We start from the raw sequence: 56,189 nt of genomic DNA, 5'->3' as shown, positions 1-56,189 counted from the left end.
ACAAATTCGTCAACCTCGGCCCCGGACGGCTGGTGTCGACCGACATCCACCTTTCCCCTGAGTGGATCCAGACCGACCTGGAGTGACCCTATCCGCCCCGCGCCGCGCGAAAGAAGGAACATCGACCCGCCTCCTTGCGTTTTTCCGAAACGGACCAACGCAAATTCCGAAAGGAGGCTTTGATGCTCCGCACTCTCATGCTCACCACCACCACCGCCGCGGCCAGCCTGGCCCTCGCGCCCGCCGCCGAGGCCCAAAGCCGCTGTGGCGATTCCTATCGGCTCCAATCCGGAGACACCCTTTACCGCGTCTCGCAAAGCTGCCGCGTGCCACTGAGCCTGATCATGGACCTCAACCCCGGCCTCGACCCGCGCGACCTGCCGGTGGGCGAAGCGATCACGCTTGCCGCGTCCGACACGAATACCGGCGGCAGCAACACCCCCGCGCCCGACCGGGACACCTACGAGGTGCGCGAAGGCGACACCGCCTTCTCCATCGCACAGGCCCTGGGAATTTCCGTCGTGGAACTGCTGAACGAGAACCCCGATCTCGATCCGCTGGCCATGGCCGTGGGCGACGCGCTCGACCTTCCCGATGCGTCCGAGCCGTCGGCCTCGGTGCGTGTGCAACCCCTGGCCGGCCCGCCCGGCAGCGACGTTCGCGTGAACGCCAGCAACCTGCGCCCCGCAGATTACGTGACCATCGGCGTCGGCCGCATGGCTTCGGAATGGCGCGCCGTCGACCAGGCGCAGGTCGCCGCGGACGGCGAGATTTCCACGTCCGTCGCGCTTCCCGATTGGGCCTCGCCCGGTGACAATCTGATCTTCGTCGTCGATACAGACCGCGGCGTGACGCTCAAATCGCGCGCCTTCGACGTGGTGTCGCAAGACTCCAGCGACGGCGATGGCGACCAGATCTCGCTCGAGGGCCGCGTGCGGCAGGGCGTCGAATGCGCCACGTTGACCACGCCCGACGGCGACGTATGGTCCCTGACCGGCGACATGGAGTTCACCCCCGGTGAATATGCCGAGGTGCGTGGCACCCGCGCCGAGATGTCGTTCTGCCAACAGGGCGTCGGCACCGTCGCGGTCGACAGCTACGAAGAGGTCCGCGCGCCGGGCAACCTGCCCGACGATACCGCCGACCTGAACGCCGAGGCGGTCGAGGGCCCGTGGGTCCGCATGGCCGGCAACTGCGCCCGGCCCGACTTTGACATCACGGGCCAGCAGGGCCGCCTGACCATCGAAACCAGCCTTGACGGCGCGCCGCGTACCGGACGCGTGAAGCTCAACGATAACGGCGCATCAGCGGTCTTCGACCAGCCCTATCGCGCCTTCCCGATCGAGAACCGGGGCGAAGGCAAGATCGCCGTCATCTCGGGCGACCGGGATGTAACCCTGGGCGGCGTCGACATTTCCGGCGATGGCGCGGTGTTCCTGCGCTGCGGCGTGTAAGCCGGCCCTCAGGGCGCGACCGCGATCCGCCCGACCACCTCCAGCCCTGCGCCGGTGCGCCTCGCGACGACAATCTCGCCCGAGGTGGTGCCGGTGCCGGTCAGTTCCGACACGTTCACCTGGTGCGTCACCAACAAAAGCCGCGCCTTGGCGGGCATATCGGCGATCCGCGCCATGACCGCTGCCGCCTGACCGTCCGGGTCGCCCTGCCCCGGGAAATGCGAATTGAGCGCGGAAAATTCATCGGGCGTGCCCATGTCGAGAAGCTCCGCCGTCTCGGTGCAGCGGCACCATTGGCTGGTCCATACGGCATCGAACTGAACACCCGCCTCGCGCATCGCCGCGCCGATCCGCCGGGCCTGTTCCCGGCCCCGGTCGTCCAGCACCCGTTGCGTGCTGCAATCCTCCAAATCGAAATTCGCCGGGTCCCCGACACCGGGCGCCAGCGCATGGCGCATCAGCGCCACCGTGCCCGGCTCTTTCAGCAGGCTCCAGTCCTGCGCCGCCACACCCCCCGGCAGGATCAGCATCAGGATCAGGGAAATCAGTCGCATCGGCGCCTCCGTTCGGATCGACGGAAACCCTAGGTCGCACCGACGTCGGTTCCAGCCCGTGCGACGCTTTCGCCCACGGCAATCCGCCCCGGCCTCAGCACCCTTGCGCACCACCCGCCATGACCGCGCATGGCGTTGTAGCCGCCAGCCCCAAGTGCTGTTTCCATCCGGGAACAGGGCGCACAGGGCACGGTGATCTCGACCAGGGCCTGACCGATCCGGACGGGATGATTGCGCAGCGCTGTCAGGTTGATGCCAGAGACCACCAGGTTGCGCCGCAAAACCTCCGGCGCCACCTCCCCGATCCCGGCCAGCGCGCCGATCACCGGCAGATGTTCGGCCTGGATCAGCGTCAGCGCGCGTTTGCCGGCCCGTGCGTGGTCGCCTTCAAGGCCCGTTCCGGCCAATTCCGCGGCCTCGACCGAGACCGGATCGGCCAACCTTTCCGGCCGCAGCCCGATCCATGCCACGCGGCCCTCGCCCGCGTGCCGCGCCATGATCTCGGCCAGCTGGCCTTTCACTATTCCGAGGTTTCCACGATCACCAGGTCACGTTCGGACGCGTTCCGCGCATGGTCCAGCGCCTCTTGATAGGCGTCCGAGCGATAGCATTCCTCCGCCGCCTCCAGCGTCGGGAACTTCGCCACCACGTTGCGCGCCCGGTCATTGCCTTCCAGTTGAACGTACCGCGCGCCGCGGGCGATGAAATGCCCGCCATGCGCCTCGATCGCCGGACCGGCCAGTTTGGCATAGCGGCCATAGGCCTCCTCGTCGGTCACGGTCACATGGGCAATCCAAAGTGCTGGCATCTCGTTCTCCTCAAACTCCGTCCACGATGACGATATCGCGCTCGCTCGACGAGGTCGCGATCGGCAGGATGCGCTGATACGCATCAGAATTGTACCAGTCCAGCGCCGCCTGGTGGTCGGGGAACTCGATGATCACATGCCGGTCGGGGCTGATCCCCTCGACCTGCGTCTGGGTGCCGCCCTTGGCCAGGAACCGCCCGCCGAAGGCCTCGGCCAGCGCCACGGTCTGGCTGGCATAGGCCTTGTAATCCTCCGGATCGGTCACGTTGATCCGCGCAATCAGGTAGGCCGCCATGTCGTTCCCCTTTTCCGCCGGGCCTCAGCCCTGCAACACCTGTTCCGCCGCCGCGATAGCGGCATCGGCATTGTCGGTGCTCGCCGCTCCGCCCTGCGCCATGTCGGGACGGCCTCCGCCGCCCTTGCCGCCCAGCTCCGCCACGGCGGCCCGGACAAGATCGACCGCCGACAGGTTGTCGGTCAAGTCCTTCGTCACGCCCGCGGCGACGGCAGCCTTGCCGTCGGCATCGGCAATCAGCAGCACCGCGCCCGAGCCGATCCGCGTCTTCATCTCGTCCATCAGCGGCGGCAGGTCGCGTCCCGACACGCCCGACAGCACCTGGGCAAGGAACTTCACGCCGTTCACATCCTTGGCCTCCGGCCCTGCGGCCCCGCCGCCGCCCATCGCCAACTCGCGCTTCAGCTGCGTCACCTCGTTGGCCAGCGCCTTGCGCTCATCCATCAGCGCGCGCACGCGGTCCAGCACGTCACCCGGCTGCGCTTTCAGCTCCGAGGCCAGCGCCGCCATGCGGTGATCCTGCTCGCTCAGGTACCGGAACGCTTCCGGCCCGGTCAGCGCCTCGATCCGGCGCACGCCGGAACTGGACGCGCCTTCGCCCACCAGGACGAACAGGCCGATGTCGCCCGTTTGCCGCACATGGGTGCCGCCGCACAGCTCGATCGAATAGGTATTCTTGTCCAGGCCCTTGCCGGAGCCATCCTCGGACCCCATCGAGACCACGCGCACCTCGTCGCCGTACTTCTCGCCGAAAAGCGCCTGCGCCCCGATCTTCCGCGCATCGTCGGGCGTCATGATCCGCGTCTCGACCTTGCCGTTCTGCCGGATATAGGCGTTGACCTCTTCCTCGACCTGCTTGATTTCCTCCAGCGTAAGGCCCTTGCCATGGCTGAAATCGAACCGCAGCCGGTCGGGCGCATTCAGGCTGCCCCTTTGCGCCACGTGGTCGCCAAGCGCCTTGCGCAGCGCCTCGTGCAGCAAGTGCGTGGCCGAATGGTTCGACCGGATCGCCGTGCGGCGGAGGTGATCGACCTCCAGCTTCACCGGGTCGCCCACTTCCAATGCGCCCTCCTCGACGGTCACGAAATGCGCCGACAGGCCCCCGGCGCGTTTCTGCACATCGCTCACATGCCCTGCGAACCGCGCCTCTCCGGCCTCGCGCGCGCCTTCCAGGCTGCGCAGATAGCCGTGGTCGGCCACCTGCCCGCCCGCTTCGGCGTAGAACGGCGTCTGGTTCACCACGACCCAGCCGGTGGCCTTGTTCGCGCCCAGCTTGTCCACCGCCTCGCCATCGACGACAATTGCCTGCACCACGCCCTCGGCGGTCTCAGTGTCGTACCCGAGGAAATCCGTCGCGCTGTGCGTCTCGGCCAGGTCGAACCATACGGTCGCGTCCGCCGCCTCGCCACTGCCGGACCACGCCGCGCGGGCCTTGGCCTTCTGTTCCTCCATCGCCGCATCGAACCCGGCCACATCCACCGCGCGGCCCTTCTCGCGCAGCGCGTCCTGCGTCAGGTCCAGCGGAAAACCGTAGGTGTCATAGAGCTTGAACGCCGCCTCGCCCGGCAGCGCGGCCCCATCGCCCAGCTTGCCCAGCTCGTCGTCCAGCAGGCGCAGACCCCGGTCCAGCGTCTGCTTGAACCGCTTCTCCTCCAGCTCCAGCGTCTCCTCGATCAGCGGCTGCGCCCGGCCGAGCTCGGGGAAGGCCTGTCCCATCAGCCCCACCAGGTTCGGCACCAGCCGGTACATCACCGGGTCCTGCGCGCCCAAGAGGTGGGCATGCCGCATCGCCCGCCGCATGATCCGGCGCAGCACGTAACCGCGCCCCTCGTTCGACGGCATCACGCCGTCGGCAATCAGGAACGAGGTCGAACGCAAATGGTCCGCGATCACCCGGTGATGCACGTTGCCCGGCCCGTCCGGTGCACCATCGGTCACATGCGCGCTCGCCTCGATCAGGCTGCGCATCAGGTCGGTATCATAGTTGTCATGCTTGCCCTGCAACAGCGCGCCGATCCGTTCCAGCCCCATGCCGGTGTCGATCGACTGCATGTCCAGATCCACTTGGCTGCCATCCTCGAACCGCTCGTTCTGCATGAAAACGAGGTTCCAGATCTCGATGAACCGGTCGCCATCCTCCTCCGGACTGCCCGGAGGACCACCCCAGATCTCGGGGCCGTGGTCATAAAAGATCTCGGTGCACGGTCCACAAGGCCCCGTCGCCCCCATCGACCAGAAATTGTCATCCGTGGCGATGCGGATGATCCGGTCGTCGCTCAGGCCGGCGTGCTTCTTCCAGATCTCCGCCGCCTCGTCATCGGTGTGATAGACCGTCACCAGCAGCTTGGACTTGTCGATCCCGAAATCCTTGGTCAGCAGGTCCCAGGCATAGGGGATCGCCTCGGACTTGAAGTAATCGCCGAAACTGAAATTCCCCAGCATCTCGAAGAACGTGTGGTGCCGCGCGGTATAGCCGACATTGTCGAGGTCGTTATGCTTGCCGCCGGCGCGCACGCATTTCTGGCTGGTGGTGGCGCGGGAATAGTCGCGCTTCTCGACCCCGGTGAACAGGTTCTTGAACTGCACCATGCCGGAATTGGTGAACATCAGCGTGGGGTCGTTACGCGGCACCAGCGGGCTGCTCGGCACCACCTCGTGGCCGTTGCGTTCAAAGAAACTGAGGAAGGTCGAGCGGATCTCGTTGAGCGTGGGCATGAGGGTCTGGTCCGAAGGCAAAAGTTGCGTCGAACCCGTGTAACGCCAAGCCATTTGACTGTCCACAGAAGGACGATGGTTCAACGGTCGCGTGTGCGCTCAAAAAGAGGAAAGGCCACCCCGTCGGATGGCCCTTCCCCGGAATATTCTCCACCACCCGTGGGCGGTGCGGGCCCTTTCCGGAGTGGGCCATCTCCGTTTCGTCAGTCGTCCAGCACGTCCTCGGCCGCATTGTCCACGTCGCCGGGAATGTTGAAATCAAGCCCGTGCGCGCCGCGGATCTTGTCTTCGATCTCGTAGGCGATCTTCTTGTTTTCCTTCAGGAAATTCTTGGCGTTCTCACGGCCCTGGCCGATGCGCTCGTCGCCGTAGCTGAACCAACTGCCGGACTTCTCGACCACGCCGGCGGCAACGCCAAGGTCCAGCAACTCACCGGTCTTGGACACGCCCTCACCGTACATGATGTCGAACTCGACCTGCTTGAAGGGTGGCGCGACCTTGTTCTTGACCACTTTCACGCGGGTCTGATTGCCCACAACCTCGTCGCGGTCCTTGATCGACCCGATCCGGCGAATGTCCAGCCGCACCGAGCTGTAGAACTTCAGCGCGTTGCCGCCCGTCGTCGTCTCGGGGCTGCCGAACATGACGCCGATCTTCATGCGGATCTGGTTGATGAAGATCACCGTGCACTTGCTGCGGCTGATCGAACCGGTCAGCTTGCGCATGGCCTGGCTCATCAGGCGGGCATGCACGCCCACGCTGCTGTCGCCCATGTCGCCCTCAAGCTCCGATTTCGGCGTCAGGGCCGCGACCGAGTCGACCACCACCATGCTCACCGCGCCCGAGCGCACCAGCGTGTCCACGATCTCTAGGCTCTGTTCGCCGGTGTCGGGCTGCGAAATCAACAGTTCGTCGAGGTCCACGCCCAGCTTTTTGGCATAGATCGGATCCAGCGCATGCTCGGCGTCGACAAAGGCGCAGACGCCGCCCTTTTTCTGTTCCTCGGCCACGCAATGCAGCGTCAGCGTCGTCTTGCCCGAGCTTTCGGGCCCGTAGATTTCAACGATCCGGCCCTTGGGCAGCCCGCCGATGCCAAGTGCGATATCCAGACCCAGCGAGCCGGTCGAGGTCGATTCGATGTCCTGCGCCGGGTTGTCGGCGCCCAGTTTCATGATCGAGCCCTTGCCGAATTGCCGTTCGATCTGCGCCAGCGCGCTGTCCAGCGCCTTCTGGCGGTCTGCGTTCTTCTTGCTGTCCATGTTCAAAAGATCTGCCGTTGCCATACCTGTGGTTTCCCTTATTTCACACGCCAGACAGGGCGTCTATCGCTGACTTCCCAATGCCTGTCCGCTGCTTTCGTTCACCTCTTGTTCCCCGCGTTATGGAGACAAAAGGAGAACATTTCAATCAATTTGTTCCTTTCCGATGGTTGCACCGATGGGTTAAAGAGGGGTTACCGGGGGGCAGGCAAACGGGCGAAATCTTGCATGTTGGTGTTTTCAAACGAAAAGCTCGTATTCCTGTCGGTGCCCAAAACCGGCACCACGGCCTACGAGGCCGCGCTTGCGCCCCGCGCGGCCTTGGTCGTGCGCCAGCCGCCCGAGCTGAAACACGCGCCTGTCTTTCGCTACAACCGGTTCTTCCGACCCGCGATCGAGAAATTCATGGGCGAAGGATTCGACATTCTGGCGGTCATGCGCGAGCCGATCGACTGGCTGGGCTCGTGGTATCGCTATCGTCAGCGGCCAGGGCAGGAACAGGCCCGCAACTCCACCCACGGGATCAGCTTCGACGAATTCGTGACCGAGTACATGAAGGGCAAGCGCGCCGCCTTTGCGCAGGTGGGCTCGCAGACGAAATTTCTCGAGCCGCAGAACAACGGCACCGCCGTCACCCATCTCTTCCGCTACGAGGACCAGGACGGCCTGCGCCGATTTTTGGCCAACCGTCTCGAGATCGAGATCGAGACCCGGCGGATGAACAGCTCGCCCGCCATGGCGCTGTCGCTCGATCCGGATGTCGAGCAACGCTATCGCCGCAAGTTCGCCGTCGAGTACCGGCTTTACGACGGGATCGCTCGGGACGGCGCCTTCACGCCTCTGGCCAACGGGGTCCTGCCGCCGCATCATTGAGTCGCAACGCGGGCCCAGGGGCGCATTTCCGGCGCCGGAAATGCTCTCGAAAATGTGCATTTTCGAGCGCGAACATCGGATGAGGTCGCGCCATATCCCGAGATCGGTCCGGTGACGGAAAATCGCGGTACGTAAGGACAGGCGGCGCCGGGCCCCCTCAGCCCTGGTTCAGCTTGTGCTGCACCATCTCCGTCAGTTCCGTCAAGGAGAACGGCTTGGGCAGGAAATCCGAGTCGGGGATGCGCGACTGAACCTCGCCAAAGGCCTCCTCGGCGTAGCCCGACATGAACACGACGCGGGTTTCCGGACGGTCGGCCAGTGCCTGCAACACCCAGGTCGGCCCGTCGATCCCCGGCATCACCACGTCGGACACGAAGACATCCACCTCCAGCGTCGGGTCCTCCAGCAGTTCCAGCGCGGCTTCGGCCGAATCGGCTTCCAGCACCGTCAGGCCGCGCAATTCCAGCGCCCGGCTGGCAAAGGCCCGGACCGGTGCCTCGTCCTCGACCAGCAATACCACGCCATCCGTCTTGGCGGGAAGGTGCGCCGGCGCGGCCGCCTCGGTTGCCTGCGTCTCAAGGCTCTCATGCGCGGGCAGCAATACCTGGAAGGTCGTGCCCTCTTCCGGCGCGCTGTCGGCAAAGATGAAGCCGCCGGTCTGCTTGACGATCCCGTAGGCCGTCGACAGGCCGAGGCCCGTGCCCTCACCCGTCCGCTTGGTTGTGAAGAACGGCTCGAAAACCTTCTGGATCTTGTCCGGGGCGATACCCACCCCCTCGTCACTGACGGTCACGCGCACATAACGGCCCGGCGCCACCACGGCCCGGTCGCGGCGCAGGGGCTCGCGGAAGGTGACGTTCTCGGTGGCGATGCGGATATCGCCGCCTTCGGGCATCGCGTCGCGGGCGTTGACCACCAGGTTCATCAGCACCTGTTCCAACTGCCGCTTGTCGGCGCGGATCGACCACAGGGTCGGGTCGTGGCTGAGCGACAGGATCACCCGCTCGCCCACCAGCCGGTTCAGCAGATGTGTCAGATCCGACAGCATGTCGCGCAGGTCCATCACCTCGGGGCGCAGGGTCTGCTTGCGCGAATAGGCCAGAAGCTGGCTGACCAGCGCCGCGGCGCGGTTGGTGTTCTGGTTGATCTGGATGAGGTCGCCGTAATCGGGGTCGCCCTGGTCGTGGCGCAGCAGCAGCAGGTCGCAATGCCCCGCGATCGCGGTCAGCAGGTTGTTGAAATCATGGGCCACACCGCCGGCCAGCTGGCCGATCGCCTGCATCTTCTGGCTCTGCGCGAACTGTTCTTCCAGTGATTTCAGCTTGGTCGCGTCGCTCAGCACGGCGATCAGCACCGTCTCGCCCGCCTCCGTCGCGCGGTTGAGCGTGACCTGGACGAAAGTCTCGCGGTCGTCGCTCCTGACCCGCAGAAACTCCGAATGCACCCCGCCACGCCCCTGGGCCGCGTCCTCCAGCCAGTCGGGGATCGACCGGCCGAGCCCCTCCATCAGGTCCGACAGCGTCTTGCCGCAACAACCCTCGACCCCCAGCAGGTCCCGCGCCGGGCGGTTGGAGATCTGCACCTCGCCCGAGCGCGCCAGTTTCAGCAGCGGAACCGGCAATTCGTCGAAGAATGCCCAGCCGTCGGGCTGACGTTCGGTGGGCGCGACGCCGGGCAGCAGAAAGATCTCGCGCCGTCCGGCCGCGCCCTCGAGTTCGACGACGAGACAGGGGTCAGCCCCTCGGCCGTGGTAATGTCGTTGATCTGACCCGACCGCAGCGGCATCTTCGGAAAGATGCGGTCGAGGGTGCGCACGCGCTCGCCCACCAGTTGCCGCGCGGCGGTGTTCATGAACAGGACCGCCCCACCCCGCCCCGCCGTCAGCATCGGCAGCGGTACCGGGTCGGCCTCGCGCGCGGGGCGGTCGGCGTATTTCTCGATACGCCAGACATAGCGGTCGGCGCCGGCGCGGTGCACGCCGATGCGCAGGTGCCCGGCCCTTGTCACCACGTCCTCCTGCGCCGAGCCGCGCAACTGGGCCCGGCTTTCCAGACGATAGAGAATCGGGCCGGGATTCGCGATCGCGTGATTCAGCGCCCCGGCGAGCGTCGTCGCCTCATCGGCGGAAAAGGCCGTCATCGCGGCGCGGTTGGCGTACTGGATATCCCCGTCGCGGCCGGTCAGGAGGGTGGGTGTCGCATCCTCGGCCAGGAAATCCGCCGCCGCGTCGACCACGGATTTGCGAAACCGCGCTTCCGCCGCGTTCACGATGCCGATCCACAGCGCCGACATCAGCAGGATCGCCGAGGTGAAGACGCCCGCGAGCCGAAGCGTCGGGTCGGGCACGAACACGGCCGCCACGCCGAACAGGATGGCGGCCCCCAGTACCGCCCTGGAACGCGGCCTGATCCGGGCCGCGGCGTCACGCAGCGGCGATACGGTTCCGGTAGTGAATGCCAACCGGCAACTCCCCAAAAACAAGATACTGGCCGCTGTCTTAGGCGGCAGGGCTTAAAGTTAGATTAACGCTGAAGGGGCGAACACGTCTAGGTTGTTGTGCCCGCACCGGCGTCGTGTATCAGGGCTTGCGCAGCGTGGCGAGATAGAAGCCGTCGCCCCTGTCCGAGATCGGCCAGCGCCGCGTGTCTTCCCGCCTCCACCCCGGATGCGCCGCCTCGAACGCGGCCACCTGCGCCTCGTTTTCCTCGGCCAGGACCGAACAGGTGGTATAGACCAGGAGGCCGCCGGGCCGCACGAGCCCTTGCGCGTGTTCCAGAATGTCGCGCTGCGTGGCGCAAAGCGCCTCCAGCCGATCCGGCGTCAGGGCCCATTTGGCCTCCGGCGTGCGCCGCCAGGTGCCGCTCCCCGAACAAGGCACGTCGCACAGCACGATGTCAAAGGGCGCCGCCCCGGCCACGGCGTCCGGCGCAAGGGACGTCACCGTCACGCCCGCCCGCGCGGCCCGGGCAGGCAGGTCGCGCATCCGCTCGGGCGCGGCGTCATGGGCGAACCACGTGCCCTCGTGCCGCGCGGCCAGCGCCAGAACCTTGCCGCCGCCGCCGGCGCAGAAATCCAGCACCCGCGCGCCTGGGGGCACCGGTACGGCCGCCATGGCCGCCTGGCTGCTGGCATCCTGCAATTCCACATGGCCCTCGCGGAATGCCTCTGCTTGAGCGACGCGTCGGGAACTCTCCGTGACATGAAGCGCTCCGTCAATCTCTGGCATAGGCTCAGCCGAGATCCCGTCTTTCGACAACATTTCAAGCACATCCGGGATGGTCTTGAGGCGCGGGTTGTGGCGCAGGAAGACAGGCGCCCGATGGCGCAGCGCCGCGGCCGCGGCGGTGGCCTCAGCCCCGAGATCCGCCTCGAACCGCGACCAAAGCCAGTCCGGAAGGTCCCGCGCCTCATCCGGCGCCGGGGGCCCGCCGGCCGAGCGCTCCTCCGCCGTCAGGGGCGTGGGCGCATGGCCCTCCCCGGTAAAGGTCGTCTCGGGGTCGCCGCCCTCGTCCCGCACGTGCCCCAGCATCAGCGCCCGGCCGGTCTCGCCGCCGCCAAGCGCGGCGCAGGATCGCCTGCGGCGCAGCACGGAAAACACATGGTCGCGCACCGCCGCCCGGTCCTTGGACCCGGCATAGCGTGCGCCCCGCGCCCAGCGGGTCAGCGCCTGCTCCGCCGCCTGTGCGCCGGCCATCGCGTCCAGCACCTCGATCGCGGCCTGCACCCGTGCCGCCGGGGTCATGGCCTTACCTCAAGAACGCCGTGCAGAACCTTGAATATGCGTGGCTTATCCAACGCGGTAGTTCGGACTCTCACGGGTGATCTGCACGTCATGCACATGGCTTTCCTTCAGGCCCGCGCCGGTGATCTTCACGAACTCGCAATTGGTGCGCATCTCTTCCACCGTGGCGCAGCCGGTATAGCCCATCGCCGCCCGCAGGCCGCCGACAAGCTGGTGCAGCACCGTGCCCGCGCCGCCCTTGTAGGGCACCTGCCCCTCGACCCCTTCGGGCACCAGCTTGTCGCTGGCCGCGTCCTTCTGGAAGTACCGGTCGGCCGAGCCGCGCGCCATGGCCGCAAGGCTGCCCATGCCGCGATACGCCTTGAAGCTGCGGCCCTGATAGAGGATCACCTCGCCGGGAGACTCGTCGGTGCCCGCCAGCATGCTGCCCACCATGGCGCAGGAGGCGCCCGCCGCAATCGCCTTGGCGAAATCGCCCGAGAACTTGATGCCCCCATCGGCGATGACCGGCGTGTCGCCCGCCGCTGCGGCGCAATCCATGATCGCGGTCAATTGCGGCATGCCGACGCCCGCCACCATCCGCGTGGTGCAGATACTGCCCGGCCCGATGCCCACTTTCACGGCATCGGCGCCCGCGCCGATCAACGCCCGCGTCGCCTCGGCTGTGGCGACGTTGCCCGCCACGATCTGCACCTCGTTCGACAGCGTCTTGGCCCGTTCCACGGCCTTCGCCACGCCCTCGGAATGGCCGTGGGCGGTGTCGATCACCACCATGTCCACGCCCGCATCCACCAGCGCCTGCGTCCGCTCGAAGCCTGCGTCGCCCACGGTCGAGGCCGCGGCCACCCGCAGCCGGCCCAGCCCGTCCTTGCAGGCCGTCGGGTTCAGCACCGCCTGCTCGGTGTCCTTCAGCGTCAGCAGGCCGGTCAGCTTGCCCTCGGCATTGGTGACCAGCAGCTTCTCGATGCGTCGCGCCTTCATCAGGCTCTTGGCTTCCTCTCGGTCCGCGGGCTCGGTCAGGATCGCCAGGTTGTCGCTTGTCATCATGACGTGCACCGGCGTGTCGTCGCTGGTGGCGAAACGCATGTCGCGGTTTGTGACGATGCCCATCACCCGGCCCTTCTCGTCCACCACCGGGAAGCCGGTGAAGTTGTAGCGCTCGATCAGGTCCTTGGCGTCGCCCAGCGTCTGGTCGGGGCGCAGGGTCACCGGGTTGTAGACGATGCCGCTTTCGAACCGCTTCACCCGCCGCACTTCCTTGGCCTGCTGCTCGACCGTCAGGTTGCGGTGGATGACGCCGATGCCGCCCGACTGGGCCATGCAGATCGCCATGCGCCCTTCGGTCACGGTGTCCATCGCGGAACTCAGAAGCGGGATGTTGAGGTCGATCGACCGGGTCACGCGGGTCCTTGTGTCGGCGGTGTTGGGCAACACGCTCGACTTGGCGGGAACCAGCAGGACATCATCGAAAGTGAGGGCCTCACGAATCTCCATGGCGCATCTCCTTCACGGCTCGTTTGGCGGTTCCCTATTGCACGGGTGGGCAGGAATGGAAAGGGCCGATTGACGGGGTGCGCGCAGGTGACCGGGGCGCGGGGCCCGTCCCGTGATGTCGCCCGCCATGCCCGTAGGGTGGGTGACAACCCACCATCCGCCATCCCCCGTCGCTCCTCTTGCCATCGCGTCCCGCCCCACGCTAGCGTTTGCGCAACCAAAGGACACGCCCATGAGCAAACACGGATACGAGAGCGGCCGGCTCGACCTGCCCTTCGTCGGCATCTCCACATTCGGCAAACGCCCCTATGTCGCCGACTGGAGCCGGATCGACGCCGACGTCGCAATTCTCGGCGCGCCCTTCGATGCCGGCACCCAGTGGCGCTCCGGCGCGCGCTTCGGCCCCCGCGGCGTGCGCGAGGCTTCGACGCTCTTCTCCTTCGGTCACGCCGGCGCCTACGATCACGAGGACGACGCCACCTACCTGCCCGGTTCGGTCAGTATCGTCGATATCGGAGATGCCGACATCGTCCATACCGACACCCTGAAATCCCACGCCAACATCGAAACGGGCGTCCGCGCCATCCTCGCCGCGGGCGCCCTGCCCGTCACCATCGGCGGCGATCATTCCATCAACATCCCCTGCGTCAACGCCTATGACGGCCAGGGCGACATTCACATCCTGCAGATCGACGCCCATCTGGATTTCGTCGACGAACGCCACGGCGTGCGCTACGGCCACGGCAACCCGATGCGCCGCGCCGCCGAGAAACCCTACGTCACCGGGCTCACCCAGCTTGGCATCCGCAACGTCAGCTCGACGGCCAAGGAAGGCTATGACGACGCCCGCGCGCGCGGCTCGGACATCCTGTCGGTCCGGCAGGTCCGGAAGCTGGGGCCGCAGGCGACGGCCGATCGCATTCCCGACGGGGCCCGCATCTACGTTACCATCGACATCGACGCATTCTGCCCCTCGATTGCGCCCGGCACCGGCACGCCCAGCCACGGCGGGTTTCTGTATTACGACGTGCTTGAGATCCTGCAGCAGGTCGCGCGAAGACACGAGGTCGTGGGCATCGACCTTGTCGAGGTCGCCCCGGATTACGACCCCACCGGCTCCACCTCGATCCTTGCGGCGCAGGTGCTTCTGAACCTTCTGGGCTTCGTCTTCCACGCCCGCGCCTGAGACGATCGGCGCAGGTACATTATTGGTACACCTCTGGCGCTCATTTCGGCGCACATCTCCTTCATTTCGATCTGTCTCGCCAGAATTTCCTTCACTTGCGCCCGATTCTGCGCAATCCTTAATCAAAATAAAAAGACAGGCGCAGGCCGAAATGATGTTTGGTTCATTTTTGGGTCACTCTTCATTCAGCCATCCCCGCCGCAGAAACGCAAACAACAGTGGAGGACACACCCAAAATGGATCTCGCAGCCATTCAGGCCGACCAGGTCACGCTCAATTCCCTGGTCCAGAACCTCGTCTACCTTTCCGGCACCGTCGGCGCGATCACCGTCGTCGTCGGCTTGCTGATGATCGATGCCGGCACCACCCGGCGCAAAAGCCTGTTCAACTCGACCATCGAAAAGGTCATGGGCTTCTTCATCGGCTTCGCCACCTATTTCGCCATCGGCTTCGGCTTCTGGGCGGCACAGTATTACATCATGGAAGGCGCCACCATGGGCGACAGCTTGCGCGACTGGTGGCTCTTCGGCGGCATGCTGAACGCCAACGCCTCCACCACCGATCCGGCCACGTTCCCGGGTCTGAACACCTTCCAGATCTTCGTGTTCTTCCTCGCGGTCTTTGCCGGGATCGTGAACATCCTCTTCCACTTCGCGGTGTCCGAACGGATCCGGGCCTCGGCCTATTACGTGCTCTGCGTCGTGGCCGCTGTGGCCTCGTCCATCCTCAGCTTCTACACCTGGGGCTCGGTTGGCCCGCTCACCAACGCGGGGTTCCACGACTTCTTCGGGGTGGGCTTCGTCTATCTCTTCCCCACCGGCATGGCGCTGGCGCTGGTGCCAATGCTGGGCAAGCGCCCCGGCATGTTCGCGCCGCACCCCATGGTCTCGGGCTACCATGCGCCCAGCATCGGGCTGGCGGCGGTCGGCCTGCTGACCATCTTCGCGGGCCTGCCCATGGTCATCGTCTCCTGCCTCTTCTTTTTCGACCCCGAGGCGCTGGCGGTCAGCGTCACCATGGCCGAGACCAGCGTGGGCCTTGCCGTGAACAACTACGCCATGTCCTGGGCTGGCGGCGCAGTGACCGGCGGGATCCTCGCCTATGCCACACGCAAATACGCCTACCTGCTGCTCGGTCCGCTGGCGGGCTACGTGGCCGGGGCCAGCGGGTTCGACGTCTACCAGCCGGGCCAGATGTTCCTGGTGGCGCTGGGCGCGCCGGTCATCTCCTACATCGTCTATGAATTCACGCTGAAGCGCGAATTCGACGAGCACAAGCTGCTGCCGCTCTTTCTCGGCGCCGGCAGCTATGGCCTGATAATGGTCGGTATCCTCGAGGCCGGCACGCCGCGCGGCGGCTACTTCGGGTTCGAGGAAGGTGAGTACGCCTTCCAGCACGGCCAGATCGGCCTGGTGATGCAGCTCATTGGTATCGTGGTCTGCCTTGCCGCAGGTTTGGTGACCGGCCTCGTGACCGCGCTGATCCTCAAGGTGACCATCGGCCTGCGCAACACCGACGACGAGATGGCCGCCGGTCTGGACGGCCTGCGCTGGGGGCTGGAGCCTGACGTGCCCACGCGCGAGGACACGCCCATCGCCAAGGGCTGACACGGGACACCACTCACCGGGTCGCGGCGGCGGGGGCCCCCGTCGCCGCGATGCGCTTACGGCCCGCGCCCCGTAGGGTGGGTTTCAAACCCACCCTACCACCTCCGCGGTTAAAACGCGTTAACGCCGAACGACCTGGTCATCCGCCGAACCGTGAAACCGGGCACCGTCGCAATACCGCACGAATACCGACGTGATACCGACATGCCGATTTTCGCCGGATCGGGTTGGTTAACCGCCCTCGTTTCCGCGCCCGGTGCTTCAATGCCCCGTTAACCCTTCACCGCCGTCAGCAGGTCGTCGTAGCTCTCAAGACCATGCGCCGCGCCCATCGTCTCGCGCCATTTCCCGGCATAGGCCTCGCGTATCGCATCGCTGACCTGCGCCCGCCCGGCCCCGGCCTGCCCGCTGTCCACCTTGCTCGCTTCGCCGCCCGGTGGCAGGCCACAGGCCGCATCGCGGGCCTGTCGCACAAGGTGATCGTCGAACTGCCGGCCATGCGCCTTCATGAAATCCATCGTCGCCTGCGCCTGCGCCACGGCGCGCCTGCGTTCATCGGATATTCCCATGAAATCCGCCACTTGCGCGACACTCTTCACCAAGTCTCGCTTCATGTGCTCATAGGCCAGCAGCAGCACGTCGTCGCGGTCGCGCACGCCCCACCAAGACGACGCATGGCTCCAGTAATCCTCGCGCCCCATACGGTGCAGGTAATAGCCCGCGAAATCCTCCAGAGAGATCGCGCCGCGCTCGAACATCCAGCCGTCGAAGAACCGATAGAGCGAGACCATCGCATCCACCGGGTCGCGCAGCACCACGATGTAGCGCCCGCCCTCGGGAATCACCCCCCACGGCAGGTGACTCTTGAAGAGCCGCGGACGGTAGGGTTGCGGGGCGTTAACGTCGCGGCCCATATCGTGCGCGAGTTCCAGCCACGGCACGACGTCGGTAATCTCGTCGAACGCCATGTCGCCGTCCGACCGCAGGCTGTGGGCGATCTGGCTGACCCAGGTCGTGCCGCACTTGCTGTAGGGAGTAATGAAGATGTCGGTGGAATCGGCGCGATAGGCCAGCCCTTTCTCGACGCCGTGCTCCGTGGCGAACCGCGCCAGCGCCGCGTTCATCTGCGCCAGTGTCTCAGGACGCTTCATCGCGCGCGCCCTCACTGCCCGGCACCGGGTCATAGCCACAGCCGCCCCAGGGGTTGCACCGCGCAATCCGACGCGCGGCCAGCCACCCGCCCTTGAGACCGCCATGCATGCGCAAGGCGTCCAAGGCATATTGGCTGCACGTCGGCTGATAACGACAGTTGAACCCCACCCAGGGGCTGAAGATCAGCCGGTAACCCTTCACCGGCAAGGCCAGGATATGAGCGAGCAGGCTCATTTATGGACCGAGACCAGCGCCCGCCGCAGATCCTCGCACAGCCCTTGGAAATCGCGCTCCACCGTGGCCCCAGCGCGCCCGATCAGCACATAGTCATGGCCGGGTTTTCCATTGTCCGTCAGCACCTTGCGGGCCACTTCGCGCAGCCGCCGCTTGGCCCGGTTGCGCGTGACGGCATTGCCCACCTTCTTGGAACAGGTATACCCGACGCGGATTGTGTCGCTATCATCCCACCGGTCCCGCATTTGCAGCACGAGACCCTTCATTGCCTGCCTGCGCCCCTTGGCGGCGGCCAGGAAATCCGGGCGTTTCCTGAGGACCTCCAGACAAACGGAAACCGCCGGGGGCGTGTTCCCCGTGTCATCCACGAGGGCCTCCGGCGGTGTCATGTCCGTCTTGTCCTGGCTGGCGCTTACGCGCTCAGCGACTTGCGGCCACGCGCACGACGCGCGTTCAGGATCTTGCGGCCGGCCTTGGTGGCCATGCGCGCGCGGAAACCGTGGCGCCGCTTGCGGACCAGGTTCGAAGGTTGATACGTGCGTTTCATCGCTCGGCTCTCCGGTGTTCTTGGCCTCGCTCAGGAATCGCGAAAGCCGGAATTCGTATTGAAGCCCGGTCTATAGGGGCGCGCGCGCCCCAAGTCAAACATCCGATTGGCTTTTGCAACAAAAACCCCGCCCGGACGGTTGGCTTTGTTAGAAACCCCGTCGAAATCGGACGTAAAGGCCCCGAACCCATCACCCCGCATCACCCCGGCGTGAAGTGTCTGGCGCGGTGCCTGCGGATGGCGCATCTAGGAAGGACACGCAATCACACCGGACCCCGATTCCGACATGGACACAGCCGAGAACACCAAGCGCCCCGCCTATATCCGCCATGCGCCCCTGGCCGTGATCCTGGTGGCCGCAGTGGTGGGTTATTTCACTCTGGGCGACTACCTGACCTTCGATACGCTGGCCGACAATCGCGAGGCATTGCTGGCCTTCCGGGACGAAAACTATCTCCTGCTCGCAGGCCTTTTCATGACGGTCTACGTGGCCATCGTCGCCTTCTCGCTGCCCGGCGCGGCCGTTGCCTCGGTCACGGGTGGGTTCCTTTTCGGTCTGGCGCTTGGCACGGTTTTCAACGTGACCGCCGCCGTGATCGGCGCCTCGGCCATCTTCCTCGCCGCGCGCTGGGGTCTGGGGCGGACGCTGGCCGCGAGAATGGACGCCTCGGAGGGTACGCTCAAGAAATTCAAGAACGGATTGCACGAGCATGAAATCAATGTGCTTTTGCTGATGCGCCTCGTGCCGGTGGTCCCGTTTTTCGTCGCCAACCTGCTGCCCGCGCTCGTGGGCGTGCGCTTCTTCAATTTCCTCTGGACGACCGCGGTTGGCATCATCCCCGGCGCCGTCGTCTTCACCTGGATCGGCGTCGGCCTGGGCGAGGTGTTCGACCGCGGCGAACGCCCGGACCTGTCCCTGCTCTGGGAGCCGCAGGTGATCGGCCCCATTCTCGGGCTTTGCGTGCTGGCCGCACTACCTATCCTCATCAAGACCGTGCGCGGCAGGAAAGGCATCTGACACATGGCCGATATCAAGACTGACATCCTCGTCATCGGGGCCGGCTCTGGCGGGCTCACCGTCGCTTCGGGGGCGGCGCAGATGGGCGCCGAGGTGGTCCTGCTGGAAGCAAACGAGATGGGTGGTGACTGTCTCAACTTCGGCTGCGTGCCGTCCAAGGCGCTGATTGCCTCGGCCGAGGCCGCGCACGGCCAGGCACATGCCGCGCCATACGGTGTGGCCAATGTGGCGCCGGCGGTGGATTACGCCGCCGCCAAGGACCACGTGAAAAATGCGATCGCCACCATCGCACCGCATGACAGCCAGGAGCGTTTCGAAGGGCTCGGCGTCAAGGTCATCCGGGAGTACGGCCAGTTCATTTCGCCCACCGAGGTAAAGGCCGGCGACACGGTGATCCGCGCCCGGCGCACCGTCATCGCCACCGGCTCCTCTCCCTTCGTGCCGCCGATCCCGGGGCTGGAGAACGTCCCTTACGAGACCAACGAAACCCTGTTCGATCTGCGTGAAAAGCCCGATCACCTTCTGGTCATCGGCGGCGGCCCCATCGGCATGGAAATGGCGCAGGCGCATCTGCGGCTGGGCAGCAAGGTCACGCTGATCCAAGGCGGCAACGCGCTTGGCAAGGACGACCCCGAGGCCGCCGCCCTGGTGAAGGATCACCTGCGCGACGAGGGGCTTGAGATCATAGAGGGCGCACATGCGGCGAAGGTCCGCGGCCAGGCCGGTGCGATCGAGGTCGAAATCGACGACGGACAGGTTCTCAAGGGCTCGCACCTTCTGGTGGCCGTGGGCCGCACACCCAATATCGAGAGGCTGAACCTCGACGCGGCCGGTATCAAGTCCACCAAGGCCGGCATCAAGGTCGATGCGGCGCTGAAGACCAGCAATTCCAGGGTCTATGCCATCGGCGACGTGGCCGGGGGCCTGCAATTCACCCATGTCGCGAATTATCACGCGGGTATCGTGATCCGCTCCGCCGTACTGGGCCTGCCGGCCAAGGCGCACGCCAGCCACCTGCCTTGGACCACCTATACCGACCCGGAACTGGCGCAGGTCGGCCTGACCGAGGCACAGGCCCGCAAGGCGCATGGGACCAAGCTGGAAGTTGTCCGTGTCGAGTACGATGGCAACGATCGCGCCATAGCTACCCGCAAGACGGCCGGGTTCATCAAGGTCATGGTCGTGCGCGGCCGCCCTGTCGGCGCCACCATCGTCGGTGCGCAGGCGGGCGAGCTTATCCACACGTGGGCATTGGCCCTCGCCAACAACTTGAAAATGAAGCATATCAGCGCCATGGTTGCGCCTTATCCCACGCTGGGCGAAATCAACAAGCGAGCGGCGGGAGCGTATTTCACGCCGCGGCTGTTCGAAAGCGACTGGGTCAAGCGGATCGTGCGGCTGGTGCAGCGCTGGCTGCCGTAAACGACAAGGCGACGGAACGGGAAAAATGGGGTTTCTGAAATCACTCTCGGGACGGTTTCTGATCCTGACCGTGGTATTCGTCATGCTGGCCGAGGTCCTGATCTTTTTCCCCTCCATCGCCCGGTTCCGCGAAGACTTTCTGATGGACCGGCTGCAGCGGGCCCAGATCGCCTCCCTCGCGCTCTTGGCGAATGACCAAATCTCGAATGAGCTTCAGGAAGAGTTGCTGCAGAACGCGGGCGTCTTCAACGTCGTGTTGCGCCGCGACGAGGCGCGACAGTTGATGTTGTCCGCGCCCATGCCCTCGCCCATCGTCGACACGTACGATCTGCGCGATGTGACGCCGCTCGAACTGATCGGAGATGCCGTGAACCGGCTGGCCACGCCCCAGCCCGAGATGATCCGGGTGATTGGCGATCCGTCGCAGATGGGCGGGCTGCTGATCGAGGTCACGTTGCTGACGGACGATCTGCGCGCCGCGATGCTGGATTACGGCCTGCGGATCCTGTTCCTGTCCGCGATGATCTCGGTCGTCACCGCCGCCCTGCTTTATTTCGCGGTGCGCGGCTTTCTGGTCCGACCCATCGCCAGCGTGGCGCGCCACATGACCCGCTATGCCGAGGCGCCCGAGGATGCCAACCGGGTGATCACGCCCCGCTCCACCACCACCGAGATCCGCCAGGCCGAGGAGGCGCTGCTGTCGCTTCAGACCCAGCTGACTTCGTCCCTGCGCCAGCGCGAGCGGCTGGCCCAACTCGGCGGTGCTGTGGCCAAGGTCAGCCATGACCTGCGCAACATCCTGACGTCGGCTCAGCTGTTCACCGACCGAATCGAGATGAGCGAGGACCCGGCGGTCAAGCGCATGGCGCCCAAGCTTGTCAGCTCCATTGCCCGCGCTGTGCACTTGTGTGAATCCACGCTGGCCTATGGCAAGGCAGAGGAACAGCCGCCGACCCTGGGCCGGTTCGCGCTGATCGACGTGGTCTCGGACGTGATCGAAAGCGAGCGTCTGGCCGTGGGCGACGCCGATGTGAGTTTTGCCGAAGACATTCCCAACGGCCTGATCGTACGCGCCGACCACGAACAGCTCTACCGCGTCATCGCCAACCTGGTACGCAACGCGCGGCAGGCCATCGTCAATAGTGGGAAACCCGGCGAGATCGCCATTGCCGGGAAGGAGACTGCCGATGCGTGGTTCATCCGGGTGTCCGATACCGGGCCGGGGTTGCCGGCCAAGGCCCGCGACCATCTGTTCCAGCCGTTCCAGGGCGGAGCGACGAAGGGCGGAACGGGCCTCGGCCTGTCGATTGCCGCAGAGCTGATCCGAGGCCATGGTGGCACGCTCGAACTTGAAAGCACGGGCGAGGCGGGAACGGTATTCTGCGTTACCCTGCCCCGCGGTGAGCTGAGCAAGGGCTGAAGGAATTTCCTCGGAAAATCCCGTGTGACCCCTTGCATTGGCCGGCGCATGGGTCTAGATGCTCGACCTCACGGACCGATAGCTCAGCTGGATAGAGTACCTGACTACGAATCAGGGGGTCGGGGGTTCGAATCCTCCTCGGTCCGCCACTTCCCCTAATAGACCGTGATTGACGATTTGGCTGCGCGACCTTGCGCAGGCGCATATCGGCGCGCCGATCACGTGGCGTTCTTCTCGACAATTGAACCGTGCAGTTTATCCTTGCGGCAAACACGGAATGCGCCGGGAGGCACCATGCAGCTGACAATCGACGGAACGGCCCACGAGATCGAGGTCGAGGACGACATGCCCCTTCTGTGGGTACTGCGCGACATCCTGGGCAAGACGGGGGTCAAATACGGCTGCGGGATCGCGCAATGCGGCGCCTGCACGGTGCATATCGACGGCGAGGCGACGCGGTCCTGCCAGGTTGTCGCCGGCGACGTGTGGGGGCCGGTGACCACCATTCACGGCCTGGGCACCCCCGAGGCCCGCCATGCCGTGCAGCAGGCATGGATCGAAACGCAGGTCGCGCAATGCGGCTATTGCCAGTCGGGGCAAATCATGCAGGCCGCGGCGCTGTTGTCGGAAATGCCCGATCCTTCGGACGAGAATATCGACGACGCCATGTCGGGCAACCTGTGCCGGTGCGGCACATATCCACGCATCCGCGCCGCGGTAAAGGCCGCCGCCGCCAAGTTGAAGGAGGCGTGACATGAGCCGGGCCGGAAAGATCGCGCGGCGCAGTTTCCTTGTCGGGGCGGTTGCGGCAGCGGGCGGTGTGGCCTTCGGCGTGTGGCGTTACAAGACGCCTTATCGCAATCCGCTTCTGAGCGGGCTGAACGAAGGCGAGGCGGCGCTGACCCCTTATGTGCTGATCCGTCCCGACGGGATCACCCTCATCACGCCCCGCGCCGACAAGGGCCAGGGCGCCTACCAGGTGCAGGCGATGCTGCTGGCCGAGGAACTGGACGTGACGCTCGACCAGATCGCGGTCGATCCCGGCCCGCCGGATGTCGCCTATTGGAACCGGGCGCTCGCGGATGAGGCGGCGGCCTTTCTCGCACCCGGTGGCGGCGTCGCAGAAGAGGTGGCGGGCTCGGTCGTGTCTGCCGGGGCGAAGTTCCTGGGGCTACAGATCACCGGCGGCTCGACCACCACGCCCGACGGGTTCGACAAGCTGCGCGCGGCGGGGGCATCGGCCCGCGAGACACTGAAAGCCGCCGCCGCCGCGCAGACAGGTATCGCCGTAAGCGAGCTGACCACACGCGACGGGGCGGTGATCCTGCCGGGCGGCACCACCCTGCCCTATACCGAGCTGGCCACTGTGGCAGCTGATTTGGATCCGGTGACGGACGTCGCCCTGCGGCCCGCGTCGGAATGGCGGCTGATCGGCAAGCCCACGCCGCGACTGGACATGGTTCCCAAGTCCACTGGCACGCAGGACTACGGAATCGACGTGAACCTGCCCGGAATGGTCCACGCGACCGTACTTCTGAACCCTGCGCTCGGCGGGGCGCTTGGCAGCTATGACACTGCCGAGGCGTTCAAGATCCGCGGCGTGCAGTCGGTGGTCGAGATCACCGGCGGCCTGGGCATCGTGGCCGATAACACTTGGCGGGCGATGGAAGGGGCCAAGGCCATTGTGGCAAGCTGGCCGGAGGGAGCGTTGCTCCCGACGATGGAGGCGCATTGGCAGGCGCTATCGGACAGTTTCACCGAAGACGCGCAGGACAGCCGCAAGCGCGACGACGGCGACGTGGACGCGGCCCTTGGCGCGGGTGATGTCATCGAGGCCGAGTATCGCGCACCCTACCTGGCCCATGCCCCGCTGGAGCCGGTCAACGCCACCGTGCGCGTCGACAATGATGCCGTCGAGATATGGACCGGCACGCAGATCCCGCGCAATGTCCTGACCAACGTGTCGGGCATTACCGGCGTACCGGAGGACAACATCACCCTGCACGTACAGATGATCGGCGGCAGTTTCGGGCACCGGCTGGAGGACATGGTGGTGCGCCACGCCGCCGAGATCGCCATGCAGATGAAAGGCACGCCCGTCAAGCTGACCTATTCCCGCGAAGAGGACATGACCCACGAATTTCCCCGCCAGATCGCCATGGCGCGGATGCGCGGCACCGTGCGCGAGGGTCGGGTCGAAGCCTATGACCTTGGCATCGCCATGCCGTCCGTCATCGTCTCGCAAATGGGGCGCCAGGGGCTGAGCGTGCCCGGCCCCGACAGCCAGATCGTGGCCGGCGCCTTCGAGCAGCCTTTTGCCGTGCCGCACCACCGGGTGACAGGTTACCGCGCGCCACCGCTGGCGCCAATTTCATCCTGGCGCTCGGTGGGCGCGTCGACGAACGGGTTTTTCTACAATGCCGGGCTGGACGAGTTGATCCACGCCGCCGGGGCCGACCCGATGGAAGAACGTCTGCGGCTGTGCGATGACGCGCTGGCCCGGGGCGTGCTGGAGGCCGTGGCCGAGATGAGCGACTGGTCCGGGCCGAACCCGGCCGATGGCGTGGGGCGCGGTGTCGCCTTCACCAAGTCCTTTGGCGTGCCGTGCGCCGAGGTGATCGAGGTCGAGACCACCCAAGCCGGACTGAAGCTGACGCGGGCCTGGGTCGCGGCAGAGGTCGGCACGGTGGTCGATCCGCTGAACTTCGAGAACCAGGTGGCGGGCGGTGTCATATTCGGCTTGGGTCATGCGATGAACTGCGAACTGACTTATGCCGACGGCCGCGCCGAGCAGACCAATTTCGACGCGTTCCAAGGGCTTCGGCTGTACCAGGCCCCGACGATTGAAGTGCGCGGGTTGGAGAATGGCGACAAGGTGCTGGGGGTGGGGGAACCCCCCGTGCCGCCTGCCGCCCCTGCCCTTGCGGCGGCCATTTTCGCGGCCACGGGGACGCGGCTGCGCGAGATGCCGTTCTCGAAATTCGTGGAGTTTGCGTAGGTCAAGGCGCGCCGGGCGCGGCGCCGCCTTGCCGTTCCCCGCGCGGGGTGGTTGAAGGGGCGCATGGGATCCATTCTGACCACACTTGCGCTGCTGGGCCTGGCTTGCGCCGCGGCCTTCGGTGCACAAGCGGCTTCGATACCGCTTCCGTTCCTGATCGGACCTCTGGTCGCATCCGGTATCGTGGCGACAACCGTGTCGGCCCGTTTACCGGATGGTTACCGTTTCCCCCCATGCTGCGTCTGGTATTCATTTCGGTCATCGGCCTGATGATCGGCGCGCAGGTCACGCCCGAACTTTTCGGACAATCCTCGCGCCTGGCGGTCAGTTTCACTGCGCTGACACTGTTCGTCGTCGTCGCCCATGCCTATGGCTACACCGTCTTGCGGTTCATCGGCGGGTATGACCGACCTACCGCGTTCTACGGTGCTGCGCCCGGCGGATTGTTCGAATCGATAGCGCTCGGCGAAGAGGCCGGTGCGGACCCGGCCCGCCTGACGCTGCAACAGTTCCTGCGGATCATCGCTGTGGTCACGCTCCTGCCCATCGGCCTGTCGCTCTGGGTCGGTCACCCGGTCGGCAGTTCGGCGGGTGTCACGCTGGCGCGGGGCGAGGTGCCGTGGTCGGCCTTTCCAGTGATCGCCTGTGCGGGCGCGGCGGGACTTGGTCTCGGGCATCTGCTGCGCTTGCCGGCAAAGCAATTGACCGGGCCTCTTTCAGTGGCGGCGATCCTGTCGCTGACCGGCATTTACCACGTCGATGTGCCGCAATGGCTGATCAACGTGGCGCAGATCGTCGTCGGTACGGCGCTTGGCATGCGATTCTCGGGGCTGTCCGGCGGACTGGTCCTGCGCGGCTTCGGGCTGACCTTGCTCTGTGTCGGTGGGATGCTGGGACTGTCCATCGTGTTCGCCCTGGCGCTGATGCAGATCCTGGAGCAACCTTTCGACGTTCTGCTGATCAGTTTCGCGCCCGGCGGCGTGACCGAGATGTCGCTGGTCGCACTCAGTCTCTCCGCGAACCCGGCCTTCGTGACGCTGCACCACATCTTTCGCATCCTGCTCACCGTTGTGGGCCTTGGCCTCACTTCCAAGCTGGTCCGGCGCAGGCTTTGACAGGGCGCTCCTTCTGGAATATCTGAACACTTGTTCATTTCAAACCTCCGGAGGCTCCATGCAGATCTTAGACACCGCCGCAATCATCACCGGGGGCGCCTCGGGGCTGGGAGAAGCGACGGCACGGCACTTTCGCGCGCATGGGGCCAAGGTTACTCTGCTAGACCGCGACGCGGAGCGCGGTGCCGCCGTGGCCGCCGAGATCGGGGCCGGTTTTGTCGAAACGGACGTCACCGACGAGAACTCGGTCCTCGCTGCTATAGCTGCTGCGAAGGACGCCATGGGTAAGATCACCGTTGCCATCAATTGCGCGGGCATCGCGACCGGAGAGAAGACGCTTGGGCGCGACGGCCCCCACAGCCTTGACGGGTTCCGCCGCACCATCGACATCAACCTCATCGGGAGCTTCAACGTCGCCCGGCTTGCCGCCGAAGAAATCGCGCAGAACGCCGCCGCCCCGGATGGCACGCGCGGGGTGATCATCAACACCGCGTCCATTGCCGCCTTCGAAGGACAGAAGGGCCAGACCGCCTATGCCGCCTCCAAGGGCGGTATCGTGGGCCTCTCGGTGCCCATGGCGCGGGACCTGAGCCGCGACGGCATCCGGGTCATGGCGATTGCGCCGGGCATCTTTGCAACGCCGATGCTGAAGGGCCTGCCGCAGGAGGTGCAGGAGGGGCTGGCGCAGGACGTTACCTTTCCCAAGCGGCTGGGCGACCCGGACGAATACGCCGCGCTGGCGCGGTTCATCGTCGAATGCGATTACCTGAACGGCGAGGTCATCCGCCTCGACGGCGCGCTGCGCATGCAGTGAGGCTTCAACCGCCGCTGAGCACGCCGAACTTGGTTTCGAGGTAGGCCATGAGCGGCGCAGCGGTGGGCGCGGTGCCACAGGCCAGGGTGATGACCTCTTTCGGCTCGTGACGCCCGCCATGGCGTTGCACGCGCTCGCGCAGCCAGCCCGTCGCGGCAGAGAGGTCGCCCTGGGCCAACTGGTCATCAAGATCGGGCAAATCCTGACGCATTGCTTCGTGCAGGCAACCGGCATAGACATTGCCAAGGCTGTAGGTCGGGAAATACCCGAAGAGGCCCACGGACCAGTGTACATCCTGAAGCACGCCGTTCGCCGGGCGGTTGACGTCATAGCCGAAATCCGCCCGAAACCGGTCGTTCCAGGCCGCTTCGAGATCACCTACCTGAAGATCGTTGGCGAACAGCGCGCGTTCCAGATCGAACCGCAGCATGATGTGCAGGTTGTACTGCACTTCGTCGGCTTCGGTGCGGATATAGCCCCGGTGCACACGGTTCACGAGCGCATAGAACGCGCCCTCGTCCGGCACGCCGAAATCGCCGAACAGGTCGCGCATCCGCCCGTATAGATAGCCACAGAAGGCGCGGCTGCGGCCAAGCTGGTTCTCGTAGATCCGGCTTTGGCTTTCATGCACGCCCATGGATACCCCCTGCCCTGCCGGCGTCAGAAGGAATTTGGGGTCGATGCCCTGTTCATAGCAGGCGTGGCCGACCTCGTGGATCGTCGAGTAGAGGCAGTTGAACGGATCATCCTCGGCCGTGCGGGTGGTAATGCGGACGTCCTCGCCCGAGCCGCTGGAGAACGGATGCACCGCGCGGTCGATCCGGCCCCGGGTCAGGTCATAACCGAAGGTTTCGGCCAGTTCGCGGCCAAGCGCCATCTGGGTCTCCACGTCGAATCGTGCCGAGAGCGGCGTCACTGGCGGCGCCCTCAGCGCACGTTCGCGCAGTGACACGAGGCCCGGGCGCATTTCTTCGAAGATCGCCGCGAATTCGGCGGCCTTGCCGTTCGGCTCGAAATCGTCGACCAGCGCATCGTAGAGGTCGCCCCCGTCCGCCAGCGCCGCGGCTTCTTCGCGCTTGAGCTTGACCACCTCGGCCAGCGTGGGAAGAAAGGCGGCCACGTCGTCATTGGCGCGTGCGGCGGCCCAGATGCCCTGCGACCGGCTGGTCAAACGGGCCAGGGCGGCGGCAAGATCGGCCGGCACCTTGACCGATCGCTCATAGCTGCGGCGGATCAGGCGCAGTTGCGCGGCACCGTCGGCGTCCGGCGGCTCGGCCTGCTCCAGCCACTCCCCGATCTGCGGATTGGTGCGCCTGCCGTGCAGCACGCTTTCCATCGCACCGCTTTCCTCGGCACGCTGCCCGGCAGAGCCGCGGGGCATCACGGTTTCCTGGTCCCAGCTGAGCCGCCCGGCGATGCGGGCCAGCGCCTGGGTTTCCCGCTCGTAGGCCATGAGCGCGTCGAATGCGGTAGGCAGGGTCATCCGCGCACCGACCGTACGATGGGATACTGGCTGAGAAACCGCGCCCTGAGGATCAGGACCCAGAGGATCACCGCCAGCAACTGGTGTGCGATGGCAAGTTGCCAGGGCGCGATATACAGCACCGTCATGATCCCCAGCACGACCTGCAGGCAAAGCGCGAGGAAGGCGAAATTGAACGCGCCGCGGGTCAGCGGATGAGCAGACCGGCGCCCACGTAGCCAGACGACGATGCCGAAGATCAGCAGAAGATAGCCAGTCATGCGGTGGATGAACTGAACCATTCCGGGGTTCTCAAAGAAATTTCTGATGCCAAGCTCCGGCATCCAGAAATCGACGGGCAGGAACCCTCCTGCCATGAGTGGCCAGTCGGTAAAGGTGCGTCCGGCATCGATGCCCGCGACAAGCGCGCCGATCAGGATTTGCAGAAAGGCAAAATGCAGCCAGCCGGTGGACAGGCCGAAAAGCTTGCCCTCGCGGCTGCGCCTGGCCTGCATCAGCTCGCGCTCTTCCCGTCCAAGGCACATCACGTACCACGCGATGAAGCCCAGGATCACGAAAGCCAGACCAAGATGCACGGCCAGTCTGTAGCTTGCCACGTCCAGCATCTGCCCCGTTAGCCCCGAACTGACCATCCACCAGCCGATCGCGCCCTGCAGACCGCCAAGACCGCCCAGTAAGAGAAGGCGGCCCGTCCAGCCGGGCGGGATCTTGCGCAGCAAAAGAAAGCCCAGAAAGCCCAGGGCCCAGACCAGGCCGATCACGCGGCCAAGCTGGCGGTGGCCCCATTCCCACCAGTAGATCACCTTGAACTCGGCAAGGGTCATCCCCTTGTTCTGCAACTGGTATTCGGGAATGGCGCGATATTTTTCGAACTCGGAATCCCATGCGGCGGCGTCCATCGGAGGCAGCGCGCCGGTCACCGGCTTCCACTCGGTGATCGAAAGGCCGCTGTCGGTCAGGCGTGTGAGGCCGCCCACGGCGATCATCACGACCACGAGCGCGAAGAGCAGCAGCAGCCACAGACGCACGGCGCCGCGTGCGCCGCGGCGGCCCGCGTCGATCATCCCGCCCTGCGGCGTCTGCCGCGGTGTGTCGGTGTCGGACACTTCCTGGAAAATGCTGCGTTTTTCGCTCATGTTCCGCCCTCTGATTTTGGCGTGACGTTAATCTGCGTCGCGCGGCGCTTCAACCGCGCTCCTTCCAGCGCACCATTTGCCGCAGTACGCCATGCAGCGTCTGCACGTCGGCCCGCGTCAGGGGCATCCGGCTCCACATGTTGCGCAGGTTGATCTTCATGCCGGGGGCCTTGGCCTCGGGAAAGAAAAAGCCGGCGTCTTCAAGGCGTTCCTCGTAATGCAAGGACAGCGCCTCGATCTCTTTCTGGTTGGCCCATTCGGTGCCGGCCATATCGACGCGGGCGTCCTCGACCGCCTGCGAGGCGCGGCGCCACTCGTAGCCGCACAAGAGCACGCATTGCGCAAGGTTCAGGCTTGGGAATTCGGGATTCACCGGCACGCTGATGATTGCGTTGGCGCGGGCCACATCTTCATTTTCCAGCCCGGCCCGTTCCGGACCGAACAGCACCGAAACACGCTCGCCGCGCGCAAGGCGCCTGGCGGCCTCTGCCATGGCCTCCTCGGGGCTGAAGACGGGCTTGGTGAGGCCCCGAACGCGGGCGGTTGTGGCCATCACGAAACTGTCTTCCTCGACCGCCTCCGGCAGGTCGGGGACCAGGCGCGCGTCGTCCAGCAGCCGACCCGCGCCGCTGGCCATGGCCACCGCCTTGGGGTTGGGCCAGCCATCGCGCGGGGCCACGACGACCATGCGGTCAAGGCCGAAGTTCCACATCGCGCGCGCGGCGGCGCCGATGTTTTCGCCCATCTGCGGGCGCACAAGCACAATGCGCGGCTGTGAGTTTTCGCTTGCCATGCTGTTCCTCCAACGCGCCCGCCATAATCCAGCTTTACCGCGCGGGAAAGCGCAAATGACCGCGTTTGCGTCCCATGGACGCGTTCGCAAATCCCGGTTATAGGGGCAAAAACAGGACGACAAGACCATGGCAGAGCCCGAGCAGCCGCAAATCTATCTGATCACCCCGCCCGAGATCGAACTGGCGCGGTTTCCCTCCATGCTGGACCGCGTCCTGCGCGACCACGAGATCGCCTGCGTGCGGCTGGCGCTATCGACCCATGACGAGGCTGCGTTATGCCGCGCCGCCGACACCTGCCGCGAGGTCGCACATGGGCAGGACGTGGCCATCGTGATCGATACGCATTTCGTTCTGGCGGAACGGCTGGGGCTGGATGGCGTGCACCTTACCGACGGGTCTCGTACCGTTCGCAAGGCGCGCAAGGAGTTGGGGCCGGACGCCATCGTCGGCGCGTTCTGCGGCACCTCGCGCCATGACGGGATGAGCGCGGGCGAGGCCGGCGCCGATTACGTCAGCTTCGGCCCCGCCGGCGTCTCCGCCCTTGGCGACGGGTCGCAGGCCGAGGCGGAACTGTTCGACTGGTGGTCACAGGTGATCGAGGTGCCGGTTGTCGCCGAGGGTGCGCTTGATGCTGCCACGGTGTCGCAGCTTTGCTCCATGACCGATTTTTTCGGGATCGGTGACGAAATCTGGCGCCAAGATGACCCGAGCGCCGCCTTGGGTGAATTGATCGCGGCCATGCGCTGAGGCGGGACTGCGCGGCAGTCTCAGCCCGGCAAAGCGACTTCGGGCGGCATCGCGCTGCGCACTTTAGCCTCGAGCGCACGCGACAGCGCCTTACGATCGGGATAGTCGCTGACACTGATCGGTTCGTGATAGATCACGCGCACGCCGCCCTGCGGAAACCGCGAGAGAACCTGCAACATGTGTGGCCCGAGATCCATGTCGCCCCACCAACCGTAGAAACGCGGCTCTTCCGTCCCGTCCGGCGCGATGTAGACAATCGTGACCGGCTGAATCCGCAGTTCCGCTTCCAGATCGGAGAACGCGGCAAAGAGGCTCGACTTGAACGGCAGCACGCGCATACCGTCGGTCGAGGTGCCTTCTGGGAAAAACAACAGCTTTCGACCGGCATCAAGCTCTGCTTTCAGTTGGTTGCGCTGCAGGCCGGCCTGCCGAGGGTCGCGACTGATGAAGACCGTACCGACGATCCGCGCGAGAAAACCTATGCCGGGCCAGCCGGCCACCTCGGCCTTGGACACGAAGGTAATCGCCTGCCCTGCCCCGAGAGCGAAGATATCCAGCCACGAGGCGTGGTTAGCCACCACCGCGCCGTGGGTCCGCATCGGCGACCCCTCGCGCCGGTAGCGCAACCCGATCACGTGCAGCCCGGTCCAGATGGCCCAGCGTTGAAGTCGCGCGGTGAGCGGGCGATCGCGACCGAAGAAGATGGGTTCGGCAAAGCGCAGGACAAACACCACGAGGACACCCGGCACGATGATCGCCAGCAGCGCGACAAGGCGCAGGACCAGCACCAGCCAGCCTATGCCCGTGACGCGGGCCAGTCTGGCGGGACGCTCTGAATCCCAGGTGCCGCTCACAGGTCGGCGCCCTTGGAATAAATCGCCTTTTGCCGCGCGTTCAGCTGCTCGGTGTCCATCACGAGGCAGACATCGGTCGTGTTGAACGTATGATCAATAAAGGCACCGTCCCCGACGAAGCCGCCAAGCCGCAGGTAGGCCTTGATCAACGCAGGCACCTGCAACATTGCCGCACGCCGGTCGATGCGGTCTTCGGGCACAAGGTTCATCGTTTGGTATCGGGTGTGTACCGTCCGGACTCGCAGGGGTTCTGGCGCCAAGTGGCGGTGGTGGAGCAGCGAAAGCGGCTGGGCCAGTGTGCCGGGGTCGGTTCCGTGAAAGCTTGCGACGCCGAAAAGGATCTCGATGCCGTGGTCCGCGACATAACGGGCAAGGCCGTTCCACAAGTGGTACATGGCCGGGCCGCCGCGATAGCCTTCGGCCAGACACGACCGGCCCAGTTCCATGATGCGCCGACCGGAGGATTTGAGGATCGAGATGTCGTATTCGTCCTCGGAGTAGAACTGGCCGGCCTCGGTTGCCTGGTCGTCACGCAAGACGCGGTAGACACCGACGATCTCGCCGCCGCGGGATTCGTCGACAAGAAGCAGATGATCGAAATAGGGATCGAACCGGTCCCGCTCCAGGCGCGCATCGTGGTCGACGAGCGGGCCATCGCCGCCCAGTTCAGCTACGAAGACGTCGTAGCGCAGGCGCTGCGCCGCATGCAGGTCCGCCGCGGTGCGGGCGAGTCTTACGGTGAACTGCACGTCGCGCGAATACATCGAAGGGTCCGTTCAGGTTGGCTGAGCGGGTTGTAAAGCCTTTCGGTCTTGCGCTGCAACCTCTAGCGGCTATGACGCCGCGCCTGGCGCGCACGAGCCAAAAGGCTTGCGGATGCAACCGCGCGTGTTAACGTTTTGGTAACTCCGGTCATGGTTCAGTCACCGGCAGCAACTCAACACGGGAGCCATCAATCACCACCTTTCCGGCATCCTGAAAATTCACGGTGATCTTCCCACCGATATTCGACTGGACCTGTCCGGTACCCCATTCGGGCTGATCCGGGTGGACCACGAGCATACCGGGTTCGAGAATGCTGTTCATGTCGGACATCGGCGGGATCCACGGAAAAGGAAACGATATGGCGAACGATACCAATGCCATTGCCGCATTGATAGGGTCTCGTATCTGTCACGACCTGATCAGCCCGATCGGCGCGGTGAGCAACGGCATCGAACTGCTGGAAATATCGGGTGTGGCCGCGGACTCGCCGGAGCTCTCGCTGGTGGCCGAAAGCGTGGCCCATGCCAATGCACGTATCCGTTTCTTCCGCCTCGCCTTTGGTATGGCCAGCAAGGAGCAGGAAACCGGCGCGGAAGAGGTCAACGCGATCCTGAGGGACCTGCACGCGGATGACCGGACCGAGATCGAGCCCTTCCCCGCGGGCCACTACGCTCGGGCGGAAGTGCGCGCGGTGATGCTTGCGCTTCTCTGCGCAGAGCAAGCGGTGCCCTATGGCGGCCGCATCACCATGACACGTTCGGACGAAGGCTGGCTAGTCAGGGCCGAGGGCAAGCGTCTGAATGCGGATGCCAAGCTGTGGGACATGCTGAACGGCACGCAAGGCACTGCACTTCCCGCGCCCGCGCATGTGCAATTCGTCATCCTGCCTGCGGCCGCGTGGGAGGCGCGACTGGATTGCTCGGCATCGCTTTCCGAGGACGCGGCGGAGGTGCGGCTCAGGCGCGGGTAGCGCCGTCGCCTTCCACGAGATACTTGAAACTGGTCAGCTGGGTCGCACCGACCGGGCCTCGTGCATGCATCTTGCCGGTGGCGATACCGATCTCGGCGCCCATGCCGAATTCTCCGCCATCGGCAAACTGGGTCGATGCGTTACGCATCAGGATCGCGCTGTCCAGTTCGGCAAAGAAACGATTCGCGGTCGCATCATCCTCGGTAATGATACAGTCGGTATGCTGTGAGCCATATTTGCGAATGTGCGCAATGGCTTCTGAGACGTCTTTCACCTGCTTCGCGGCCATGACCATCGCCAGGAACTCGAACCCCCAGTCGCCTTCCGTGGCCGAAACCGTACCCGGCACCGATTGAAGGGCGGCATCGGCACGGACTTCGACGCCCTTGTCCAGCAGGGCACGGATCACGCCCTGGCCGATCGTGTCGGCGGCATCCTGATGGACCAGCAAGCACTCGGCGGCGCCGCAGATGCCGGTGCGGCGGGTCTTGGCGTTCATCACGACACGCAGCGCCTTTTCGGGGTCGGCGTGCTTGTCGATGTAGATATGCACGATGCCTTCGAGATGCGCGAACACGGGCACACGCGCCTCGCGCTGAACGAGGCCCACAAGCCCCTTGCCACCGCGCGGCACGATCACGTCGATCGTGCCGGTCATCGTCAACATCGCCTGCACCGCCGCGCGGTCCCGGGTCGGGACAAGCTGGATCGCATCCTCGGGCAGATCGGCCTCGGCCAGCCCGGCCTTGAGGCAGCGATGGATGGCGCTAGAGGAGTGGAAGCTTTCCGAGCCGCCGCGCAGGATCACCGCGTTGCCTGATTTGAGGCAGAGCGCGCCCGCATCCGCCGTAACGTTGGGCCGGCTTTCGTAGATCACCCCGATCACGCCAAGCGGCGTGCGAACGCGGCGGATATGCAGGCCGTTCGGGCGGTCCCATTCGTCGATCACCTCGCCCACCGGATCCTCCTGGGCGGCAACGGCGCGCAACCCGTCGCAAATCCCCTTAATACGATCTTCGTCCAGCATCAGCCGGTCCATCATCGCATCGGACAAGCTCTTGTCGCGACCGAATTCAAGGTCCTTGGCATTGGCCTCGAGGATATCGGCGCGGTGGTTCCACACCGCATCTGCCGCGGCGGTCAGCGCACGGTGCTTGGCCTCTGCCGTGGCGGTGGCAAGCACCGCTGCGGCGTCCTTGGCGCGTTGGCCGATCTCGGCCATGAGCGCGGGGATGTTCTCGAAATCTTTCATCGGGGCACCTGTTCGATCAGCTGAACCTAGCAGTGGTTCGGTCATATGGCCATATCGTCGCGATGGATCAACGGACCGCGGGCGGGATAGCCCAGCACCTCTTCGATCTGGTCCGAGCGCAGCCGCTTGATCCGCGCCGCATCCGATGCATCGTAGCGCGTCAGCCCCTGGCCCAGGAGGCCGCCGGTCTCGTCGGCCACCTCGACAGCGTCGCCACGCTCGAACCGGCCCGAGACCTGCGCCACACCGGCCACCAGAAGGCTGGAGCCCGCACGAAGCGCCTTGGCCGCGCCGGCATCGACCACGATCCGGCCCTTGGGCTTCATCGCAGCGATCCATTGCTTGCGTTTCTGCTGCGGGTCGCCCTGAGCCGTGAACCAGGTGGCTGGGGCACCGTTCTCCAAAGCCCGGATGGGGTGCAGCACCGACCCCTCGGTAATCGCCATGTCGCAGCCGGCGGCGGTGGCCGTCCGCGCTGCGAGAAGCTTGGTCTTCATTCCGCCTTTCGACAGGCCGGACCCCGCGGCACCGGCCATGGCCTCGATCTCGGGGGTGATTTCCGAGATGACATCGAAACGTCTGGCGGTCGGGTCGGTCTGCGGGCTGGCGGAATAGAAGCCGTCCACATCGCTGAGCAGGATCAACTGATCGGCCCCGGCGGTCACCGCGATTTGCGCGGCCAGCCGATCATTGTCGCCGTAGCGGATCTCGTCCGTGGCGACCGTGTCGTTCTCGTTCACGATGGGGATGGCACCCAGTGACAGAAGCTGTTCCATTGTCGCGCGGGAATTGAGATATCGACGGCGGTCGGCGCTGTCTTCCAATGTGACCAGTACCTGCGCGGCGATTATGTCATGCGTCGCCAGAGCCGCGGTGTAGGCGGTGGCGAGCTGGATCTGGCCCACGGCTGCCGCGGCTTGGGACTGTTCGAGGGACAAGTCTGCGGAGGGAAGTTTGAGAACGCCGCGTCCAAGCGCGATGGAGCCCGAGGACACCAAGATCACGTCCGTACCCCGCGCCCTGAGGCGAGCCACATCCTCGGCCAGCGCGACCAGCCAGTCGCGGCGCAATTGGCCCGTCTTCCGGTCGACCAGCAGCGCAGAGCCTATCTTGATCACGAGGCGTTTGGCGTCGGCTACGGTTGCCACGGTGCTTCCTCGTTGTCGTCGGGGCGAGCCCGCAGGCGGCCCTCGTCGATATGCGCGCGCAGAGCGCGCAGCACCTCGGTCACGCCCTCGCGCGACACCCCGGACATGAGGAGGACTGGCGTGCCCGCCACAGCCTCAAGCTCCTCGCGCAGGAACGTGCGCTCTTCCTCGTCAAGCGTGTCGATCTTGTTCAGTACCGTCACGCGAGGCTTATCGGCGAGGCCGACGCCGTAAGCTTCGAGCTCTTGGATAATGGTGCGATAATCCTCGATCAGGGTTCCCGAAGATCCATCGACGAGATGCAGAAGCACCGCGCACCGCTCGATATGGCCCAGAAACAGATCGCCCAGCCCACGTCCCTCGGATGCGCCGTCGATCAGGCCGGGAATATCGGCCACGACGAATTCGGTATTGTCGACGCCGACGACGCCCAGGTTGGGATGCAGCGTCGTGAAAGGATAGTCGGCGACCTTGGGCCGCGCGTTCGACGTGGCGGCCAGAAAGGTTGACTTGCCCGCGTTCGGCAGACCCACGAGCCCCACGTCGGCGATCAGTTTGAGCCGCAGCCAGATGGTGCGTTCGACGCCCTCCTGCCCCGGGTTGGACCGGCGCGGTGCCTGGTTGGTGGACGTCTTGAAGCGCAGGTTACCCCAGCCGCCGTTGCCGCCCCCTGCAAGGCACACGCGTTCGCCCACTTCGGTCAGGTCGGCAATCACCGTTTCCTGGTCCTCGTCAAGGATCTCGGTGCCTACGGGCACGCGCAGCACGATGTCGTCGCCGTCCGCGCCTGTGCGCTGCTTGCCCATGCCGGGTTTGCCGTTGTCGGCGAAGAAATGCTGCTGGTAGCGAAAGTCGATCAGCGTGTTCAGCCTGTCGACCGCCTCGGCCCAGACCGAGCCACCGCCGCCGCCATCGCCGCCGTCGGGGCCGCCGTATTCGATATACTTCTCGCGCCGGAAGCTGATGCATCCGTTGCCGCCACTGCCCGAGCGGAGGTAAACCTTGGCGAGATCCAGAAACTTCATGTCATTGCCTCAGATGGCGTCAGGGACCGTCCGTAGAACCAAACGCGGTCCGGCTCAAGCCCGGCGGCGCCGGAAGGTGCGAATTGCAGGAACACCGCCGCATTCGCGGCGCGCACCGTGTCAGCCATCCTTCATTGCCCGGCTGTATGTCCATGTGGGCACATTTGCCTTGCGCGCGACCGAAAAGCTTTCGGCGTCGCCGAGATAGCGAAAACCGCAGTTCGTCAGCACCCGCGCCGAGGCGGCGTTGTCCTGAAAGACGCTGGCAAAGACCGTCTTCGCGTCTTGAGGATTGGCCGACAGGATCGCCTTTACCGCCGCCGAGGCGATGCCGCTGTTCCAATAGGCCGGCGCAACCCAATACCCGATCTCGGACTGGTCGCGGTCCATCCGCTCCAGCCCGATCAGACCCATGACCTCGCCGCCGCCTATGCGCGTGCCGTCCATGACCCAGACATCCTCGGGGTGCCCGGTGTCCATGACGCGCGCAATGAAGGCCTCAGCCGTGCCGGGCGGAAGCGGATGCGGAATGGACGTGGTGAACCGGGCCACCCGCTCGTCGCCGGTATAGAGCGAAATTAGGCCCGCATCGGATTCGCGGATGGGACGCAGGTCGAACCGTTCGGTTTCCAAGAGGGTGTCGGTTGCGATGGTCTCAAGCTTCATGTGCTGTCTCCTCCGAAAAGCACGAACAGGACGGATGCGACGGTCAGCGCGGCCAGGGCGCGCATCAGGTGCGGCTCGGCCGGCGTTCCCGCCACGGTGCGCGCGATCCGGTCTCCTCCTAGTGTCCAGATCGGGTGCAGTAACAATTGCAGGCTCAGAAGGCAGATGGAGATGGTCAGCGTGGCCTGCAAGGCGGGCGTGCCGGCATCGACGAAATTGGTGAATCCGGCGACGATCATCGCCCAGGCCTTGGGGTTGAGCGGATGCACGATCAGCCCGGCCAGAAAGCCGGGCGCGGCCGTCTGCGCGTCGGCCGGACCGAGGCGCAGATGCGCAACCTTCCATGCAAGCCAGCAGATATAGGCCGCCGAGACCCATTTCAGAATATCAAACACGTAAGGCGCGCGGTCGGCCAGTTCCATCAGGCCGAACCCGACGGGCCAGATCACGAATTGCTTGCCGATGACTACCCCCGCCACAAAGGGCAACGCAGCGCGAAACCCGAACCGCGCCCCCCGTCGCCAGAAGCGCCATGTTGGCGGGTCCCGGCGTGCCGACCTGCGACGCCCCGAAGACCAGAAAGGAAGTGACGGCCACGCTCATAACGTGCCTCCGGAAATGAAAAGGGGACCGGCGGTGTGCCGATCCCCCTTGTATATCATGCCTTGAAGGTTCGGCTTACTCTGCGGCCTCCGCCACCGGGAGAACCGAAATAAAGGTACGGCCCTTGAGGCCCTTGCGGAAATGTACCGAGCCTTCGACGGTCGCAAAGAGGGTGTGATCCTTGCCCTGCCCCACGCCGTCGCCCGGCCAGAACTTGTTGCCGCGCTGACGCACCAGGATATTGCCCGGAATCACGGCCTCGCCGCCGTATTTCTTGACGCCAAGACGACGGCCGACCGAGTCGCGACCGTTTCTGGATGAACCGCCTGCTTTCTTGTGTGCCATATCGTCTCTCCTTAGCCTTTGGCCAGTTCTTTGGCCTGTTCGACCCAGCCTTCACGCTCGATGCGACCCTTGAAGGACAGTTTCTCGTCCATCTCGGCGATGTCATCGGCGGTCCAAGCCGCGATCTGGGCAAACGTGGTCACGCCTGCCTCGTGCAGTTTCTTTTCAAGCGCCGGGCCAACACCGGACAGCTCCTTCAGGTCGTCGCCACCTTCGGCCTTCGCGGCTTTCTTCGGAGCGGCCTTCTTTTCCTCGGCCTTCTTCTCGGCTTTGGGTTCGGCTTTCTTGGCGACGCTCTTTTCCTTGGCTTCGTCGTTTTTCACGCGCTTGGCCATCTCGGCCTGCTCGGCCTTGTTGTCGGCGTAACGGGTCTTGCCCATGCCGGCGGCCAGTGCGCTTGCGCCAACGGCGGCCTTCACGCCCGACTTGTCGGCGCCCTTCTCGAGGATCTCGGTCACGCGCAGAAGCGTCAGTTGCTGACGGTGGCCGCGGGTCCGCTGCGAGCCGTGCTTACGGCGACGCTTGACGAAGTTGATGACCTTGTCACCCTTGATCTGGTCCACCACCTCGGCCTGCACGGCCGCGCCGTCGACCAGCGGAGCACCGATGACCGGCGAGTCGCCGCCCAGCATCAGGATCTCGTTGAACTGAACTTTTTCACCGGCGTCGGCAGCAAGTTTTTCCACCCGGAGCATATCGCCCGACTGAACCTTGTACTGTTTGCCACCGGTCTTCAGAACCGCAAACATGTGTCTTTCCTTTTCTCATCCGCGTTCTGTGGCCCCGGGATCAACCGGCGTTTGGTGCCTCGAACAGCGCGCCTTTCGGCGTCAAAAAAACAAATCCCGTACGAGTCGCCCCGCCGGGATGGCCGCTTATCCTCGGGGTGCCCTTCAAAGTCAAGCCTTGCGCCTGCGAAACCGCGGTTTTTTCAGTGAACCGTCGGTTTCGCCCCGCTTGGGCGGATCACAACTCTTCGCTGCGCATTTGTTCCGCCACTGCCTGACCCAGAAGATACGAGATTTCGTCGTACATCCGGTCATAGGCATTGAATACTGCGGTGTTGAGGACCCTTCCCTCTGGCGTGCGGTAGAGTTCGGCATAGGTTTCGAGCTCTTCTGCTTCCAGCGGGCGATAGGCCATCATCAAAAACGACCCCAGCCAGGCCTCGGATTCCGCGCGGATGTCCGGTTCCTGGGCCCAGACATCGGCCAGCATGTCGGATTCGCCCAGATCAATCGCCCCGCCATCCGCGAGGCCGCGATAGAACATGAGGTTGGCGTTCATCGCGCCCATTACGTTGTATTCCACCAAGTCACTGTCCGCGATGATGGTCTCGACCTGCCGGTAGAGTTCGGTTTCATCGCCGCGGGCTGTCTCGTAGGCGTCCATCGCGGCCACCTCGGTTTCCTCGTCCAGAAACGCTTCGCGGGCCGAGATTTCGAGCTCGACGATCTGTTCTCCCAGACCGCTTTCGAAGAAGGTCACCAGCGGACCAAGTTCCTGACCTTCTAGCGCGGCCTCAAAACCCTGCGTTATAACCGCTTCCATCTTTTCGACGTCATAGATGCGCGAGATGGTACGTTCCCAGTCGCCTTTGGAGACGTCGGGCAGCATTTCCGCGCCTATCTCGGCGCCATAGCGCAGCCCTTCCTGCCGCATGACCGCGACGGTGTCGCCGATCCGCATCAAGTCGATCAGGCGCTCCCGGTCGCTGTCCTGCGCGGAAGCGGCGCCAGGCGTCAGCAGCACCGCGGACAGCGCGCAGGCAGTTGCAAGATTCTTCGCGATTTGCATGTCAGTTCAAAGCTCCTGGCCCGGATGCATTTCGGCCATGCGCGAGGCCAGTTCCTCGAAGCGATTGGCCATGATCTCATACTGAACGGCATTCATAAGCTGGTAGACGGTCTGCATGTCGGGATGCTCGAGCGCTTCCAGATATGCCTGCAATTCCTCGTCCGTAAAGTCTTGGTAAGTATAGGCAGCATTGGCCAGCGCGCCGGCTTTCATCGTCATCCGCATCTCCTCTTCGCCGGCTTTCATCGCGGCGCGAAGCGCGCCCTCGTCAAGCTGGCGGTCAAGGATGCCGGCGTTCGATGCCGCCATCAGGAAGCGCACCTGTATCTCCTGCACTGCGCGCACCGAGTTGCCGTCGGAGTCCACGGCTTCATTCAGGTTTTGCAGCGTCTCGATGCGCTCATCCCCCTGCTCGACGCCCTCGTCCACCAGCGCACGGCCTTCCTGTTGCTTGGCCTCATCGTCCTCGACCATGTGCGAGGCGTTCTCTGCTTCCACCAAGCGTTGCCCCAGCGGCGAGGCATAGAATTCCGCAGCGTGGGTCAGATGCTCTTCGCTGAGCGTTTCGGACAGGATGTCGAGCGCCATCTTCTGCATCAATTCTGTGTCGAATACGTCCTCGGACACGCGCGACCAGTCCGAGCCGAAATCGCTGGTTTGCATTCCCAGCATCGCGGGCGCGTCCCCGGCGGCGAGCGCGATGGAGTCGAGTGCGACACCAAATCCGGTTACTTCGAGAAACGCGTCGAGCCGCTCGCGATCGGCGGCGCGGGTCTGAAGCGCGGCCAGCAGCGCGATTGCGCATACGGCCAGGAAAACAAGGGGGCGAAATGGGCGCGTCTGGGTCACGATACCTCCTGACGTGGCATTGTTTCCCTCAACCTAGGCAAAATCCTAGACGAAACAAGGCAAACCCCTTGTCACCCCGATCAAAGGCGATTAAACGCACCCTCCAGACCCCCGCGGAGAGGTGCCGGAGTGGTCGAACGGGGCGGTCTCGAAAACCGTTGACCCTTCACGGGGTCCCAGGGTTCGAATCCCTGTCTCTCCGCCACTTTGCCCTCGTTTTTCCGGGCTTTCATAAGAAAATCGAATGCAGTTCCATGAGGCTCACAACCCTGTCATGGTCGTGTTACCAAGTCGAAGGACGCGCCGTCGATCAGCACGGTTTTAATCCCGTAGAGCTGTTACTGGTCATTCTTCACGCCAAGGGCGAGCGCGATCGCGCGATTTCACAATCAAAAAGTGTCGATGACAGGCATTGGCCCGTGTCTAGAAACGGGCGTCTGCAGGAACCTGAGCTGTGGGGCTGAACGGATCAAACCAGGCTCATGTCCCGGGCAAGCATCGCGGCGTGGGTACGGTTCCTTGCGCCGAGCTTGCGTGAAAGCGTCTTGACGTGCAGCTTCACGGTCACCTCCTGGATATCGAGGTCGCGCGCAATCTCGCGGTTCAGCTTACCTTCCGCAACGCCATGCAGGACCATTTGTTCACGTGGCGTGAGATGGGTCGCGGTTGCGCCTGGCGGCGGTTCAGTAAGAAAATTGACCGGAAGATAGGTCTCTCCGTCCAGCATAGATCCAATGGCCTGCACAAGCTGCTCAGGGGTGAGCGTCTTGGGCAGAAATCCCGCTGCGCCGGCCCGCAACGCGCGACGCGCGATATCCGGCGGCGCGGTACCCGACAGGATTGCAACCGGACATCCCGACTGGGCCCGCATCCGCGTCAACCCTGTCAATGCATCCATCCCCGGCATGGTGTAGTCGAGCACAATCAGGTTGAACGGTCCTTTTTCCGCATTGACCTTCAGCGCCTCGGAAAGCGACGTGGCCCGTTCCACCTGAAAGCCGGCCTGGCGGGTCAGGAAATACGCGATTGTCTCAAGTACGAGGGCGTGGTCGTCGGCCAGCAGTATCCTGTTCATGCGCCGTGGTCCGTTCATCCGTTGGCCGTGCGTTGGGCCCCCGCGCCCCTGGCTGGACCGGCGATGTGGGCCAGCACTTTATAACACGCCAATTGTCCGGTATCATCGCTTAAGCTTCAAGACTTGAATACATGCCGTCTCGTACCGAACGTGGCTCACGGACATGTGAAGGCCATCAATGCCTCGATCCTTGCCGCGTTGTGTCCATCGGGGCCGCATAAGCTTGCTATTCGGTGAGGTTAATTTAACCTGCACCAGCCTGCCCGAAGCGGTATTGTCACCGCGGAACGGGAAGATGGAGCGCCGCATGTCCGTATTCAAACAGCTATTGCTGATCTGCCTTCTGGGCGCGATCGGTTATGGCGTTTACTGGGGATACGACACCTATCTCGCCCCGCCGGCAGAAGCGGCAGAGGCACGCGGGTCCGACCTCGTCAAAATCGAGACGGCGCGGGCGGAAAGCGAGCGCATTTACCAGACGGTGGAGGCCGTGGGAACGACCCGCGCCGTCACGTCGGTGCAGATCGTACCCGAGACGGACGGGCGCATCGTGGAACTCGCCATCACGCCGGGCGCCCAAGTCGAGGAAGGCGCCGTCCTGGTTCGGCTGGACGACGCGATAGAGCGCGCCGACCTTGCTGAAGCCAAGGCGCGCCTGGTCGAGCGGCGACAGGTGCTTGAACGCATCGAGCAACTGCGCAGCACCAACGCGGTCAGCCAGGCCACTCAGGAGGAAGCGGTCGCGCGGCTGGCAGAAGCCGAGGCGCAGCTGGACCGCGCCCAGCAGCGGCTTGACCAGCGAACCATACTCGCCCCCTTTGCCGGTGTGCTGGGGCTGGCCGAGGTGGACCGGGGGGCGCGCGTTACAAGCAACGACATGATTACGCGACTGGATGACCTCAGCGAGGTGGAACTTGAATTCTCGCTGCCCGAGACCCTGTTCGCAAAAGTGCGGCGCGGCATGCCGGTCGAGGCGCAGAGCGTGGCTTTCGAAGATCGTGTCTTCGAGGGCCAGATCGACGCGGTGGACAGTCGGATCGACCCGGTGTCGCGCGCGTTTCGGGCGCGTGCGCTGATCCCCAACCCCGAAGGCATTCTTCCCGCGGGCATGTTCATGTCGCTGACGCTGACGCTTTCGGAAAGCGACGCGTTGGTGGTGCCGGAAGAAGCCATCGTTTTCCAGGCCGCCGAAACCTATGTCTTTGCGATTGCCGACGGCATGGCCACACGAAAGCCCGTGCGCACCGGCGCGCGGCAGGACGGCAAGGTCGCCGTTCTCGCCGGTCTGGATGCGGGCGAGGAAGTGGCCATCCGCGGGCTTGGCCGTCTGCGCGATGGCGCTGAGGTGACGGTGAAATCGACCGAGCCTGCCTCTGAACGGTCGGAGGGCGATACGTGACCCTGTCCGACATCGCCGTCCGGCGGCCGGTGCTGGCGGCGGTGGCCAGCCTGTTGATCTTGGTCTTTGGCCTCGCAGCGGTGCAGGACATTCCGGTGCGTGAATTGCCCGATGTCGACAATGCCGTCGTGACGATCACGACCGAGTATCGCGGCGCTGCGCCGGAAGTGATTGACACCGACATCACCGAAACGCTGGAGGGTGCGGTCGCCGCCATCACCGGCCTGCGCTCGATCAGTTCGGAATCGCGTCAGGGCCGTAGCCGGATCACGCTGGAATTCGAAACCACGCGCGATCTGGACAACGCGGCCAATGACGTGCGCAACGCCGTCGGGCGGGTGACCGGGCAACTTCCGGAAGAGGCGGATGAGCCTAGGGTGGTGAAGTCCGACGCCGATGCAGATCCGGTCATGCGGCTGGCCGTGACCTCGGATCGGATGACCACAGCCGAGATCACCGACTACATCGACCGCTTCATCGCCGACCGCATCGCCACCGTGGATGGTGTGGCCGATCTCAATATCTATGGCGAGCGGCCTTTCGCGGTGCGCATCTGGCTTGATCGCCGTGCGCTGGCCGCGCGCAAGCTGACGGTGGCCGATGTCGAAGCTGCGCTGCTGCGCAACAACCTCGAGCTGCCGGCCGGCGAGGTCAAATCGCAGGACCGGCAACTGACCGTCCGCCTGAACTCCCGCCTGAGCAGTATCGAGGATTTCCGTGAGGTTGTGCTGGACCGCGTAGCAGGCTTTCCAGTGCGGCTGGGCGACGTCGCGCGGGTGGAGCCGGGCGTGGCCGATGACAGCACCATCGTGCGCACCGACGGAACCGACGCGGTGGGTATCGCCGTACTGCGCCAGAGCAAGTCGAATACCCTGGCCATTTCCCAGGCCGTACGCGCCGAGATCGAGGCGATCACGCCCACCCTGCCCCAGGGTATGACGCTTATCGTGGGGTCGGACGACGCGCTGTTTGTCGGCGCCTCGATTCGCGAGGTGGTGATCGCGCTCAGTATCTCGCTGGCCTTGGTGGTTCTGGTGATCCTCGTCTTCCTGCGCAGCCCGCGCGCCACGTTGATCCCCTTCGTTGCCATACCCGTCTCGCTGGTCGGCTGCTTCATCCTGATTTCGGCTTGGGGATTTTCCCTCAACACGCTGACGCTGCTAGCGTTGCTCCTGGCGATCGGTCTCGTGGTCGACGACGCCATCGTGGTGCTGGAAAACATCCAGAGGCGTATTGAAATGGGGGAAAGCCCGCTTGCCGCCAGTTACCGCGGGGCGCGTCAGGTGACCTTTGCCGTCATCGCCACGTCGCTGACGCTGATGGCGGTCTTCGTGCCGCTGTCGTTCATGCCGGGACAGGTTGGGCGGCTTTTTGTCGAGTTCGGCTGGGTCATGGCGGGCACGGTGGGAATCTCGACATTTGTCGCCCTGACCGCCTGCCCCGCCCTCGCCTCGAAGGTGCTGCGCCAGCGCGACGGGGTTTCCGCCGACGACGCCGAGAGCTTGGGCTGGGCGCAACGCAAGTACGAAGCCATGCTGAAGCGCGCGGTGCAGGCGCCGCTCGTGGTGCTGGCCGTGGCGCTGACAGTGACCGGCGGCGCCGCGCTGTTTTATGACGGCCTGCCGCGCGAACTGGCCCCGCGAGAGGATCGCGGCGTGGGGTTCGTCCCTCTGACGGCACCGCAGGGCAGCACGGCGGAACATACCGATATCGCCGCGCGGCAGGTCGAGGACATCCTCGAGCCGTTGCGCCAATCCGGCGTGATCGAGACCGTATTTACATTTACCGGCTGGGGTAACCGAGCCTGGCGGTCCTTCGTTGTGTTTCGACTTGCCCCCTGGGAAGACCGCGACCTGTCCGTCTCGGATGTGGTCGGCCAGATCGCTCCCCGGATGGGTGACGTGACCATCGCCCGCGGCTTTCCCGTGACGCCGGCGGGCCTTGGCCTGCGCGGCAACTCCACCCCGGTACGCGTCGTGGTGGGCGGCCCCGATTTCGAAAGCGTCAAGGAATGGGCGGAGTTGCTGCAAGCTCAGGCCGAAACCATCCCGGGGCTGGTCAATCCCGAGATCGACTTCGACCAGAATCTTCCACAGCTTGACATCACCATCGACCGGGCACGCGCGGACGACCTTGGCATATCGGTCGAAACCATTGCGGGTACGTTGCAGACGCTGCTGGCCTCGCGCGAGGTGACGGGTTTCGTCAGCCGTGGGCGCGAGTATCCCGTAATTCTGCAAGCCGAGGAGTCCGACCGCAACACACCGTCGGATATCGACAATATCTTCGTGCGAGCGGGCGATGGCGAGACGCTCGTACCGCTCGGGGCGCTGGTTGATCTGCGCGAGAATGCCGCCGCCCCCAGCCTTCGGCGCTTCGACCGCCTGCCGTCGGTTCAGCTCTCGGGCGCACTTGAACCCGGCGCGCAGCTTGGCACCGTTCTCGATACGATCGAGACGGCGGCGCGGGATATCCTGCCAGTCGAAGCCAAGCTGGGATACGAAGGCCAGTCGCGAACTTTCAAGGATACGTCTGCCGGCGTCGGCTTCGTGCTTGTGCTGTCGCTGCTCATTGTTTTTCTTGTTTTGGCGGCCCAGTTCGAGAGTTTCGTGCATCCGGTCACCATCATGCTGACCGTCCCTGCGGGAATCGCCGGGGCGATTTATGCAATGGCGTTTGGCGGGCTGACGCTCAATGTCTACAGCCAGATCGGAATCATCCTGCTGGTCGGACTAGTGGCCAAGAACGGCATCCTGATCGTGGAATTTGCCAATCAGTTGCGCAATGAGGGGCTTGAAACCCGCGCGGCGGTCATCCGCGCCGCCACGCTGCGCCTTCGCCCCATCGTCATGACCGTGATCTCGACCATCCTTGGCGCCCTGCCCCTTGTCATGGCCACCGGCGCCGGCGCCGAAAGCCGCCAGGCGATCGGGACGGTAATCGTGGCGGGGCTGTCGCTGTCGGCGGTGCTGATGCTGGTTGTAACGCCGGTTCTCTACGACCTGCTTGCACGGTTCACACGGCCCCAGGGGACCCTCGAAAAACGTCTGGACCGAGAGCTTTCGGAAACCCGTGCCGCGATGTAGGCGCCGGTGCCGGCTTATCCGGCCGGCGGACTTTCCATGCTTTCCGCGAAAACGGCGATCAGGCATCCCGTCTCGGTGTGAGAGACATGCTCGGTTCCCGGCGCCAGCCAGACGACATCACCCTGGCGATAGACTGTGCCATCATTATCGATCAGTTCGCCCTCCAGCATCACGAATTCCTCTGCACCGCCATGGCGGTGCGGGGTCGACTGCGCGCCAGGCTCCATTTTGTAGATATAGAACCCAACGTCCCGCGGCATGTCCCGGTTCAGCTTGAGGATCGAGGTGCCGGGTTCCGTGACAGGATCGAACGGAACGAACGCGGTCTCGTCCCGGATATTCGCAACCCGGCGGTCATCTGTTTTGATCTGTTTCATGCTTGCGTCCTCTCGGTTCCTTTCCTGCGAGCCTATTCCAATTCACTGACATGCGGCAAATCACGATGCTCCACCGGTTTACGGCGATCGACCGCTGAGGCGTCTATTCCCTTAGCGGTTCTGGCCCGTCGCCTGCCGGAGATACGCCAAGCCGTGCGTGGAACCTGTCCAGTTCGTTTGCTTCGGGTTCCGCGCCGCAGAACGTCTTGACGTAGCCGGGGACCCGCATCATGCGGGCCGAGGGCTCTTCCTGCACCTGCATCGAGATATACCCGATTTGCGTCAGGTAGACCGTTCGCGCCCGCACATCGGCTTCGGACGGGTCATAGCCGAACCGGTCGAACATTTGTCGGATCGCCTGAAGCCGCGCCTCGTCGGCCGCGTTCACGCGGGCCATCACCTCTTCCGACTGGTGCGCCCAACCGCGGATGGCGAAGTCAAGCTGCGGCTCGAACAGGGCGTCGTCGTGAAACACCACGATCAGGTTCAGAACGGCCTCGGTGATTGTTTCTGCATATGCGTCGGCAGCGTCGCGGAAGGCGCCGGTATTCTTGGCCTCCCAATGTTCCAGCAAAGCGTCGAGCAGGTCGTGGCGGTTCTTGAAGAACCAGTAGAAACTTGTGCGGGCAATATTGAGGCGCGTTGCGAGCGGTTGGATCTTGACCGCATCCAGCCCCGTCTCGACAAAGGCCTGCTTGGCCGCCGCCAGCCATAGCTCCCGTGATCCGCGCCAGCCCGTTGCCTTGCCGGGCGCACCCCCCGTGATGTCGTTCACGCTCATGTGGAGAAACTTAAGGCCCGCCCCATCCGCACTCAAGGAAAATATACATCACTGAACCGCAACTTGACATGAGTGAACATTATGCGGAATGTTAGACTGTCTGCACAGGAGCCAGCCTTGATCAGCGATCCCCTTCTCCAGCCCTTCCAGCTCAAGCACCTGACTTTGAAGAACAGGCTGATGATTACCAGCCACGAACCGGCCTACCCCGATGACGGGATGCCTACAGAGCGCTACCGTGCGTACCACGTGGAGCGCGCCCGAGGCGGTGTGGCGCTGACAATGACGGCGGGGTCGGCGGTGGTGTCGCGCGACAGTCCGCCAGCCTTCAACAATATTCTCGCGTATCGTGACGAGGTCGTGCCCCACATGAAGGCACTGACCGATGACTGCCACGAGCACGGATGCGCCGTGATGATCCAGCTCACGCATTTGGGCTGGCGCACGCGGTGGGACAAGGGTGACTGGCTGCCCAGCCTCTCCCCTGGGCATACAAGGGAACCGGCACACAGGGCATACCCGAAGAAAATGGAAGACTGGGATATCGTCCGCATCATCGAGGATTACGCCGACGCCGCCGAGCGGATGCAGGCCGCGGGCCTAGACGGGATCGAATTGGAGGCCTATGGCCACCTGATGGATGCGTTCTGGTCGCCACAGCTAAATCAGTTGGAGGGACCGTATGGCGCGAATGGGTTCGACGATCGCCTGCGGTTCGCGATGGACGTGCTGAAGGCCATCCGGGCGCGCGTCGGCGAGAGCTTTATCGTCGGACTGCGGTACGTGGCGGATGAAGACAAGCCCGGCGGGATCTCGCGTGCGGACGGCATCGAGATCACCAAACGGCTCAAATCCTGCGGCATGGTGGATTTCCTGAACGTGATCCGCGGGCACGTTGCTACCGATGCGGCTTTGACCGACGTGATACCCGTTCAGGGTATGCGTTCATCGCCGCATCTCGATTTTGCCGGAGAGATTCGCGCAGAAGCGCAGATACCGACTTTTCACGCCGCAAAGATTCAGGACGTTGCGACGGCCCGACATGCCATTGCGTCCGGCAAGCTGGACATGGTGGGCATGACCCGGGCCCATATCGCAGACCCGCATATCATCGCCAAGGTCATGCGCGGCGAAGAGCATCGCATCCGTCCCTGTGTGGGGGCAAACTATTGCCTCGACCGGATCTATCAGGGCGGTATGGCGCTCTGCCTGCACAATCCGGCCACGGGACGTGAGACAGAGCAACCGCACGAGATTGCGAAATCCCCTGATCGCAGACGGATCGTGATCATAGGCGCCGGGCCCGCGGGCCTCGAAGCCGCGCGCGTGGCGGCGGCACGCGGGCACGAGGTCATCGTGCACGAAGCGGCAAACGATCCCGGGGGGCAAATCCGCCTGACAGCACAGACCGATCGGCGCAAGGAGATGATCCAAGTCGTGCAATGGCGCTTTGAGGAATGCGAGCGAATGGGGGTCACGTTCCACTTCAATTCTTTCGCAGATGGCACCACTGTACTTGCCCACGGGCCGGATGTGGTGATTGTCGCCACCGGCGGGCTTGCCCATACGGAGGTTTCTGGCGGCGGAGAGGAGTTTGTGGTGTCCACCTGGGATATCCTCGCCGGAGATGTAGAGGCTGGCACGAACGTTCTCATCTATGACGAGGCCGGCGACTTTGCCGCCCTGCAGGCAGCTGAAAAGATCGCTGCCACAGGTGCGACTGTCGAGATCATGACGCGCGACAGGAGTTTTTCGCCAGAGGTCATGGGCATGTCGTTGACCCCGCCATGCGGCAGTTGCAAAAGCGGGATGTAACTTTTACCGTGACGTGGAAGCTCGAGGCCGTGCGACGTGAAGGTAACGGGCTACTCGCCACCATCGACAGCGACTATGGCGGCGTGACCCGCGAACGGCGTGTGGACCAGGTTGTCGTCAACCATGGCACGCGGCCGCTTGATGATCTCTATTTCGACCTGCGACCCGAATCCGTCAACCTGGGGGAGGTCGACTATGACGCGCTGATCGAAGGACGTCCCCAGAAATTATCCCGCAATCCGAAAGGCGGTTTCCAGCTTTTCCGCATCGGCGACGCCGTCGCTTCCCGGAATATGCACGCGGCCATCTACGATGCCCTGCGCCTGTGCAAGGCGCTCTGACGGGAGCTTGCGAGGGCCGACGCAAGGCAAAGTCTACGTTGTAGAGCCTGCCAAGCCGTTTGAGGACGAAGGGCACACCTTAAGTGGGTGAGCTAGAGTTTTCGATAGCTTTGTGAATTTCATTCCCGACCATCGCGGACCGTTCCATTGGCCTCTGATTGCGCAGTTCCCTGATCGGGATCCATGGCCGTCTGATCGGTGGCAAACGCCGCAGTTTCGGGTGTCGAGGCACGGGCGAGTGGCGCGGCTTGAAACACGCCCTTGTTGGCGGGCGCAACCGGAGGGGCAACCCGGATTCTCAGCAGAGCGTACAGTACAAGAAACACATGCGCGGCCCCGGTCACGGAAAACAACATCGCCTCTCCGAACGACGTCATCAGGACCCCTGCGCCTGCCGGACCAATAATCGAACCGATTCCGTATACAAGCAGCAGGCCTCCGCTAACCTGAATGAATGCACCCGGGTCCGCATGATCGTTCGCATGCGCCACGATGACGGGATACATTGCAAACACCGTGGCCCCGAAGAGCGCCGACAGGGCAAGCACGGTAGCCGCTTGTGCAATACCGGCAAACAGAAACAGCGAATCCGCTGCTATGGCGACTATAGCCAACGCTATCAGAACCTTTCGACGGTCGAAGCGATCCGATGCGATACCGACAGGGATCTGGCTGGCGGCGCCCGCCAGGATAGGAATGCTCGCGAAGAGCGCAATGTCGCCAAGCGATAGTCCAATACGCGCGGCGTAAACCGCGGCAAGCGTACCGAACGCCGAATTTGATATCCCAACCATCAGAACAGCGAACACGGCGATCGGCGAGTTTCGCCAAAGCTTTGGGAGATCAAGTGAGACCTGCGTCAGCGGACGTGGCGTCGTGGTCGCGCTGATCGCAGTGGGCAAGAGGGCGAGACAATAAACCATTGCCGCAAGAACGAAGAAGAAGAAGCCTGTTGCATCGCCGAGCGTAAGCACCATTTGGCCAGCGGTCGTCGAAGCGAGATTGACCATCGTGTAGATACCAAATACGCGTCCTCGCGACTTGGCTTCCGATCTTTCATTCAGCCAGCTTTCCACGATCATTGCCGCACCGGCAAAGCAGAAGCCGGAAAATGCTCTAACGGGAATCCAGATCCAGGGCGTAATGAGTATCAGCGACAAGAGCACCGCGATTGCTGCTATCGCACACATGGCCCCAAACGCTCGGATATGCCCGACCCGGGCTACGAGTACGGGGGTACGTAAGCACCCGGCCACATAGCCAACCGCCCATCCCGTCCCCAGCAGGCCCAAAGAAGAAGCGGTGAAACCTTCAGCCTCGCCACGGATCGGCAAAATCAAACCGTTAACGCCACCGGCGAACACAAGAAAAGCAGAGCCCATCAGCAGGGCTGTCAATGGCAGCAAACTTCTTATCACGACTGCACGTTAACTCGAAACCTGAGGGATGAAAATCTGAAGGCTAGCACTTGCTCTCTTGTCCCTGGTTTTCTCGCATGAGCCTAGTTGCCTTTAAATCGCACCTCGTCGTAGGCAAGCAATTCTTTCGCCATTTGCGCGCCTGCGCCTCGCTTGCTCAGGTCTACCGGCGCGCCTATGCACTTTAGCCAGAATATTGTGGATCTCGACATCGGCCGGATTCTTAGAAAGCGCAATCTGGCCATGAAGTAGCGCAATATCATTCAATCGGGCGTTCATTGCAACTTGAGCAAGGAGCTTATGGGTCTTCTCTAGGTTAGGGGTCATGTGGGCTGCAATTTCGATCAGTTCCAAAGCCTTCTGTTCACCGCGCTTCCTGCCTATAAACCTCTTCAAAGGTGGGACAGTGTGGCTGGCAACGTTGGTTTGGCAATTGTCAGCCGGGTCGTGGCTCTCTCGGAAGTCAGGCGGTGTTGCTTCATGAAGACGTCCGGGGCTGATCGTCTGGAAAGTCATTCACGAGGTTGATGCGACTGCGTCACCTCGACCGCCTTCCAGCTCTTTGGCGTCTCCGGGGTTGCACGACCAGGGCCCTGGTCGTTGCCGCGTCAGTTGGTGTAGCCCTTCGATCGGGTTGTTGCGGCCTTTGCGTACGCGACGATCTACGCTCGGCGGAGCTTGGCTGTGATCACAACGCGTGGGTGGCCACATTGGATGACAAGTTAAAGGCGAAGGCCACATGCTCCTGAAAGGCCGCCACGAGCGGCGCGGTATGGGGATGCGGTGCACGCGCCAGCGCGATGCGGTGGGGCACGAGTGGGTCTGACAACTCCAACCGGGTGACGGGCTGACCGTCGCAGGCTGTGTCCTGCGCGATATCGGTGGCCAGAAGTCCCACGCCCATGTGATTGGCGACCATGGCGCGCAACATCTCGACCGAGCCGGTCTCATGCGCGATACGGGGGCGGATCCCGTTCATCTGAGCCAGCGTCAGGAAATAATCGCGGCTGTGCGGCAGGCTCATCAGAATCAGGGGATCGGCCAGCAAGTCGGCCATAGCGACGGTCCGCCGCCCCGACAGCGAGTGGGTGCGCGCAACCAGCCCGTAGGGGCGTACATCGGCCAGCGGCGTGATATCAAGCGATGAGGGCAGACCGAAATCATAGATAAGCGCCAGGTCGATGCGGCCGGTTTCCAGCCATCGGGTCAGAGTATCAAGATCGCCTTCGTGCAGCTTGATTGTTGCCGTGGGATTGGTCTTTTGAAATCCGTTGACAAGAGCAGGTGCGTAACGTGGGCCAAGGGTCGAGAAGACTCCAAGGTTCAGTTCGTCTGGCCCGCTGTTCTTTTGGTCAAGCACCGTTTGCGCCTGCGCGCGCAGGCTGCGCAAGGCCCCGAGCTTTCGCAGCCCGAAGGCAGTGGGCGCGATGCCTTGGCCTGCGCTGCGAGCGAATAGTGGGCGGCCGAAGTGAGCTTCGATTTTGGCAATCGCCAGCGACACCGACGGTTGCGAGACATTCAGCACCCGCGCGGCGGCGGCGGTGCTGCCAGCCTCGGCGGCGGCGATGACATAGTCGATCTGGCGAAGGCTGATGGGTATAGCCTGCATTTATTGGTCTATCAGTAACCTATATTTCTCCTTATAGCATGATTGCGCCTATGCTCAACCGGTCAATACCGGAGCATCATATGTCCACGCAGCCCACCAACCCCCAAGCATCCCACCCCTGAGCGGTGTCAGAGTGCTCGATTTCACCCGTGTTCTGGCAGGCCCCTATTGCACGGCGATGATGGCCGATCTGGGCGCGGATGTGATCAAGGTCGAAGCCGCCCACGGCGACGATTACCGCCATATCGGCCCATTCAAGGATGGCGAAAGCCTGTTGTTTCAGGCCATCAACCGAGGCAAGCGCTCGATCGCGTTGGATCTGAAGTCGCCCGATGCGATTGCGACGGTCAAGTTGCTGTTGGCGGAGTGTGACGTGTTGATCGAAAACTTCCGCCCCGGCGTGATGGAGAAACTGGGCCTGAGCTATGATGCTCTGAGAGAAGCGTTTCCGCATCTGGTCTATGTCTCTGTGTCCGGGTTTGGTCAGACCGGCCCAAATACGAAAAAGCCCGCCTATGACATCATAGTTCAGGCCATGAGCGGACTGATGGACGCGACTGGCGAACCCGATGGCGCGCCGACAATGGTGGGCGAGGCATTTGGCGATGTGTCGGGTGGCCTATATGCTGCGTGGGGCACGATGGTTGCCCTGTTCGAACGCTGCCGCACCGGGCATGGGCGTCATGTGGATGTGGCACTGTTTGACGGTCTGGTGTCGATGATGCCGATTATGGCCTGCCGCACTCTGATGGGGGGCGAGGCCCCGGTGCGCACGGGCAACCGCCATCCGCTGTCCTCCCCCCTTCGGGACCTATCCGGCGAGCGACGGGCATTTTGCGCTGGCGGTTCTGAACGACCGGCTGTTTTCGACTTTCTGCGAGGTGATCGGCCAGCCTGATCTGGCGCAGGATGCGCGCTTCACCACTGATACGCTGCGCCGTGAAAACGAGCCTGCCTTGGCCGAGTATATCGACGGATGGGCGGGAGGATTGCCTGTGGACGAGGTGGTTGATCTGCTGTCAGCGGCGGGCATTCCGGCGTCCAGCATTCAGTCCGTGGCACAGGCCTGGGCCTCGCCGCAGGCTGTTGAACGCGGGTTGGCGTCAGAGGTCACGCATCCTGATCTGGGTGTTTTGAACGTCCCTGAACAGCCAGTGCATTTCAGCGGCGTAGGGCGCGGCGGGCGCAAATCGGCCCCTGCGTTGAACGCAGATGCTGACGATATTTTAAACACCCTGAACAAGGAGCAGAACGCATGACCACTTATCCGATGAGCGATGATGAACGCGTACTGGTCGCGCAGATCGAGCGGTTTTCGACCGAGGTTCTGGCCCCAAAAGCTGCGGAGATCGACGAACACGCGTTGTTTGCAACCGTCCATTTGAACGCGATGGCCGAAATGGGCTTGCTGGGTCTGAACCTGCCAGAAGATCACGGCGGCATCGGGTTGTCCGGCCCCGCCCTTTATGCGGCGGTCGAGGCGATTGCGGGCGCATGTGGCTCAACCGGGTCGATGCTGACAGCGCATTTTCTGGCTACGGACTCTCTGTTGTTGGGCGCCGATGCTGATCTGCAGGCGCGCATACTGCCGGATGCCGCGGCGGGCACGTCGCTGGGCGCGTTTGCGCTGACCGAACCGCAGGCCGGATCGAACCCTGCCGACATGCGCACGACGGCGAAGCGCGAAGGGGCTGGATACCGGATCAAGGGGTCTAAATGCTTCATCTCGAACGCTGGGGCGGCGGATTTCATGGTGGTCTATGCCAAGACCGACCCTGATGCGGGCGCGCGGGGCGTCAGCGCCTTTATCGTTGAAACGAAGAAAACCGAAGGGGTGTCCGTCGCGCCGCATGAAAAGACGATGGGCCTGAAAGGCGGGCATGTGTTTGGCATCAGCTTTGATTGCTGGGTGCCGGAAGAAAACCGTCTGGGTGACGAAGGCACGGGTTTCCGAACCGCGATGAAGGTTTTGGACAATGGCCGGATCGAGGTTGCCGCGCAGGCGACGGGTATCGCGGACGCCGCGCTGAAAGCCGCGATTTCTTATGCCAAGGAACGGCAGGTCAGCGGTCATGCAATTGCGGAATTCCAAGGGCTTCAATGGATGCTGGCCGACAGCGCCACAGAACTGGCGGCTGCCCGTGCGCTGGCGATGCGGGCGGCCATACTGCGCGGAACCGGTGTGCGCTATTCTAGCGAATCCGCCTTTGCCAAGCTTTACGCAAGCGAAGCGGCGTGGCGGATCGCGGACCGGGCGCTACAAATTCATGGCGGTTACGGCTACACGCGTGACTTCCCATTGGAGCGCTATATGCGCGACCTGCGAATTTTCCGTATCTATGAAGGATCGTCCGAAATTCAGCGCACAATTATCGCGCGAGGTTTGCTGGCATAGACCGATGCGAAGGCCTTGCCGAACGGGAGTAGAAAGAACGTGAGGATTAGTCCGCTTCGAGTTGACCGGCTGAAAGTCGTCCATCGAGGACAGAAGTTCTCACCGTCGCGACGCGGTGAGACCGGGACTGTTGTATTCGCCAGTTCTGATGGATTAACTCCTCACTCCCGAATACTGTCCCGTCACATCGATGTAACGAAGTTGATTTCACTTGCGCTTTAAGCAGTTTGAGCGCTCCATCTGGAATTACGATGTGTCGGCACGGTGCCGACTCACGTACGAGGAAACGTCGATGGGCGACAAGAAATCCACCCCGAAAAAAGCTACCAGCGGCCCCAAACCCGGGAAGTGAGACTACTCACGCGCCCGGTCGAAACGAGACCGGGCGCGGACCTCTGTGGAAGAAGCGCTAGGCGTCACTCACCCTGCTCGTTTCCATCACCAAACCTCTCCGAAACAATTCCTCCATTAGGATAAATTTAATTCCATCTTGGCTAAACGCAGTGGTCCCACGTGAAATAAACGGGCACTCAATGGCACTCGGCGCTTAGAACAGGAATTGAACGCACCCCTCATTTCCGGAACTGCGCAGTCTGAGTTGCGCTCAAGCCAAGCCGAGGGCGATGATCGCGAGCGCGGGAACGCCGTTGGCAAGCAAAACACAGGACCGTCCTGCAACCAGCTGTAGCGCGAGGATCATCAGGGGTAAGCCGGTGATGACCGAGGTGCCCGGCAGATAGAGAAAAACATTC

51 protein-coding genes, 2 tRNA genes and 3 pseudogenes (2 of these 56 cut by a window edge) are annotated in these 56,189 nt (G+C 64.0%); 22 read left to right on the top strand and 34 right to left on the bottom strand.

The genetic code is table 11. The features are described from left to right. Both ACSQ76_RS10790 and ACSQ76_RS10785 read left to right on the top strand, forming a co-directional pair. A protein-coding gene (locus ACSQ76_RS10790; protein ID WP_437156577.1) for a cupin domain-containing protein crosses the window boundary here: on the top strand, nucleotides 1-86 show its end. Its footprint begins 268 nt before the window's first position; the window shows 86 of its 354 coding nt (coding positions 269-354); its start codon lies beyond the left edge, outside the window; its stop codon occupies nucleotides 84-86. Between the two features lie 96 nt (nucleotides 87-182). Further along, a complete protein-coding gene (locus ACSQ76_RS10785; protein WP_437156576.1) occupies nucleotides 183-1,454 on the top strand; it encodes a LysM peptidoglycan-binding domain-containing protein in 1,272 nt (423 codons plus the stop codon). An 8-nt stretch (nucleotides 1,455-1,462) separates the two neighbouring features. On the opposite strand, the gene ACSQ76_RS10780 is transcribed toward ACSQ76_RS10785, so the two are convergent. The 6 genes from ACSQ76_RS10780 to recA all read right to left on the bottom strand — a co-directional run bounded on the left by ACSQ76_RS10780 (nucleotide 1,463) and on the right by recA (nucleotide 7,109). After that, nucleotides 1,463-2,008, bottom strand: a complete 546-nt coding sequence (locus ACSQ76_RS10780) for a histidine phosphatase family protein (RefSeq protein WP_437156575.1) — start codon at nucleotides 2,006-2,008, stop codon at nucleotides 1,463-1,465. Between the two features lie 29 nt (nucleotides 2,009-2,037). Next, a complete protein-coding gene (locus tag ACSQ76_RS10775; protein WP_437158186.1) occupies nucleotides 2,038-2,505 on the bottom strand; it encodes an MOSC domain-containing protein in 468 nt (155 codons plus the stop codon). Nucleotides 2,506-2,528: 23 nt separating this feature from the next. Beyond that, nucleotides 2,529-2,816, bottom strand: coding sequence for a DUF1330 domain-containing protein (locus tag ACSQ76_RS10770; protein WP_274591907.1), 288 nt, complete (start codon nucleotides 2,814-2,816; stop codon nucleotides 2,529-2,531). Nucleotides 2,817-2,826: 10 nt separating this feature from the next. Further along, nucleotides 2,827-3,111, bottom strand: a complete 285-nt coding sequence (locus tag ACSQ76_RS10765; protein WP_222450166.1) for a DUF1330 domain-containing protein — start codon at nucleotides 3,109-3,111, stop codon at nucleotides 2,827-2,829. A gap of 24 nt (nucleotides 3,112-3,135) precedes the next feature. Continuing rightward, the gene (gene alaS / locus ACSQ76_RS10760) at nucleotides 3,136-5,826 is read right to left on the bottom strand and encodes an alanine--tRNA ligase (RefSeq protein WP_437158185.1); all 2,691 of its coding nucleotides are present in this window, start codon (nucleotides 5,824-5,826) and stop codon (nucleotides 3,136-3,138) included. 203 nt (nucleotides 5,827-6,029) lie between these two features. Continuing rightward, nucleotides 6,030-7,109, bottom strand: coding sequence for a recombinase RecA (gene recA / locus ACSQ76_RS10755; RefSeq protein WP_306128416.1), 1,080 nt, complete (start codon nucleotides 7,107-7,109; stop codon nucleotides 6,030-6,032). 204 nt (nucleotides 7,110-7,313) lie between these two features. On the opposite strand from recA, the gene ACSQ76_RS10750 reads away from it, so the two are divergent. Next, on the top strand, nucleotides 7,314-7,958 hold the full coding sequence (locus tag ACSQ76_RS10750; protein WP_437156574.1) for a gamma-glutamyl kinase: 645 nt from the start codon (nucleotides 7,314-7,316) through the stop codon (nucleotides 7,956-7,958). 157 nt (nucleotides 7,959-8,115) lie between these two features. Here the strand turns inward: ACSQ76_RS10750 and ACSQ76_RS10745 are convergent. The 3 genes and pseudogenes from ACSQ76_RS10745 to guaB form a co-directional block, all read right to left on the bottom strand. Continuing rightward, a pseudogene (locus tag ACSQ76_RS10745) lies at nucleotides 8,116-10,418 on the bottom strand (ATP-binding protein). A gap of 118 nt (nucleotides 10,419-10,536) precedes the next feature. Next, nucleotides 10,537-11,700, bottom strand: coding sequence for an RsmB/NOP family class I SAM-dependent RNA methyltransferase (locus tag ACSQ76_RS10740; RefSeq protein WP_437156573.1), 1,164 nt, complete (start codon nucleotides 11,698-11,700; stop codon nucleotides 10,537-10,539). A 45-nt stretch (nucleotides 11,701-11,745) separates the two neighbouring features. Then, entirely contained in the window at nucleotides 11,746-13,194 is a 1,449-nt protein-coding gene (gene guaB, locus ACSQ76_RS10735; RefSeq protein WP_306128412.1) for an IMP dehydrogenase, read from the bottom strand. A 232-nt stretch (nucleotides 13,195-13,426) separates the two neighbouring features. Between guaB and speB the strand changes: the two genes are divergently transcribed. Both speB and ACSQ76_RS10725 read left to right on the top strand, forming a co-directional pair. Continuing rightward, entirely contained in the window at nucleotides 13,427-14,380 is a 954-nt protein-coding gene (speB, locus tag ACSQ76_RS10730; RefSeq protein ID WP_437156572.1) for an agmatinase, read from the top strand. A gap of 236 nt (nucleotides 14,381-14,616) precedes the next feature. After that, on the top strand, nucleotides 14,617-15,987 hold the full coding sequence (locus ACSQ76_RS10725) for an ammonium transporter (protein ID WP_437156571.1): 1,371 nt from the start codon (nucleotides 14,617-14,619) through the stop codon (nucleotides 15,985-15,987). A gap of 272 nt (nucleotides 15,988-16,259) precedes the next feature. Here ACSQ76_RS10725 and ACSQ76_RS10720 read toward each other — a convergent pair whose 3' ends face one another. From ACSQ76_RS10720 to rpmH, 4 genes are read right to left on the bottom strand one after another with little or no spacing between them, the layout of a single operon-like run. Continuing rightward, nucleotides 16,260-17,138: a sulfotransferase domain-containing protein gene (locus tag ACSQ76_RS10720; RefSeq protein WP_437156570.1), complete on the bottom strand. Its 879-nt coding sequence runs from the start codon at nucleotides 17,136-17,138 to the stop codon at nucleotides 16,260-16,262. Continuing rightward, a complete protein-coding gene (yidD, locus tag ACSQ76_RS10715) occupies nucleotides 17,125-17,373 on the bottom strand; it encodes a membrane protein insertion efficiency factor YidD (protein WP_306128408.1) in 249 nt (82 codons plus the stop codon). The genes ACSQ76_RS10720 and yidD overlap by 14 nt, the downstream gene beginning before the upstream one ends. Beyond that, nucleotides 17,370-17,762: a ribonuclease P protein component gene (gene rnpA, locus ACSQ76_RS10710; protein ID WP_437156569.1), complete on the bottom strand. Its 393-nt coding sequence runs from the start codon at nucleotides 17,760-17,762 to the stop codon at nucleotides 17,370-17,372. The genes yidD and rnpA overlap by 4 nt, the downstream gene beginning before the upstream one ends. Nucleotides 17,763-17,785: 23 nt before the next feature. Then, complete coding sequence (gene rpmH, locus ACSQ76_RS10705; protein WP_005980833.1) at nucleotides 17,786-17,920, bottom strand: 50S ribosomal protein L34; 135 nt, start codon at nucleotides 17,918-17,920, stop codon at nucleotides 17,786-17,788. Between the two features lie 286 nt (nucleotides 17,921-18,206). Between rpmH and ACSQ76_RS10700 the strand changes: the two genes are divergently transcribed. From ACSQ76_RS10700 to ACSQ76_RS10665, 8 genes are all read left to right on the top strand, one after another. Next, on the top strand, nucleotides 18,207-18,938 hold the full coding sequence (locus ACSQ76_RS10700) for a TVP38/TMEM64 family protein (RefSeq protein ID WP_306128406.1): 732 nt from the start codon (nucleotides 18,207-18,209) through the stop codon (nucleotides 18,936-18,938). Nucleotides 18,939-18,941: 3 nt separating this feature from the next. Continuing rightward, on the top strand, nucleotides 18,942-20,360 hold the full coding sequence (locus ACSQ76_RS10695; protein WP_437156568.1) for a dihydrolipoyl dehydrogenase family protein: 1,419 nt from the start codon (nucleotides 18,942-18,944) through the stop codon (nucleotides 20,358-20,360). 25 nt (nucleotides 20,361-20,385) lie between these two features. After that, complete coding sequence (locus ACSQ76_RS10690) at nucleotides 20,386-21,780, top strand: sensor histidine kinase (protein ID WP_437156567.1); 1,395 nt, start codon at nucleotides 20,386-20,388, stop codon at nucleotides 21,778-21,780. 72 nt (nucleotides 21,781-21,852) lie between these two features. Further along, a tRNA-Arg gene (locus tag ACSQ76_RS10685) sits at nucleotides 21,853-21,929 on the top strand. A 145-nt stretch (nucleotides 21,930-22,074) separates the two neighbouring features. Next, on the top strand, nucleotides 22,075-22,533 hold the full coding sequence (locus tag ACSQ76_RS10680; RefSeq protein ID WP_437156566.1) for a (2Fe-2S)-binding protein: 459 nt from the start codon (nucleotides 22,075-22,077) through the stop codon (nucleotides 22,531-22,533). 1 nt (nucleotide 22,534) lies between these two features. Further along, the gene (locus tag ACSQ76_RS10675; protein WP_437156565.1) at nucleotides 22,535-24,778 is read left to right on the top strand and encodes a molybdopterin cofactor-binding domain-containing protein; all 2,244 of its coding nucleotides are present in this window, start codon (nucleotides 22,535-22,537) and stop codon (nucleotides 24,776-24,778) included. Between the two features lie 233 nt (nucleotides 24,779-25,011). Beyond that, entirely contained in the window at nucleotides 25,012-25,893 is an 882-nt protein-coding gene (locus ACSQ76_RS10670) for an AbrB family transcriptional regulator (protein WP_437156564.1), read from the top strand. Nucleotides 25,894-25,951: 58 nt separating this feature from the next. Continuing rightward, on the top strand, nucleotides 25,952-26,707 hold the full coding sequence (locus ACSQ76_RS10665) for an SDR family NAD(P)-dependent oxidoreductase (RefSeq protein WP_437156563.1): 756 nt from the start codon (nucleotides 25,952-25,954) through the stop codon (nucleotides 26,705-26,707). Between the two features lie 4 nt (nucleotides 26,708-26,711). Here ACSQ76_RS10665 and ACSQ76_RS10660 read toward each other — a convergent pair whose 3' ends face one another. Genes ACSQ76_RS10660 through ACSQ76_RS10650 form a run of 3 tightly spaced genes read right to left on the bottom strand, consistent with a single transcriptional unit; the run spans nucleotide 26,712 to nucleotide 30,119 of the window. Continuing rightward, nucleotides 26,712-28,190, bottom strand: a complete 1,479-nt coding sequence (locus ACSQ76_RS10660; protein ID WP_437156562.1) for a carboxypeptidase M32 — start codon at nucleotides 28,188-28,190, stop codon at nucleotides 26,712-26,714. Then, nucleotides 28,187-29,326, bottom strand: a complete 1,140-nt coding sequence (gene ctaA / locus ACSQ76_RS10655) for a heme A synthase (RefSeq protein WP_437156561.1) — start codon at nucleotides 29,324-29,326, stop codon at nucleotides 28,187-28,189. Before ctaA ends, ACSQ76_RS10660 begins: the two co-directional genes overlap by 4 nt. Nucleotides 29,327-29,375: 49 nt before the next feature. Further along, nucleotides 29,376-30,119 carry an RNA methyltransferase gene (locus ACSQ76_RS10650; protein WP_437156560.1) on the bottom strand — a complete coding sequence of 248 codons (744 nt, stop codon included), beginning with the start codon at nucleotides 30,117-30,119 and terminating at the stop codon, nucleotides 29,376-29,378. 127 nt (nucleotides 30,120-30,246) lie between these two features. On the opposite strand from ACSQ76_RS10650, the gene ACSQ76_RS10645 reads away from it, so the two are divergent. After that, nucleotides 30,247-30,867 carry a thiamine phosphate synthase gene (locus tag ACSQ76_RS10645; RefSeq protein ID WP_437156559.1) on the top strand — a complete coding sequence of 207 codons (621 nt, stop codon included), beginning with the start codon at nucleotides 30,247-30,249 and terminating at the stop codon, nucleotides 30,865-30,867. Between the two features lie 20 nt (nucleotides 30,868-30,887). Here ACSQ76_RS10645 and ACSQ76_RS10640 read toward each other — a convergent pair whose 3' ends face one another. From ACSQ76_RS10640 to ACSQ76_RS10630, 3 genes are all read right to left on the bottom strand, one after another. Then, nucleotides 30,888-31,721 carry a lysophospholipid acyltransferase family protein gene (locus ACSQ76_RS10640; protein WP_437156558.1) on the bottom strand — a complete coding sequence of 278 codons (834 nt, stop codon included), beginning with the start codon at nucleotides 31,719-31,721 and terminating at the stop codon, nucleotides 30,888-30,890. Beyond that, nucleotides 31,718-32,485 carry a GNAT family N-acetyltransferase gene (locus ACSQ76_RS10635; protein ID WP_437156557.1) on the bottom strand — a complete coding sequence of 256 codons (768 nt, stop codon included), beginning with the start codon at nucleotides 32,483-32,485 and terminating at the stop codon, nucleotides 31,718-31,720. The genes ACSQ76_RS10640 and ACSQ76_RS10635 overlap by 4 nt, the downstream gene beginning before the upstream one ends. Before the next feature lie 148 nt (nucleotides 32,486-32,633). Next, a complete protein-coding gene (locus tag ACSQ76_RS10630) occupies nucleotides 32,634-32,816 on the bottom strand; it encodes a DUF3553 domain-containing protein (protein WP_306128393.1) in 183 nt (60 codons plus the stop codon). Nucleotides 32,817-32,844: 28 nt separating this feature from the next. Between ACSQ76_RS10630 and ACSQ76_RS10625 the strand changes: the two genes are divergently transcribed. Continuing rightward, nucleotides 32,845-33,456: a histidine phosphotransferase family protein gene (locus tag ACSQ76_RS10625; RefSeq protein ID WP_437156556.1), complete on the top strand. Its 612-nt coding sequence runs from the start codon at nucleotides 32,845-32,847 to the stop codon at nucleotides 33,454-33,456. Here the strand turns inward: ACSQ76_RS10625 and ACSQ76_RS10620 are convergent. From ACSQ76_RS10620 to ACSQ76_RS10580, 9 genes and pseudogenes are all read right to left on the bottom strand, one after another. Next, nucleotides 33,443-34,708, bottom strand: a complete 1,266-nt coding sequence (locus tag ACSQ76_RS10620; protein ID WP_437156555.1) for a glutamate-5-semialdehyde dehydrogenase — start codon at nucleotides 34,706-34,708, stop codon at nucleotides 33,443-33,445. The two genes, ACSQ76_RS10625 and ACSQ76_RS10620, sit on opposite strands and share 14 nt — an antisense overlap. A gap of 41 nt (nucleotides 34,709-34,749) precedes the next feature. Then, complete coding sequence (gene proB / locus ACSQ76_RS10615; RefSeq protein WP_437156554.1) at nucleotides 34,750-35,856, bottom strand: glutamate 5-kinase; 1,107 nt, start codon at nucleotides 35,854-35,856, stop codon at nucleotides 34,750-34,752. Next, on the bottom strand, nucleotides 35,844-36,881 hold the full coding sequence (gene obgE / locus ACSQ76_RS10610) for a GTPase ObgE (RefSeq protein WP_437156553.1): 1,038 nt from the start codon (nucleotides 36,879-36,881) through the stop codon (nucleotides 35,844-35,846). Before obgE ends, proB begins: the two co-directional genes overlap by 13 nt. Before the next feature lie 120 nt (nucleotides 36,882-37,001). After that, a complete protein-coding gene (locus ACSQ76_RS10605; RefSeq protein ID WP_437156552.1) occupies nucleotides 37,002-37,547 on the bottom strand; it encodes a GNAT family N-acetyltransferase in 546 nt (181 codons plus the stop codon). After that, a pseudogene (locus tag ACSQ76_RS10600) lies at nucleotides 37,544-38,150 on the bottom strand (LysE family translocator). The gene ACSQ76_RS10605 and the pseudogene ACSQ76_RS10600 overlap by 4 nt, the downstream one beginning before the upstream one ends. Before the next feature lie 75 nt (nucleotides 38,151-38,225). Beyond that, nucleotides 38,226-38,495, bottom strand: coding sequence for a 50S ribosomal protein L27 (gene rpmA, locus ACSQ76_RS10595; protein WP_152474669.1), 270 nt, complete (start codon nucleotides 38,493-38,495; stop codon nucleotides 38,226-38,228). Nucleotides 38,496-38,506: 11 nt separating this feature from the next. Continuing rightward, entirely contained in the window at nucleotides 38,507-39,244 is a 738-nt protein-coding gene (locus ACSQ76_RS10590; RefSeq protein WP_057789141.1) for a 50S ribosomal protein L21, read from the bottom strand. Between the two features lie 217 nt (nucleotides 39,245-39,461). After that, on the bottom strand, nucleotides 39,462-40,292 hold the full coding sequence (locus ACSQ76_RS10585) for a DUF2059 domain-containing protein (RefSeq protein ID WP_437156551.1): 831 nt from the start codon (nucleotides 40,290-40,292) through the stop codon (nucleotides 39,462-39,464). 6 nt (nucleotides 40,293-40,298) lie between these two features. Further along, nucleotides 40,299-41,144, bottom strand: a complete 846-nt coding sequence (locus ACSQ76_RS10580; RefSeq protein ID WP_437158184.1) for a DUF2059 domain-containing protein — start codon at nucleotides 41,142-41,144, stop codon at nucleotides 40,299-40,301. A 112-nt stretch (nucleotides 41,145-41,256) separates the two neighbouring features. Here ACSQ76_RS10580 and ACSQ76_RS10575 point away from each other — a divergent pair. Continuing rightward, nucleotides 41,257-41,346 (top strand) — tRNA-Ser (locus tag ACSQ76_RS10575). A 264-nt stretch (nucleotides 41,347-41,610) separates the two neighbouring features. Here ACSQ76_RS10575 and ACSQ76_RS10570 read toward each other — a convergent pair. Beyond that, nucleotides 41,611-42,216: a response regulator transcription factor gene (locus ACSQ76_RS10570; protein ID WP_437156550.1), complete on the bottom strand. Its 606-nt coding sequence runs from the start codon at nucleotides 42,214-42,216 to the stop codon at nucleotides 41,611-41,613. A gap of 307 nt (nucleotides 42,217-42,523) precedes the next feature. Between ACSQ76_RS10570 and ACSQ76_RS10565 the strand changes: the two genes are divergently transcribed. Together ACSQ76_RS10565 and ACSQ76_RS10560 are read left to right on the top strand one after the other, a co-directional pair. Continuing rightward, nucleotides 42,524-43,615, top strand: a complete 1,092-nt coding sequence (locus tag ACSQ76_RS10565) for an efflux RND transporter periplasmic adaptor subunit (protein WP_437156549.1) — start codon at nucleotides 42,524-42,526, stop codon at nucleotides 43,613-43,615. Further along, entirely contained in the window at nucleotides 43,612-46,701 is a 3,090-nt protein-coding gene (locus ACSQ76_RS10560) for an efflux RND transporter permease subunit (protein WP_437156548.1), read from the top strand. Before ACSQ76_RS10565 ends, ACSQ76_RS10560 begins: the two co-directional genes overlap by 4 nt. Before the next feature lie 14 nt (nucleotides 46,702-46,715). Here ACSQ76_RS10560 and ACSQ76_RS10555 read toward each other — a convergent pair whose 3' ends face one another. Further along, a complete protein-coding gene (locus ACSQ76_RS10555; protein WP_306128379.1) occupies nucleotides 46,716-47,078 on the bottom strand; it encodes a cupin domain-containing protein in 363 nt (120 codons plus the stop codon). 103 nt (nucleotides 47,079-47,181) lie between these two features. Continuing rightward, complete coding sequence (locus tag ACSQ76_RS10550; RefSeq protein ID WP_437156547.1) at nucleotides 47,182-47,859, bottom strand: TetR/AcrR family transcriptional regulator; 678 nt, start codon at nucleotides 47,857-47,859, stop codon at nucleotides 47,182-47,184. Nucleotides 47,860-47,976: 117 nt separating this feature from the next. On the opposite strand from ACSQ76_RS10550, the pseudogene ACSQ76_RS10545 reads away from it, so the two are divergent. Continuing rightward, a pseudogene (locus tag ACSQ76_RS10545) lies at nucleotides 47,977-50,015 on the top strand (FAD-dependent oxidoreductase). A gap of 119 nt (nucleotides 50,016-50,134) precedes the next feature. Here the strand turns inward: ACSQ76_RS10545 and ACSQ76_RS10540 are convergent. Together ACSQ76_RS10540 and ACSQ76_RS10535 are read right to left on the bottom strand one after the other, a co-directional pair. Then, nucleotides 50,135-51,433: an MFS transporter gene (locus ACSQ76_RS10540; protein ID WP_437156546.1), complete on the bottom strand. Its 1,299-nt coding sequence runs from the start codon at nucleotides 51,431-51,433 to the stop codon at nucleotides 50,135-50,137. 688 nt (nucleotides 51,434-52,121) lie between these two features. Beyond that, entirely contained in the window at nucleotides 52,122-53,042 is a 921-nt protein-coding gene (locus ACSQ76_RS10535; RefSeq protein WP_437156545.1) for a LysR family transcriptional regulator, read from the bottom strand. Nucleotides 53,043-53,220: 178 nt separating this feature from the next. Between ACSQ76_RS10535 and ACSQ76_RS10530 the strand changes: the two genes are divergently transcribed. The 3 genes from ACSQ76_RS10530 to ACSQ76_RS10520 are packed head-to-tail and all read left to right on the top strand — an operon-like array spanning nucleotide 53,221 to nucleotide 55,437. After that, a complete protein-coding gene (locus ACSQ76_RS10530; RefSeq protein WP_437156544.1) occupies nucleotides 53,221-53,940 on the top strand; it encodes a CaiB/BaiF CoA transferase family protein in 720 nt (239 codons plus the stop codon). Further along, a complete protein-coding gene (locus ACSQ76_RS10525) occupies nucleotides 53,828-54,301 on the top strand; it encodes a CoA transferase (protein ID WP_437158183.1) in 474 nt (157 codons plus the stop codon). Before ACSQ76_RS10530 ends, ACSQ76_RS10525 begins: the two co-directional genes overlap by 113 nt. Beyond that, complete coding sequence (locus tag ACSQ76_RS10520; RefSeq protein WP_437156543.1) at nucleotides 54,298-55,437, top strand: acyl-CoA dehydrogenase family protein; 1,140 nt, start codon at nucleotides 54,298-54,300, stop codon at nucleotides 55,435-55,437. Before ACSQ76_RS10525 ends, ACSQ76_RS10520 begins: the two co-directional genes overlap by 4 nt. Before the next feature lie 604 nt (nucleotides 55,438-56,041). Here ACSQ76_RS10520 and ACSQ76_RS10515 read toward each other — a convergent pair. Continuing rightward, on the bottom strand, nucleotides 56,042-56,189 hold the 3' portion of the coding sequence (locus ACSQ76_RS10515; RefSeq protein ID WP_437156542.1) for an exopolysaccharide biosynthesis protein. The gene runs 170 nt beyond the window's last position; only the last 148 of its 318 coding nucleotides appear in the window; its start codon lies beyond the right edge, outside the window; its stop codon occupies nucleotides 56,042-56,044.

This window comes from Roseovarius sp. B08 (genome assembly GCF_051417955.1).
GTDB lineage: Bacteria > Pseudomonadota > Alphaproteobacteria > Rhodobacterales > Rhodobacteraceae > Roseovarius.
This window is presented reverse-complemented; position numbering and strand designations above follow the sequence as displayed.

Bases quoted from the DNA above. Each gene is read 5' to 3' on its own strand.
- ACSQ76_RS10785 (WP_437156576.1), top strand. From the start codon at position 183: ATGCTCCGCACTCTCATGCTCACCACCACCACCGCCGCGGCCAGCCTG.
- ACSQ76_RS10780 (WP_437156575.1), bottom strand. From the start codon at position 2,008: ATGCGACTGATTTCCCTGATCCTGATGCTGATCCTGCCGGGGGGTGTG.
- ACSQ76_RS10775 (WP_437158186.1), bottom strand. From the start codon at position 2,505: ATGGCGCGGCACGCGGGCGAGGGCCGCGTGGCATGGATCGGGCTGCGG.
- ACSQ76_RS10770 (WP_274591907.1), bottom strand. From the start codon at position 2,816: ATGCCAGCACTTTGGATTGCCCATGTGACCGTGACCGACGAGGAGGCC.
- ACSQ76_RS10765 (WP_222450166.1), bottom strand. From the start codon at position 3,111: ATGGCGGCCTACCTGATTGCGCGGATCAACGTGACCGATCCGGAGGAT.
- alaS (WP_437158185.1), bottom strand. From the start codon at position 5,826: ATGCCCACGCTCAACGAGATCCGCTCGACCTTCCTCAGTTTCTTTGAA.
- recA (WP_306128416.1), bottom strand. From the start codon at position 7,109: ATGGCAACGGCAGATCTTTTGAACATGGACAGCAAGAAGAACGCAGAC.
- ACSQ76_RS10750 (WP_437156574.1), top strand. From the start codon at position 7,314: ATGTTGGTGTTTTCAAACGAAAAGCTCGTATTCCTGTCGGTGCCCAAA.
- ACSQ76_RS10740 (WP_437156573.1), bottom strand. From the start codon at position 11,700: ATGACCCCGGCGGCACGGGTGCAGGCCGCGATCGAGGTGCTGGACGCG.
- guaB (WP_306128412.1), bottom strand. From the start codon at position 13,194: ATGGAGATTCGTGAGGCCCTCACTTTCGATGATGTCCTGCTGGTTCCC.
- speB (WP_437156572.1), top strand. From the start codon at position 13,427: ATGAGCAAACACGGATACGAGAGCGGCCGGCTCGACCTGCCCTTCGTC.
- ACSQ76_RS10725 (WP_437156571.1), top strand. From the start codon at position 14,617: ATGGATCTCGCAGCCATTCAGGCCGACCAGGTCACGCTCAATTCCCTG.
- ACSQ76_RS10720 (WP_437156570.1), bottom strand. From the start codon at position 17,138: ATGAAGCGTCCTGAGACACTGGCGCAGATGAACGCGGCGCTGGCGCGG.
- yidD (WP_306128408.1), bottom strand. From the start codon at position 17,373: ATGAGCCTGCTCGCTCATATCCTGGCCTTGCCGGTGAAGGGTTACCGG.
- rnpA (WP_437156569.1), bottom strand. From the start codon at position 17,762: ATGACACCGCCGGAGGCCCTCGTGGATGACACGGGGAACACGCCCCCG.
- rpmH (WP_005980833.1), bottom strand. From the start codon at position 17,920: ATGAAACGCACGTATCAACCTTCGAACCTGGTCCGCAAGCGGCGCCAC.
- ACSQ76_RS10700 (WP_306128406.1), top strand. From the start codon at position 18,207: ATGGACACAGCCGAGAACACCAAGCGCCCCGCCTATATCCGCCATGCG.
- ACSQ76_RS10695 (WP_437156568.1), top strand. From the start codon at position 18,942: ATGGCCGATATCAAGACTGACATCCTCGTCATCGGGGCCGGCTCTGGC.
- ACSQ76_RS10690 (WP_437156567.1), top strand. From the start codon at position 20,386: ATGGGGTTTCTGAAATCACTCTCGGGACGGTTTCTGATCCTGACCGTG.
- ACSQ76_RS10680 (WP_437156566.1), top strand. From the start codon at position 22,075: ATGCAGCTGACAATCGACGGAACGGCCCACGAGATCGAGGTCGAGGAC.
- ACSQ76_RS10675 (WP_437156565.1), top strand. From the start codon at position 22,535: ATGAGCCGGGCCGGAAAGATCGCGCGGCGCAGTTTCCTTGTCGGGGCG.
- ACSQ76_RS10670 (WP_437156564.1), top strand. From the start codon at position 25,012: ATGCTGCGTCTGGTATTCATTTCGGTCATCGGCCTGATGATCGGCGCG.
- ACSQ76_RS10665 (WP_437156563.1), top strand. From the start codon at position 25,952: ATGCAGATCTTAGACACCGCCGCAATCATCACCGGGGGCGCCTCGGGG.
- ACSQ76_RS10660 (WP_437156562.1), bottom strand. From the start codon at position 28,190: ATGACCCTGCCTACCGCATTCGACGCGCTCATGGCCTACGAGCGGGAA.
- ctaA (WP_437156561.1), bottom strand. From the start codon at position 29,326: ATGAGCGAAAAACGCAGCATTTTCCAGGAAGTGTCCGACACCGACACA.
- ACSQ76_RS10650 (WP_437156560.1), bottom strand. From the start codon at position 30,119: ATGGCAAGCGAAAACTCACAGCCGCGCATTGTGCTTGTGCGCCCGCAG.
- ACSQ76_RS10645 (WP_437156559.1), top strand. From the start codon at position 30,247: ATGGCAGAGCCCGAGCAGCCGCAAATCTATCTGATCACCCCGCCCGAG.
- ACSQ76_RS10635 (WP_437156557.1), bottom strand. From the start codon at position 32,485: ATGTATTCGCGCGACGTGCAGTTCACCGTAAGACTCGCCCGCACCGCG.
- ACSQ76_RS10630 (WP_306128393.1), bottom strand. From the start codon at position 32,816: ATGTCCGACATGAACAGCATTCTCGAACCCGGTATGCTCGTGGTCCAC.
- ACSQ76_RS10625 (WP_437156556.1), top strand. From the start codon at position 32,845: ATGGCGAACGATACCAATGCCATTGCCGCATTGATAGGGTCTCGTATC.
- ACSQ76_RS10620 (WP_437156555.1), bottom strand. From the start codon at position 34,708: ATGAAAGATTTCGAGAACATCCCCGCGCTCATGGCCGAGATCGGCCAA.
- obgE (WP_437156553.1), bottom strand. From the start codon at position 36,881: ATGAAGTTTCTGGATCTCGCCAAGGTTTACCTCCGCTCGGGCAGTGGC.
- ACSQ76_RS10605 (WP_437156552.1), bottom strand. From the start codon at position 37,547: ATGAAGCTTGAGACCATCGCAACCGACACCCTCTTGGAAACCGAACGG.
- rpmA (WP_152474669.1), bottom strand. From the start codon at position 38,495: ATGGCACACAAGAAAGCAGGCGGTTCATCCAGAAACGGTCGCGACTCG.
- ACSQ76_RS10590 (WP_057789141.1), bottom strand. From the start codon at position 39,244: ATGTTTGCGGTTCTGAAGACCGGTGGCAAACAGTACAAGGTTCAGTCG.
- ACSQ76_RS10585 (WP_437156551.1), bottom strand. From the start codon at position 40,292: ATGCAAATCGCGAAGAATCTTGCAACTGCCTGCGCGCTGTCCGCGGTG.
- ACSQ76_RS10570 (WP_437156550.1), bottom strand. From the start codon at position 42,216: ATGAACAGGATACTGCTGGCCGACGACCACGCCCTCGTACTTGAGACA.
- ACSQ76_RS10565 (WP_437156549.1), top strand. From the start codon at position 42,524: ATGTCCGTATTCAAACAGCTATTGCTGATCTGCCTTCTGGGCGCGATC.
- ACSQ76_RS10555 (WP_306128379.1), bottom strand. From the start codon at position 47,078: ATGAAACAGATCAAAACAGATGACCGCCGGGTTGCGAATATCCGGGAC.
- ACSQ76_RS10550 (WP_437156547.1), bottom strand. From the start codon at position 47,859: ATGAGCGTGAACGACATCACGGGGGGTGCGCCCGGCAAGGCAACGGGC.
- ACSQ76_RS10535 (WP_437156545.1), bottom strand. From the start codon at position 53,042: ATGCAGGCTATACCCATCAGCCTTCGCCAGATCGACTATGTCATCGCC.
- ACSQ76_RS10530 (WP_437156544.1), top strand. From the start codon at position 53,221: ATGATGGCCGATCTGGGCGCGGATGTGATCAAGGTCGAAGCCGCCCAC.
- ACSQ76_RS10520 (WP_437156543.1), top strand. From the start codon at position 54,298: ATGACCACTTATCCGATGAGCGATGATGAACGCGTACTGGTCGCGCAG.